We start from the raw sequence: 55,338 nt of genomic DNA, 5'->3' as shown, positions 1-55,338 counted from the left end.
CCGCCCTGCGGACGTAGTCCTGGAACGCCGCGTCGGCCTTCCTGGCCTGGTCGACGTCCCGCTGCTGCATCGAGCCGCCGCGGGCGATCAGGTAGACCAGCACGCCCAGGAACGGCAGCAGGATCACGAAGATCGTCCAACCGGCCTTGCCCCAGCCGCCCATGTCGTCGCTGCGGAAGATGTCGGTGATGATCTTGAACAGCAGGAAGAACCAGAGGATCCAGAGGAACAGCTCCAGCATCGTCCAGAAGATGTTGAGCAACGGATAGTTGTCCATGACGCTCCGATCCCGCACGCAGTCAGACGGAACGTCCCCACACCTCTGACGGCGCAGGGACGAAACGATTCCTATCACCGCGAAACGGACACCGCACGCCGAGCGCGGCCCCCGGTGCGACGCCGCGGCGGCGGCCCGGGCGTCAGTGCGGCTCGGACAGCGGCCGGTCGTTCTGCAGCCGGTCGAACTCCGCGATGTCGGGGTGGTGCAGGTCGAAGGCCGGGGACTCGGAGCGGACCCGCGGCAGGGTGGTGAAGTTGTGCCGCGGCGGCGGGCAGGAGGTCGCCCACTCCAGCGAGCGGCCGTAGCCCCACGGGTCGTCGACGCCGACCCCGGGCGCGTACCTGGCGGTCTTCCAGAGGTTGTACAGGAACGGCAGGGTGGACAGGCCGAGCAGGAAGGACCCGATGGTCGAGACGGTGTTCAGCGTGGTGAAGCCGTCCGAGGCCAGGTAGTCCGCGTACCGGCGCGGCATGCCCTCGGCGCCCAACCAGTGCTGGACCAGGAAGGTGGTGTGGAAGCCGACGAACAGCGTCCAGAAGTGGATCTTGCCGAGGCGCTCGTCCAGCATCCGCCCGGTCATCTTGGGCCACCAGAAGTAGAAGCCCGCGAACATCGCGAAGACCACCGTCCCGAACACCACGTAGTGGAAGTGCGCGACGACGAAGTACGAGTCCGAGACGTGGAAGTCGATCGGCGGCGAGGCCAGCAGCACGCCGGTCAGACCGCCGAACAGGAAGGTCACCAGGAAGCCGATCGACCAGAGCATCGGCGTCTCGAAGGAGAGCGAGCCGCGCCACATGGTGCCGACCCAGTTGAAGAACTTCACGCCCGTCGGGACCGCGATCAGGAAGGTCATGAACGAGAAGAAGGGCAGCAGCACCTGCCCGGTCACGAACATGTGGTGCGCCCAGACGGTGACCGACAGGCCCGCGATGGCGATGGTCGCGGCGATCAGGCCGGAGTACCCGAAGACCGGCTTGCGGGAGAACACCGGGAGGATCTCGGTGACGATGCCGAAGAACGGCAGCGCGATGATGTAGACCTCGGGGTGGCCGAAGAACCAGAACAGGTGCTGCCACAGGATCGGCCCGCCGTTGGCCGGGTCGAAGACGTGCGCCCCGAACTTGCGGTCCGCCTCCAGGCAGAGCAGCGCCCCGGCCAGCACCGGGAAGGCCATCAGCACCAGGATCGAGGTCAGCAGCACGTTCCAGGTGAAGATCGACATCCGGAACAGCGTCATGCCCGGCGCCCGCAGGCAGACGATCGTGGTGATGAAGTTGACCGAGCCGAGGATCGTTCCGAAGCCGGAGAAGGCCAGACCCATGATCCACATGTCGGCGCCGACCCCCGGCGAGTGGATCGCGTCGTTCAGCGGCGCGTAGGCGAACCAGCCGAAGTCGGCCGCCCCGTTCGGGGTCAGGAAGCCCCCCACCGCGATCAGCGAACCGAACAGGTACATCCAGTACGCGAAGGCGTTCAGCCGGGGGAAGGCCACGTCGGGGGCGCCGATCTGGAGCGGCATGAACCAGTTGGCGAAGCCCGCGAACAGCGGGGTGGCGAACATCAGCAGCATGATCGTGCCGTGCATGGTGAACGCCTGGTTGAACTGCTCGTTCGACAGGATCTGCGTCCCCGGACGGGCCAGCTCGGCGCGCATCGCCAGCGCCAGCACGCCGCCGACCAGGAAGAAGGCGAACGAGGTGACCAGGTAGAGGGTGCCGATCTGCTTGTGGTCGGTGGTGGTCAGCCACACCACCACCGCCCGGCCCCGGCGCGGGCGGGAGGCCCGGCCGAAGCGGCGGCGCGGCGGCGGCTGCGGGACGGGCGGGCCGGTGGGGCCCAGTTCGGCATCGCTGGGCAGCATGGTCACCGCACCGCACCTCCGGCCTCGGACTGGTCAGTGCGTTCAGCCCTACCAGCGGGGCGGGTGCGGGCGGCGGACGCTCGCCGGTCGGTCGCCCGAAGGGGTCAGCGGGCGGGCCGCGGGGCGGTCAGTGCCCGGCCATCCGCTCCAGGCGGGCGATCCGCTCGCGCATCGGCGGGTGGGTGGAGAACAGCTTCGCGCCGCGCTCGCCGGGACGGAACGGGTTGGCGATCATCATGTGGCTGGCGGTCTGCAGCTGCGGCTCGGGCGGCAGCGGCAGCCGCTGGGTGCCCGCGTCGAGCTTGCGCAGGGCGCTGGCCAGGGCGAGCGGGTCGCCGGTGATCCGGGCCCCGTCGGCGTCGGCCTGGTACTCGCGGGAGCGGCTGACGGCCAGTTGGATCAGGCTGGCGGCGACCGGCCCCAGGATCATGATCGCCAGCATGCCGACCAGGCCCGGGCCGTCGTCGTCGTCCGAGCGCCCGACCGGGATCAGCCAGGCGAAGTTCACCAGGAACATCACCACCGAGGCGAGCGCCCCGGCCACCGAGGAGATCAGGATGTCCCGGTTGTAGACGTGGCTGAGCTCGTGGCCCAGGACGCCGCGCAGCTCGCGCTCGTCCAGCAGCTGCAGGATGCCGTCGGTGCAGCAGACCGCCGCGTTGCGCGGGTTGCGGCCGGTGGCGAAGGCGTTCGGCGCGGGGGTGGGCGAGATGTAGAGCCGGGGCATCGGCTGGCGGGCCGAGGTGGAGAGCTCGCGGACGATCCGGTACAGCTGTGGGGCCTCGATCTCGCTGACCGGGCGGGCCCGCATGGCGCGCAGCGCCAGCTTGTCGCTGTTCCAGTAGGCGTACGCGTTGGTGCCGACCGCGATCAGCAGGGCCACCAGCAGGCCGGTGCGACCGAAGAAGCTGCCGATCACCAGGATCAGTGCGGAGAGGCCGCCCAGCAGGACGGCCGTCCGCAACCCGTTGTGGTGGCTGTGCACTGCGGGACCCTCCTGTGGTGCCGGTGGAAGCCGTGGAGCCGCTTCCCTCTGCCGGGATCAACGCGCCGAACCGGGCGGTTCGTTCCCTCCGGCATTCGACCACGGTTCAGAACAGGCTGCCCGACACCACCTGCAGCACCAGTTGCGGGGCCACCGAGAGCACCACCGCGCCGACCGCGGCCAGGCCCAGCGCGGCGCCCAGCGGGGCCGGGGTCCGGTGCCCGGCATCGCCCTCCGCGACGCCCTCCCCGGCGGACGGGGCGAACAGCAGGGCGGTCCACTTCAGGTAGTAGGCGAGCGCGACCACCACGTTCACCGCCATCACCACGGCCAGCCAGCCCAGGCCCGCGTCCACGGCCGAGCGGAACACCACGACCTTGCCGAACAGGCCGACCACGCCCGGCGGCAGGCCCGCCAGGCAGAGCAGGAAGAACGCCAGCCCGAACGCCGCCCAGCGGTTGCGCCCGGCCAGCCCGCGGAAGCCGTCCAGCCGTCCGGAGCCGCCGACCAGCGCCACCACGCCGAACGCGCCCAGGTTCACCAGGCCGTAGATCAGCGCGTACGCCACGGTCGCGCCCAGCGGCTCGGCCGAGCCCGCGTACCCGGCGGCGGCCAGCGGCACCAGCAGGTAGCCGGCCTGGCCGACCGAGGACCAGGCCAGCAGCCGGACCGCCCCGTGCGGGGTGTCGGTGCGCTGGCGCAGCGCGGCCGCGTTGCCGAACGTCATGGTGAGCGCGGCGAGCACCGCCAGCACCAGGCCCCAGGTGTGGCCGTACGGGCGGAGGGCGAGCGTGGTGACCAGCGCGAGGCCGGACAGGCCGGCCGCCTTGCCGACCACCGAGAGGTAGCCGGCCACCGGCAGCGGGGCGCCGACGTACGTGTCGGGGACCCAGAAGTGGAACGGGACGGCGGCGGTCTTGAACGCGAAGCCGACCAGGGTGAGCACCGCGCCCGCCTCGGCGAGCGGCTTCAACCGGCCGGGGGCCTGGGCCAGTCCGTCGGCGACGCCCTGCAGCTGGATCGTCCCGGCGGCGGCGTAGACGAAGCTGACGCCGAGCAGCATCACGGCGGTCGCGTTGACCGAGGAGAGGAAGAACTTGAGCGCGCTCTCCGCGCCGCGGCCGTCCCGGCGCAGCCCGACCAGGGCGAACGCGGGCAGGGTGGCGACCTCCAGCGCGATCACCAGGGTGGCGAGGTCGCGGGAGGCGGGCAGCAGGGCGGCGCCGCAGGCGGAGGAGAGCAGCAGGAACCAGTACTCGCCGCCCGGCAGCTTCTCCGCCTCGACGGTGTGCAGGGAGAGCAGCACCGTCAGCAGCGCGCCGCCGAGGGCCAGCAGCTGGAAGGCGAGCGCGAAGTGGTCGGCGGTGTAGGAGCAGCCGCCGCCGGGGCTCTTGAAGCAGAAGGTGGAGCGGGTGTCGCCCAGGGCGAGCGGGAGCAGCGCGGCCAGCGCGGCGAGCAGTCCGGCGGCGCTCAGCCAGCCGAGCAGGCGCTTGCGGGCCTCGGGCAGGAACAGGTCGGTGACCAGGACGGCGAGGGCGGCGAGCGCGGCGATCAGCGGCGGGGCGACCGCCACCCAGTCGACGGACTGGATCAGGCCGCCCGGGTCGGCGACGGCGAGCGGCGTCAGCGGAGTCATGAGGGGCTGCCCCAGGTCGTGAGCGGTGGTCATCAGCCGCCTCCGAGGAGGTGCTTGACGGCCGGGTCGGAGAGGCCGAGGAGCAGGGCCGGCCACAGGCCCGCGAGCAGGGTGAGCGCGGCGAGCGGCGTCCAGCTGGCGGCCTCGTAGCCCTTGAGGTCGGGCAGGTCGGCGACCGGGGCGGGCTGCTCCGGGTCGCCCATGCAGACCCGCTTGACCACGACCAGCAGGTAGGCGGCGGTGAGCAGGGTGCCGAGGCCGGCCAGCGCCATGTAGGTGACGAACGCGGGCCGGGAGAGCCCGGCGGCCGGGTCGAACGCGCCGTACATGGCGAGCAGTTCGCCCCAGAACCCGGCCAGGCCGGGCAGGCCGAGGCTGGCGACGGCGGCGAAGGCGAGCAGGGCGCCGATCCGCGGGGCGCGGCCGTAGAGGGCGGCGCCGGTGGTCCCGGCGAGGGTGTCGAGGTCGGCGGTGCCGTAGCGGTCCTTGACGGCGCCGACCACGAAGAACAGCAGGCCGGTGATCAGGCCGTGCGCGACGTTGGCGAACAGCGCGCCGTTCAGGCCGGTCGGGGTGAGCGAGGCGATGCCGAGCAGCACGAAGCCCATGTGGCCGACCGAGGAGTACGCGATCAGCCGCTTCAGGTCGCCCTTGGCGCCCTTGCGCGCGAGCGCCAGGCAGGCGAGCGAGCCGTAGACGATGCCGACGGCGGCGAACGCGCCCAGGTAGGGGGCGAAGGTCGCGGTGCCGTCGGGGACGACCGGCAGCAGGACGCGGACCAGGCCGTAGGTGCCCATCTTGAGCATCACGCCGGCCAGCAGCACCGACCCGGCGGTGGGGGCGGCGGTGTGCGCGTCGGGCAGCCAGGAGTGCAGCGGCCAGGCGGGGGCCTTCACGGCGAGGCCGACCAGGATCGCCAGCGCGGCGACCAGCTGGGTGGTGTGCGACAGGCCGGAGCCGTGCGCGTCGGCCAGTTTCACCATGTCGAACGTCCCGGCCTTGACGCCGATCAGCAGGAAGCCGAGCAGCATCACGGCGGAGCCGAGCAGGGTGTACAGGATGAACCGGTTCGCGGCCGCGACCTTCTGTCCGCTGCCCCAGCGCGCGATCAGGAAGTACATCGGGACGAGCACGATCTCGAAGGCCAGGAAGAACAGCACCAGGTCGAGCACCGCGAAGGTGGCCAGCATGCCGGTCTGCAGCAGGAGCAGCAGGCCGGTGAAGGCGCGGCCGCCGGGGCCCGCGGGGAGCTTCTTCACCGAGTACAGCGCGCACAGGAAGGTGAGCAGCGCGGTGAGGACCAGCAGCGGCAGCGAGATGCCGTCGACCCCGAGGTGCAGCCGGACGTCCAGCGCGGGGATCCAGGGGACGTCGGTGACGGCCTGCATCCGGCTCGGGTCGTCCTGGTCGAAGCCCGCGGCGAGGACGACCGCCAGCAGCAGGGTGGCGCCGGTGACGGCGGTGCCGAGGCGCAGCGCCTGCCGGTCGCCGATCGGGGCGAGGGTCAGGGCGGCGCCGAGCAGCGGCAGGGCCAGGAGGGCGATGAGGACCGCGTTCATCGGGGGCTCCAAGGGCGTGCCGGGACGGGGAGGGGAGGGCGGGTCATGAGCCGACCGCCACCAGGACGGCGAGCAGGACGGCCCCGGCCAGCAGCGCGCTCAGGTAGCCCTGGGCGTTGCCGGTCTGGGCGAAGCGCACGGCGCGGCCGAGCCAGCCGGGCGCGGCCCCGGCGCCGCGGACGTACGTCTCGACCACGGCGCGGTCCAGGAAGCGGACCAGCCGCGCGGCGGCCGCGGTGGGCCGGACGAACAGGGCGCTGTAGAGCCGGTCGACGCCGAAGCCGTGCTGGGCGGGCCCGTGCAGCGGGCCCAGCAGCAGGCGGCCGGGGTCGGTGGCGGGCTGCCCGGCGGCGGCCCGGGCGGTGGCGGTGCGCCAGGCGGCGTACCCGAGCACGATGCCGATCGCGGCGGCGCCGGTGCCGAGGACCGCGGTCTCGAAGCCGGGGCGCAGCGGTTCGCCGTCGAGCAGCCGGGGCAGCCAGTCGGTGCGCAGGCCGAGCAGGCCGAAGCCCATGGTGGGCACGGCCAGCACCCAGAGCGGCCAGCGCATCGCGGCGGGCTCGGCGTGCGCCGGGTCGGCCTCGTCGATCTCCGGGGAGTACGGGGCGTCGGCCTCGGCGGGGGCGACCGGCTTCGCGTGGAAGGCGACCAGCCAGAGCCGGGTGGCGTACGCGGCGGTGAGCAGCGCGGTGAGCAGCCCGGCGACCAGGACCGTCCAGCCCGCCGCGGCGGGGACGGCCGAGGCGGGGCCGAGGTGGCCGGTGAGGGCCTCGCCGCGGGCGGCGTGCTCGGCGGCGGTGAGCACGGACTCCTTGGAGAAGAAGCCCGCGAACGGCGGCAGGCCGACCAGGGCGGCCAGGCCGAGGCCCATCGTCCAGTAGGCGTCGGGGACGCGGCGGCGCAGGCCGTCGATCCGGGACATGGCGCTGATCGAGTTGGTGTGCGCGGCGTGGATGACCACGCCGGCGGTGAGGAACAGCAGCGCCTTGAACGCGCCGTGCGCGACCAGGTGGAACACCGCGGCCTGCCGGTCGCCGGAGGCCAGCGCCCCGGCCATGTAGCCGAGTTGGCCGACGGTGGAGTAGGCGAGGACGCGCTTGAGGTCGTCCTGGGCCAGGGCGCACAGTGCGGAGCCGACCATGGTGACGGCGGCCATGACGGCCAGCACCAGCAGCGCGGCGGAGGACAGCAGGAAGACCGGCAGCAGCCGGGCGACCAGGTAGATGCCCGCGGCGACCATGGTGGCGGCGTGGATCAGCGCGGAGACCGGGGTCGGGCCGGCCATCGCGTCCGGGAGCCAGGTGTGCAGCGGGAACTGGGCGCTCTTGCCCGCGACGCCCGCGAGCAGCAGCAGGGCGATCAGGGTGGGGTGCTGGAGGCCGCCGGCGGCGGCGGTGCGCAGCACCTCGGTGATCCGGAAGCTGCCCGCGTCCGCGCCGAGCAGGAACAGGCCGAACAGGAACGGCACGTCGCCGAGCTTGGTGACCAGGAAGGCCTTCAGCGAGGCGCTGCGGGCGTCGGCGCCCTCCCAGTGGTGGCCGATCAGGAAGTACGAGCAGATGCCCATCACCTCCCAGCCGACCAGCAGCACGATCAGGTCGCCGGAGTAGACGACCAGGAACATCGCGGCGGTGAACAGCGAGACCAGGGCCGCGTACGAGGGGTAGCGCGGGTCGTCCTTCAGGTACGCGGTGGAGTAGACCTGCACGCAGGTGGCGACCAGACCGACCAGCACCGAGATCAGCGAGGAGAAGCCGTCCAGGTGGAGGGCGAGCGAGATCTCGGGGCCGCCGGTGGGGGCGAGCCGGGTGGCGGCGTCCAGGGTGGTGCCGGTGCCCAGGTGCAGGGCGGTGACCACGGCCAGCACGGCGGAGACCGCGACCGGCAGCACCGCCAGCGGGCGGGCCAGGCCGGGGTGGCGGCGGCCGGTGGCGAGGCCGGCGGCCGCGCCGAGCGCGGGCAGCGCGGGGACGAGGATCGGCAGCGCGAGGTTCATGCGGCGGCCTGCTCCTTCTCTCCGTCGGAGAGCTCGTCCGCCTCGTGGCGGTCGCCGAGCGCGGTGACCTCGTCGACGGCGGCGGTGCGGCGGGTGCGGTAGACCAGCAGCACGACGGCCAGGCCGAGGCCGATCTCGGCGGCGGCGACGGTGATGGTGAACAGGGTGAGCGCCTGTCCGGCGTGCAGGGTGTCGCGCAGCCAGACGTCGAAGGCGACCAGGTTGAGGTTGACGGCGTTGAGCATCAGCTCGACCGACATCAGCACCAGGATGACGTTGCGCCGGGCGAGCACGCCGTACACGCCGACGCTGAACAGCAGCACGGCGAGGACGGCGGGGTAGGCGAGGTGCACCTCAGCGCTCCTTCTGCTTCGTCAGGCCGGTGCGCAGCTTCCCGGCCCGCGGCTTGGCGTCCGCGCTGCCGCCCTTGGCGCGGGAGAGCACGATCGCGCCGACCAGCGCGGCCAGCAGCAGCACCGACAGCGCCTCGAACGGCAGCACCCAGTGCGAGAACAGGTACTCGCCGGTCAGCCGGGTGGTGCCGGCCGCGCCGGACAGGTCGATCCAGGACGAGCGGAACGCGTCGACGACCAGGGTGACCAGGGTCGCGGCGGAGGCGGCGCCGACCGCGAGCGCGGCCGGGCGGTTGCCGGAGTCGGCCTCCGGGGAGCGGCCGATCGGGGCGCGGGTCAGCATCAGGCCGAACAGCACCAGCACGACCACCGAGCCCAGGTACACCAGCACCTGCACCCAGGCCACGAACTCGGCCGTCAGCAGCAGGAACTCGACCGCGAGCCCGCCCAGCGCGACCACCAGCCACAGCGCGGCGTGCACCAGCTGCCGGGTCGTCACCGAGACGACGGCCGCGCCGAGCACGAGCGCACCGACCAGCAGGAAGACGATCTCCTGCCCGGTCGGCGAGAGGTACGAGCGCGCGGCGGGCTCCAGCGAGCCCGCCGCGGCCAGCAGGGTGCTCAACTCTCCCCACCCTCCTCGGCGGCGGCAGCGGCCTCGGCGGCCGCCGCGGCGGCCAGCTTGTCGGCGGCCTTGCGGGCCATGGCGATCTCCTTGGGCTCCTCCGCCGCGGCGTCGAGCGCGGGCGGCGGCGGGACGGTCCACATCCACTCGCGCAGCCGCTCGCGCTCGTGGGTGAGTTCGCGGATGTCGGTCTCGGCGTACTCGAACTCCGGGGACCAGAACAGCGCGTCGAACGGGCAGACCTCGACGCAGATCCCGCAGTACATGCAGAGCGAGAAGTCGATCGCGAAGCGGTCCAGCACGTTGCGGGTGCGGGCGCGGGCGTTCGGGTCGGCGGCGGGCAGCGTCTCCTTGTGGGAGTCGATGTAGATGCACCAGTCCGGGCACTCGCGGGCGCACAGCATGCAGACCGTGCAGTTCTCCTCCAGCAGCGCGATCACCCCGCGGGTGCGCGGCGGCAGGTCGGGCTGCACGTCGGGGTACTGCGCGGTGACGGTCCTGCGCGTCATCGTGCGCAGGGTGACGGCCAGGCCCTTGGCCAGGCCGGAGCCGGGAATTCCCATTACGAGATCGCCACCTTGATGATGCCGGTCAGGGCGAGCTGGGCCAGCGCCAGCGGGATCAGCACCGTCCACGCGAAGCGCATCAGCTGGTCCTCGCGCAGGCGCGGGTAGGTGACCCGCAGCCAGAGCACCACGAAGGCCAGCGCGAAGGTCTTCACCAGCGTCCACAGCCAGCCGAGGCCGTCCTCGAACGGGCCGTGCCAGCCGCCCAGGAACAGCACCGTGGTCAGGCCGCAGAGCACCACGATGCCCGCGTACTCGGAGAGCAGGAACAGCGCGAAGCGCAGGCCGGTGTACTCGGTGTACGCGCCGAAGATGATCTCCGAGTCGGCCACCGGCATGTCGAACGGCGGGCGCTGCAGCTCGGCCAGCCCGGCCGTGAAGAACACGAAGGCGCCGATCAGCTGCCACGGCACCCACCACCAGTGGAAGGCGTCCACGATGCCCGGCAGCGAGACGGTGCCCGCGGCCATCGCCACCGAGGCGGCGGCCAGCAGCATCGGCAGCTCGTACGACATCAGCTGCGCGGCCGTGCGCAGCGCGCCCAGCAGCGAGAACTTGTTGGCCGACGCCCAGCCCGCCATCAGCGAGCCCAGCACGCCGATGCCCATCACGGCCAGCACGAAGAAGATGCCCGCGTCGACCACCTGGCCGACCATCCCGTCCGGCCCGACCGGGATCACCAGCAGCACCAGCAGGTACGGCAGCAGCGCGACGGCCGGGGCCAGCTGGAAGACCCTGCGGTCCGCTCCGGCCGGGACGACGTTCTCCTTCTGGACGAACTTCACGCCGTCGGCGACCAGTTGCGCCCAGCCGTGGAACCCGCCCGCGTACATCGGGCCGAGCCGGCCCTGCATGTGCGCCATCACCTTGTGCTCGGCCTGGCCGACCACCAGCGGCAGCACCAGGAACGCCACCAGCGTGCCGACGCAGCGCAGCAGCGTGTCGAGGAGGTTCACGCGCCGTCTCCGTCCTGCTGCTCGGTGGGTCGTTCGGGTCGTTCGGGCTGCTCGGGCTGCTGCTCCGGCTGCTGCTCGGCGGGGCGTTCGGGTTCCGGTTGCTCGTCGTGCGCCGGGACGGGCGCGTGCCAGGGGGCGTCGGACGACCGGGTGCGGGGGGTGCGGCGCGGGGCCCCGGGCTGCTCGGCCGGTTCCGCGGCCTGGCTGACCGACCCCTCGCCGACGCTGCGGGTGCGGCGCGGGCGGTCGGCGCGCACCGGCGGGGCGTCGGGTGCGGCCCCGGCCTGGCTGGCGGAGCCCGCCTCCACGCTGCGGGTGCGGCGCGGGCGGTCGACCCCGGCGGCCGCCCCGGCCCGGGCGGCGCCGCGGGCGGGGCGGTCGGCGACCGGCGGCAGGGTGCCCTTGAGCGGGCCCCACTCGTTCGGGTCGGGAACGCCGGCGGGCTGCATCTTGCGCCGGGCCGGGCCGCCGTGGTCGGCGGCCTCGCCGGGCTCCTTGGCGCCGGGCCAGTCCTTGGCGACCCGGGCGGCCAGCACGAAGTCCTTGCGCAGCGGGTGGCCCTCGAAGCCGTCCGGCAGCAGCAGGGTGACGGGGTGCGGGTGGCCCGGGAACTCGATGCCGAACATCTCCAGGGTCTCCCGCTCGTGCCAGGCGGCACCGGCGTACACCCCGACGGCGCTCGGCAGCGAGGCCCGCTCGCGCGGCACCCGGGTGCGCAGCAGCAGCCTGCGCACCTCGCCGGGACGGCCGACGGCGGCCAGGTGGGCGCAGACGGCGAAGCCCCGGTCGAGGTCGTCGACGGCGCTCAGCCAGTCCAGGAAGGCCAGGCCGAGGACGTCGCGGGCGGCGGTGAGCGCCTCGGTCCAGTGCTCGGCGGGCACGTCGACGGTCAGCAGGTCGTACGCCTCGGTGGCGGTCGCCCAGGGGCCGACGGCCGCGGCGGTGCGCTCGGCGGGCGTCGGCTCGGGCGCGGCCGCGGGGGTCTCCGGGGTCTCGGCGGCGTCGCTCACTGCTCCCCCTCCCCGGCGGCGTCCGGCGCGGGCCGCAGCGGGCGGCGCAGCGCGTCGGCGGGCGCGGCGTAGCGCTGCGGGACGTCCTCGGCGGCGATCTTCTCCTGCAGCTTCAGGATGCCCTGGAGCAGCGCCTCGGGCCGGGGCGGGCAGCCGGGCACGTAGACGTCGACCGGGATGATCTGGTCGACGCCCTTGGTGACGGAGTACGAGTCCCAGTACGGGCCGCCGGAGTTGGCGCAGGCGCCGAAGGAGATGACGTACTTCGGCTCGGGCATCTGCTCGTACAGGCGCTTGACCGCGGGGGCCATCTTGTCGGTGACGGTGCCCGAGACGATCATCAGGTCGGCCTGCCGGGGGCCGGGCGCGAACGGGATGACACCCATCCGGATGAAGTCGTGCTTGGCCATCGACGCGGCGATGAACTCGATCGCGCAGCAGGCCAGTCCGAAGTTGAAGCACCAGAGGCTGTAGCGGCGGCCCCAGTTGAGCACCACCTTGACCGGGTCCGGCGCGAGCCGGGCCAGCGGGCCGAGGCGGCGCTGCTCGACGGCGGCGCCGGGGCGGGCCGGGTCGGGGATGCCGAGCGGGACGGGGCCGTTGCCGGGCGTCCCGTGCGAGTGCGTCACGTCCATTCCAGGACGCCCTTCTTCCAGGCGTAGAGCAGTCCGACCGCGAGGAAGCCGATGAAGACGAACATCTCCACCAGCGTGGCCGCCCCGAAGCCGGCGGCGGCGAACACCGTGGCCCACGGGAACAGGTAGATCGCGTCGACCGCGAAGATCACGTACAGGAAGGCGTAGACGTAGTACCGGATCTGGGTGTGCGCCCAGCCCTCACCGACCGGGTCGACCCCGCACTCGTAGGCGAGCAGCTTCTCGGGGGTGTCGACCACCGGTCGCAGCAGGCGGTTCGCGGTGAACGACACCACGACGAAGAGGACACCGATGACCGCCAGCAGTCCGACCGCCGCGTAGGCGTCGAAGTAGCCGCTGCCGGCGGCGGGGTCGGCAGCGAGCGGCTGCCACTCCATGGGTCACGCCCTTCTTCTTTGCCCGTCCATAACCATCGCTATCGCGGGAGTCTATGTGCACCGCTCGTTTACTCCTCCACCTGCCCGTCCTGCAAGACGGCCGGTGGACTCCCGCCGGACGCCGCGGGAATTCCGCTTGCGGACGGTCCGGGCCCGGAGCACACCGCCGGGGGTGGGGATAACCCCCGGAAGAAGAGGGAGTGCAGCACCATGGCGGGGGGCGGGCGCCGACCGGGATGCTGGTGATCGACGGAAGAGCACGGCGAGATCACCAGGAGAGGGCGCCGACCATGGAGCACGAGGCGAAGCGCCCGTCGTTGTACGGGGCGGAGCTGTGGCGGCAGGTGCGCAACGCACTGCTGAACCTGCCGGTAGGAGTGGCCGGGTTCGTCGTGACGGCCGTGCTGCTGACGACGGGGCTCGGCCTGGCGGTGACGCTGGTCGGGCTGCCGCTGCTGGCCTTCGGGCTGGGCTGCTGCCGCTGGTTCGGCCGGGTGGCCCGGGCCCGGGCGCGGGCAGAGCTGGGCAGCAGGGTCACCGAGCCGGAGCCGCTGCGCCCGGCCCGGGCCGGGCTGGCCGGCCGGGTGGTGGCCGCGCTGGGCGACGGGCTGAACTGGCGCTCCGCGCTGTACTGCGTGGCGCTGCTGGTCTGGGGCGTCCTCAGCTTCGTGCTGACGCTGGCGCTGCTGGTGGTCGGCTGGCCGGTGCTGCCCTGGGCGATGCGGGCGATCAGCTGGGTCTCCCGGCTGCTGGTGGAGTCGCTGCTGTGGCCGGGCGCGCTGGCCGAGCGGGTCCGCGAGCTGGAGGACGACCGGGGCGTGGTGGTCGACACCGCCGCGGCCGACCTGCGCCGCATCGAGCGCGACCTGCACGACGGCGCGCAGGCCCGGCTGGTGGCCCTGGCGATGGACCTGGGCCTGGCCAAGGAGAAGCTCACGGAGGACCCGGTGGCCGCGCAGAAGATGGTCGACGCGGCGCACGGCGAGGTCAAGCTCGCCCTGCAGGAGCTGCGCGACCTGGCCCGCGGCATCCACCCCGCGGTGCTCACCGACCGCGGGCTGGACGCGGCGCTCTCCTCGGTCGCGGCCCGCTGCACGCTGCCCGGCGGCGTCCGGGTGCACGTCGAGCTGGGCGGCGAGCGGCCGGACTCCGCGGTCGAGGGCATCGCCTACTTCACCGTCAGCGAGCTGCTGACCAACGCCTCCAAGCACTCCGGCGCCCGCACCGCCACGGTGGACGTCTGGCGCCAGGACAGCCGGCTGATGCTGACGGTGCGGGACGACGGCCGCGGCGGGGCCCGGGTGCACCCCGGCGGCGGCCTGGCCGGCCTGGCCGAGCGGGCCGAGGCGGTGGACGGCGTGTTCGTGGTCGACAGCCCGGAGCACGGCCCGACCTCGGTGACGGTCGAGCTGCCCTGGCACACCCGGGCCGGCCACAAGGGCTGACGGCCCCCGCTCCCGCCCCGGGCCCGCCCACGGACGTGGACGGGCCCGGAGTGCCGCCTCCCTTGCGCGGTACGGCACTCCGGGCCCGGGCCTGTGGGGCGCTACAGCGTCCCGAGGGTGACCTCCGCGGTCTTGCCCTGCCCGTCCCGCTGGTAGCCGACGGTGACCTTGTCGCCGGGGCTGAGCGCGGCCAGTGCGGTGGTCAGCGCCGAGGGGCTGGTGATCGCGGTGTCGTTGACCTTGGTGATCACGTCGCCCGCCTGCAGCCCGGCGGAGGCGGCCGGGCCGCCCTCGACCACCGAGACCACCGCCGCGCCGGCCGGCTGGAAGTTCGAGTCGAAGTACGGACGGACGGTCACCCCGAGCCCGGCCCGGCCGGAGTTGGTGACCTTGCCGTCCTTGATCAGCTGGTTGGCGATGCTGGTGACGGTGGCCGCGGGGATCGCGAAGCCGATGCCGGGCGCGGCCGAGCCGTTCAGCTCGGGATCGACGGCGGTCAGCGTGTTGATCCCGATCACCTGGCTGGAGAGGTTGACCAGCGCGCCGCCGCTGTTGCCGGGGTTGATCGCGGCCGAGGTCTGCACCATGTTGCCGATGGTGGCGCCGGGCGATCCGGCCGACTGCGGCTCGCTGACCGTCCGTCCGACCGCCGAGACGATGCCCTGGGTGACGCTGCTGGACAGGCCCAGCGGGCTGCCCATCGCCAGCGTGATCTGCCCGACCGCGACCTTGGAGCTGTCCGCGAAGGTGGCGGGCTTGAGGCCGCCGGGCGCGCTGCTCAGCCTGATCACCGCGAGGTCGGACTCCGGGTAGCTGCCGACCAGGGTGGCGTCCAGCGGCTTGGTGCTGTTCGCCAGCGTCACGGTGAAGGTGGTGGCGCTGCCGACCACGTGCGCGTTGGTGACGATGTCGCCCTTGTCGTCGAAGACGATCCCGGAGCCGAGGCCGTCCCCCGCGGTGATCTGCACCACCGAGGGCAGCACCTGGGAGATCACCTGCTGGTAGTCCTGCTCCAGCTGGTTGCTGCTGGCCGGGGCGGGCGCGGACGAGGAGCTGCTGGCCGCCGCGGTGGAGCTGGACCCGGAGCCGGAGCTGGAGCAGCCGCTGACCAGCAGCGCCGCCGCGGCGAGCAGTGCCGCGGGGCCCGCCCAGAGCTTGGGCCCGGTGGGCCGGGGGCCGGCCGGGATCGGACGGGTCTGTTCCTTCTTCGGGCGCACGGCGGCCACCTCCGGTCGCTGGACAGAGCTTTGTCAGCATTCCACCGATTTGTCCGGATGTTCGGGCAACACACCCGGGGAGCGCGCCGAAAGGAGCCCTCTAGGATCGGGCCATGACCTGGTTGATCACGGGCGGGGCCGGCTACATCGGCGGCCACGTCGTCCGGGAGCTGGCCGCGGCCGGCGTCCCCACCGTCGTCCTGGACGACCTGAGCAGCGGGACGGCCGCCCACCTGCCGCCCGGCGTCCCGCTGGTCACCGGCTCCACGCTGGACCGCCCGCTGCTGGACCGCGCCCTCGCCGAGCACGGCGTCACCGGCGTGCTGCACCTGGCCGCCCGCAAGCAGGTCGGCGAGTCGGTCGAGCGGCCGCTGTTCTACTACCACGAGAACGTGGAGGGCCTGCGCACCGTGCTGGCCGCCGCGGTCGACGCGGGCGTGCGCCGGGTGGTGCTCTCCTCCTCCGCCGCCGTCTACGGCATGCCGGACGTCGACCTGGTCGACGAGTCCACGCCCTGCCTGCCGATCAACCCGTACGGCGAGACCAAGCTGGCCGACGAGTGGCTGCTGAACGCCTGCGCCGCTGCGCACGGCCTCTCCGCGGTCTCCCTGCGGTACTTCAACGTGGCGGGCGCCGCCACCCCCGAGCTGTCCGACCCCGGCGCGGCCAACCTGGTGCCGCTGGTGTTCCGGCGGCTGACGGCCGGGCTGCCGCCGCTGGTCTTCGGGGACGACTACCCGACCCCCGACGGCACCTGCGTCCGCGACTACATCCACGTCTCGGACGTCGCCGCCGCGCACGTCGCCGCCGTCCGCCGTCTGGAGGCGGCCGGGCCCGGCGAGCAGGTCCGACTGACCCTCAACATCGGCACCGGGCGGGGCGCCTCGGTGCGCGAGATGATCGCCGAGATCGCCGAGGTCACCGGCCTCCGGACCGCCCCCGAGGTGACCGCCCGCCGCCCCGGCGACCCGGCCCGGGTGGTGGCCTCCGCCGAGCTGATCCGCCGCGAGCTCGGCTGGAGCGCGGAGCACGACCTCCGATCGATGATCACCTCGGCCTGGGCGGGCTGGCAGCACCGCCACCCGTAGGCCGCGGCCCGGGCCCGCCGCGGGCCCGGGCCGTCCCGCTCCCGGGCCGCGCCGCGGCTACTGCGGGACGGCCGTGCCGTAGAAGGAGTCCAGCGCGTACACGCAGCGGTCCTTGGAGCCGACGAAGACCCGGCCGCCGACCGCCACCGGGGAACCGGTCAGCTCGCCCTTGGTGCCCAGCTCCCAGCGCAGTCGGCCGCTGGCCAGCTCCAGGGTGTGCAGGGAGTGGTCGCGGCTGCCCAGGTGCACCAGGCCCTCGGAGACCGCCGGGGAGCCCACCAGGTCGCCCCGGGTGGGGTAGCGCCAGCGTTCGCGGCCGTCGGCCGCCTCGAAGGCGAACAGGGTGTCGCCGGAGCCCAGCAGGACCGTTCCGTCGGCGACCACCGCCGGTTCGGCGCTCTGCCGGGCGGCGGTGGCGGCCCGCCACAGGCCGTGGCCGGTGGCGGCGTCCAGGGCGTACAGGGTGCCGAGGTAGTCGGCGACGTACACCGCGCGGCCGTCCACCGCGGGCGGGGTGAACAGCACCACCGGCGCGTCGAAGCGCCAGCGCTCGGCGCCGGTGGCGGCGTCCAGCGCGTGCACCCGCTGGCCGGAGGTCACGTACAGCACCCCGCCGCGCTCGACCGGGCGGGACGGCACCTCGCCGCCCAGCGGGACCGCCCAGCGCACCCCGGCGCCCAGCGGGTCCACGCAGTGCAGGCGGCCGCCGCCCTGGTAGTAGGCCGCGCCGGCGATCAGCGCCGGGCCGGACTGCGGGTTCTCGTACTCCTGCTGGGCGTCGTCGGCCCGCCACAGCTCGGCGCCGGTGGCCGCGGCGCGCAACTGCACGCCGCCGCCGCGGACGCCGCAGCACAGCACGCCGTCGGCGGCGTCCAGCGAGTAGACCCAGCCGTCCAGCGAGTGCCGCCAGCGCTCGGTGCCGTCGGCGGCGTCCACCGTGTACAGGTGCGGGCCGTCGGCGGCGTGCACCCGGCCGCCGTCCACGGCCAGCGCCCAGGCCACGTCCCGGGTCTTCCAGCGGCGCTCGCCGGAGCCGATGTCCAGCGCGTGCACCTCGAAGCTGGAGGCGAACAGCGTGCCGTCGGCGACCACCGGGGTGCCCCACACGTCGTTGGACATCCGGAACCGCCAGGGCCGCCAGCGCGCCGGGGGCAGCGGCGGGGCCGCGGACGGCGCGGAGCTGCGGCGGACCCAGTCGGTGCCGGCCGGGGCGGCCGCGGGCGCGGCCGGTTCCGCCCGCGGGCCGGGCCCTATCGGCACGTGCGCGCCGGGCAGCCGGACCTCGGCCTCGCCCGGGCCGCCGACCGCCGGGCGCAGGTGCGGGCGCACCCGCTCGGTGACCACCTCGGACTCGGAGACCGGCCCGGCCGGGGCGGGGGTTAGGGCGGGCGGCACCGGCGGCGGGCCGACCGGCTGGGCGGGCAGCGCCACCTGCTGCTGCGGGCGGGCCGGGGGCTGCTGGGCGTTGACGTGCCGTCTGCTGCTGCGCTTGGCCTCGATCAGGTCGAGCGCGGCGGGCGGCAGCCAGTCCCCCGCCTCGCCGGAGGCGTCCGCCCGGGAGAACAGGTGCGGGGCCAGCTCGGCCTGGATCTGGGCGGGGGTGGGCCGGTGCTCGGGGGTGGGCCGCATGCAGGCCCGGACCAGGTCGACCAGCTCGGCCGGCAGCCCGGACAGGTCGGGCTGGTCGCGCAGCAGCTGGAACACCGTCTCGACCGGGTTGGAGCCGCGGTACGGCGGGTGCCCGGTGGCGCAGAACACCACCAGCGAGCCGAGCGAGAACACGTCGCTGGCGCCGGTGACGCTGCGGCTGTCGCGGGCCTGCTCGGGCGACATGTAGGCGGGCGTGCCGACCGCGACGTTGGTCATGGTGAGCCGGGTGCTGGAGACCCCGGCGGCGATGCCGAAGTCGATCACCCGCGGGCCGTCCTCGACCACCAGCACGTTGGACGGCTTGAGGTCGCGGTGCACCAGCCCGGCCGCGTGGATGGACTGCAGCGCCTCGGCGATGCCCGCGGTGAGCCAGCGCACCGCGTCGGCGGGCAGCGGGCCGCAGTCGTTGACCAGGTCCTCCAGCGAGGGCGCGGGCACGTAGGCGGTGGCCAGCCACGGGACGGCGGCGTCGGCGTCGGCGTCGACCACGGCGGCGGTGTAGAAGCCGCCGACCGTCTTGGCCGCGGCGATCTCGCGGGCGAAGCGGACCCGGAAGAGGTTGTCCTCGGCCAGCTCGCTGCGGACGGTCTTGATGGCCACCCGGCGTCCCGAGGCCGACCGGGCCAGGTACACCAGGCCCATGCCGCCCGCGCCGAGCCGGGCCAGCACTTCGAAGGGCCCGATCCGCCTCGGATCGTGCGCCGTCAGCTGGTCCACTCCGCAGCCACCTCCCCTTCCGCCAGCGCCCCCCGGCGGTGGCGCCCCCCGATTCTCCAATGCCCGCCGCCCGGGAGCCAATCTCCCCCGCCCGGGACACGCTCCCGAGTACCGGAGCCGTCCCCTCCGGCACCCCCGCACCGCCCCCTCCGGCCCGGCCCGCAACGACCCCCGCCCCCCTCAGCTGACTTGTCGTCACGCTGTGGGGTCATCAGCACACGGGGGGGCAACAACTCAAGCGGAAATGGCACGGTTTCCCCCCTCGCCCGGACTAATAGTCGCACTACCGATTAGCGCCAAGATCGTGCCGCTGTAAGCTGACGACATGACAGGACAAGTTCGCACCGTCGACGGTCGCGTCGCCGGGCGGCGCGGACAGGAGACGCGGCAGAAGCTGCTCGACTGCCTCCGCGAGATGCTCAGCACGTCGCCGTACCGGGACGTCAAGGTCATCGACGTCGCCCGTATGGCGGGAACCTCCCCCGCGACCTTCTACCAGTACTTCCCGGATGTCGAGGGCGCAGTCCTTGAGATCGCCGAGGAAATGGCCGAGGACAGCGGCGGGCTCAAAGAGCTCGTCGATGGAAAGTCCTGGGCGGGAAAGACCGGCTTCACCACTTCCGAAGAACTGGTGGACGGATTCCTCGCCTTCTGGCGCAAGAATGACGCCATTCTCCGAGTGGTCACACTCGGCGCCGCCGAAGGGGACAAGCGGTTCTTCAAGATCCGCATGAAGGTCCTCAACTCGGTGGCGGCCCCGCTCACCGAAGCGGTCCGCAACAACCAGGGCAAGACCGACAAGACGGTCGAAGCGCCGGCGGTCGCCGGTGCCCTGGTGTCGTTGCTCGCCGCGGCGGCCGAGCACGGCAAGGCGTTCACGTCGTGGGGCGTGAAGGTCAAGGACCTCAAGCCCAACCTGGCGCTCCAGGTGTACCTGGGAGTCACCGGAAAGAAGCCGCCGAAGTAAGACAGCAGCCCATCGGCGCTCGGCCCCGGTTCCTGTCCGGGTGTGTCGGATGCGGCCGTGCCTCGGGGGAGGTTCGCCGACGTACCGCGGAGCGCCGTCCTTCAACGGACGCAAGGGGCGGCCGGGAGGAATTTTTCCTCCCGGCCGCCCCTTCGTGCTGCCGGAACGCCGCGCGGGGTGCCGCTCAGGGGCAGCGCACGACCTGCCCGGCGTAGGCCAGGCCGCCGCCGAAGCCGAACAGCAGCACCGGGTCGCCGCTGTGCAGCTCGCCGCGCTCGACCAGCTTGGAGAGGGCGAGCGGGATGGAGGCGGCGGAGGTGTTGCCGGAGTCGACCACGTCGCGGGCGATCACCGCGTCCTCGGCCAGGCCGAGCCTGCCCGCGATGGCGTCGATGATCCGCAGGTTGGCCTGGTGGGCGACGAAGCCGCGCAGCTCGGACGGGTCGATCCCGGCCTTCTCGCAGGCCCTGCGGGCCAGCGGGGCGACCTGGGTGGTGGCCCAGCGGAACACGGTCTGGCCCTGCTGGCTGATCACCGGCTTCCAGCCGCTGATCGCGACCGCCTCGCCCTTCTCCGGCTCGGAGCCCCACACCACCGGGCCGATGCCGGCCCGCTCGTCGGGGACCGCCTCCAGGACGGCGGCGCCCGCGCCGTCGCCGAAGATCACGCAGGTGGTGCGGTCGGTCCAGTCGATGATGTCGGACATCCGTTCCACGCCGACCACCAGCGCCCGGGTCGCGGCCCCGGCCCGGATCGCGTGGTCGGCGGTGGCCAGCGCGTACGAGAAGCCCGAGCAGGCGGTGTTCAGCTCGTACGCGGCGGGGGCGGGGATGCCCAGGCGGGCGGCGACGGCGGCGGCGGTGTTGGGGCTGCGCTCGACGGCGGTGCAGGTCGCGACGGCGACCAGGTCGACCTGGTCGGGCGTCGTGCCCGCGCGGGCCAGGGCCTTCTCGGCCGCGCCCACCGCGAGGTCGACCAGGGTCTCGTCCTCCGCGATGTGGCGGGTGCGGATGCCGACCCGGGAGCGGATCCACTCGTCGTCGGTGTCGACCAGCGCCGAGAGGTCGTCGTTGGTCAGGACCTTCGGCGGCTGGTGGTGGCCCAGCGCCACGATGCGGGAGGCGGTCATACTGCCCACTCAACCGGGTTACCGGTGAGTCAGGAGGTGACGGCCCGACACAGGATCGGGTGCCGGATGCTGTAGGGCCCTCACAACCGGAGCGCGGTCAGGCGGCCAGCGACTGGGCGTCACCCATCATGATCATCGGGTGCAGCGCCGGGTCCAGGGTCTTGATCAGCTCGACCATGTGGTCCTCGGTCAGCGAGATGCAGCCGTGGGTGGGGCCGCCGTGGTCGAGGTGCAGCCAGATGCCGCCGCCCTTGGCCGCGCCCTGCGGGTAGGTGGTGTCGAGCGGGGACCTCCCCTCGACCCGGTTGTAGTTGATCGCGATCACGTAGTCGAAGGACCCGGCCAGCGGTTCGTTGTTGAAGCCGCGCCCGGACATCACGAAGTTCTTGTTCTCGTCGTACGGCAGCTTGGAGCCGGGGTCGGCCTTGCGGCCGCCCGCGTCGGTGAGCGAGAACAGGCCGATCGGGCTGCGCAGGTCGCCGGAGCGGTGGTCGGTGGTCCAGCCCTTGAAGGCGTTGTGGGCGGGCCAGGCCTGGCCGGCCTGCCAGCTGCCGTCGGCGGCGCGGGTCCACAGCGTGACGGTGTTGTCCGAGGAGTCCACGCCCTGGCCGCTGGCGACCAGCAGCTGTCCGGTCTCCGCGGGGACCTTGGCCATCCAGTCGGCGCCGATGCCCGGGATGCTGGTGATCCGCTCCCGGTCGGAGCGGTCCGCGGCGGGGGCCTCGGTGTGCTGCCCGGCGTCGGCGGCCTGCATCGGGACGACCTCGGGCTCGCGGTCGGGGGCCGCGCTGGCGGTGTCCGCCTGGAAGTTCCGGCCCGGGCCGACGGTGAACCAGCCGGCCGCGAGGGCCAGCAGGGTGGCGGTGCCGACGGTGAGCTTGCGGGCGCGGCGCGGCTTCGCCTTGCGGCGGCTGCGGCGGGTGACGGCTCGGCCCTGGGACTGCTCGGCCTCGCTCCGGTCGGCCGGCGCGGGGGCCGGGCGGCGGTGCGAGGCGGCGCGATGGGAACCGGACATGCGAACGATCCTCCCAGACCTCGGGGACGCGACGGAACCCGGGCCGTGTGATGAGCCTGTGAGCATACGCGCTCGGGAAACGTTTCTCCGCGCTCCCGCCTGCCCCGATGGTGCGTCTTCATCCCGCGCGCCCCCGGGGAACGGGCCGCGCCCGGTGGCCGAAACCGGTCACCGGGCGCGGGTCGCGAAGTGGCGGGTCCTCAGAGGCGCATCGCCTGCGGGGTCTCCCGGCGGGCGAGGTCCGGGCCGTCGTACTCGCGGATGACCTCGTAGCGGGTGTTGCGCTCGACCGGGCGGAAGCCGGCGTCCCGGATCAGGCCGAGCAGGTCGTCGCGGCCCAGCTTGTTGGGGGTGCCGAAGTTGTCCGCGTCGTGGGTGATCTTGTACTCGACCACCGAGCCGTCCATGTCGTCCGCGCCGTGGCTGAGCGCCAGTTGGGCGGTGGTGACGCCGTGCATCACCCAGAACACCTTGACGTGCGGGACGTTGTCGAACAGCAGGCGGGACACCGCGAAGGTCTTCAGCGCCTCGGCGCCGGTGGCCATCTCGGTGCGCTCCATCAGGCGGTTGCGGACCTTGCCGTCCTTGGAGTCGTGGAAGTCGTGCTGGTAGCGCAGCGGGATGAAGACCTGGAAGCCGCCGGTCTCGTCCTGCAGCTCGCGCAGCCGCAGCACGTGGTCGACCCGGTGGCGGGGCTCCTCGATGTGGCCGTACAGCATGGTGGCCGGGGTCTTGAGGCCCTTCTCGTGCGCCAGGCGGTGGATCCGCGACCAGTCCTCCCAGTGGGTGTCGTGGTCGACGATGTGCTGGCGGACCTCCCAGTCGAAGATCTCCGCGCCGCCGCCGGTCAGCGACTCCAGGCCCGCCTCGATCAGCTCGTCCAGGATCTCGCTCGCGCTCAGGCCGCTGATCCGCTCGAACCAGTGGATCTCGGTGGCGGTGAACGCCTTCAGCGAGACGTTCGGCAGCGCGGCCTTCAGCTCCTTGAGGGAGCGCGGGTAGTAGCGCCACGGCAGGGTCGGGTGCAGGCCGTTGACGATGTGCAGCTCCGTCAGCGACTCCGACTCCATCGCCTTGGCGAGCCGGACGGCCTCCTCGATCCGCATCGTGTAGGCGTCCTTCTCGCCCGGCTTGCGCTGGAACGAGCAGTACGCGCAGGAGGCGCTGCAGACGTTGGTCATGTTCAGGTGGCGGTTGACGTTGAAGTGGACGACGTCGCCGTTCTTCTGCGTCCGCACGTGGTGCGCCAGCCCGCCCAGCCAGGCCAGGTCGTCGCTCGCGTAGAGCGCGATCCCGTCCTCGCGGGTCAGCCGCTCACCGGCGTAGACCTTCGCCTCCAGCTCGCGCTTGAGCCCTGCGTCCATGCGGCGCTCCGCCTCCTTGCGACTTCGATTCGTTGCCGGGACCGAGACTACGCCTAGGTAGCCAGCAGACCGGCCAGCAGGGCGGGGTCGAGGTTGCCGCCGCTGACGACCGCCGCGAACACCCGGCCGCCGAGCTCCCCGGCCCGGTGGAAGTAGGCGGCCGGGGCGACCGCGCCGGAGGGCTCGGCGACCAGGCGGCCGCGGCGGGCCAGCAGGGCGACGGTGGCGCGGATCTCGTCCTCGGAGACGGTGACGATGTCGTCCACGTACGCGGTGATGTGCTCGAACGGCAGCACGCCGACCGACGGGGTGCGCAGGCCGTCCGCGATCGTCCGGTAGGTGTCGGCGACCGGCCAGGCGGTGCGCACGCCCGCGCGCAGGCTCTGCTGCGCGTCCGCCGCGAGCTCCGGCTCCACGCCGACCACCCGGACGCCCGGGCAGGCCAGCTTGAGCGCCGCGGCCGTCCCGGAGATCAGGCCGCCGCCGGAGACCGGCACCAGCACGGTGTCCAGCTCGTCCGGGGCGTCCTCGGCGATCTCCAGGCCGACGGTGCCCTGGCCCGCCACGATGTACGGGTCGTCGTACGGCGGCACCCACACGTAGCCGTGCTCGGCGGCCAGCTCGGCCGGGACGGTGTCGCGCTCCTCGGCGGTCACGATCACCACCTCGGCGCCGAACGAGCGGGTGTTCTCGATCTTCACGGCGGGCGAGGTGTCGGGCATCACGATCACCGCCTTGATGCCGAGCCGCTGCGCCGCGTACGCCACCGCCTGGGCGTGGTTGCCGCTGGACTGGGCCACCACTCCCCTGGCCCGCTCCTCGTCGGTGAGCGCCGCCAGCCGGTTCATCGCCCCGCGGATCTTGAACGCCCCGGTCGGCTGGAGGCTCTCCGGCTTCAGCCAGAGCCGCCGCCCGCCCTCGGCCGCCCACGGGCAGGGCAGCAGCGGGGTGCGCACCGCCGTGCCGGCGATCCGGCGCTGGGCGGCGCGCAGGTCTTCCAGGTCGACCAGGGACATGACGGCTTCCTCCAGGAGGGGGTCTACTCGGCGGGGCGGAGCGGGAGTTCGCTGACCCGGTTCTCCCACTTGGTGGACAGCACCACCGTGGTGCGGGTGCGGGCCACCCCCTTGGTGCCGGACAGCCGCTTGACCACCGACTCCAGGCCCTCCACGTCCGGCACCCGGACCTTCAGCATGTAGGAGTCGTCGCCCGCGATGAACCAGCAGTCCTCCACCTCCGGGAGGTCCTTCAGCCGGTGCGAGACGTCGTCGTGGTCGGCCGCGTCGGTGAGCTGCAGGCCGATCAGCGCCGTCACGCCGTAGCCCAGCGTCGCGGGGTTGACCGTCGCCCGGTAGCCGGTGATCACGCCCGCCTGCTCCAGGCGGTTGATCCGGTCCGTCACGCTCGGCCCGGACAGGCCCACCAGGCGGCCCAGCTCGGCGTACGAGGCGCGGCCGTTCTCCCGGAGTGCCTGGATGAGCTGTCTGTCCACAGAGTCCATTGCCTGCCGCGTCCTTCCGAACCTCACCGGAACCACAGATCATTATCCGGAATCCAAGGCGTCGTACGCCGATCAACCCGGGTATCCCAGAGAACATACTCTCCCGTAGCGTCCCCGCTCACTCGCCCCGGCGCGGGGCGGTTTCCGGACTTCCCGCCGGGGTGCTCGCGGCCTCCCCGAGGGTGCCCGACCAGCGGCGGTACAGCCCGTGCGGGACGCCGACGGCGTCGAGCACCCGGCCGGCCACGAAGTCGACCAGCTCGCGGGCGGTCGAGCCCCCCGCGTAGAAGCCCGGGGAGGCCGGGAGGACCACCGCGCCCTGCTCGTCGAGGGCCACCAGGTGGCGCAGCGTGGTGCCGGTCAGCGGGGTCTCGCGCAGGCACAGGACCAGCGGGCGGCGCTCCTTGAGGGTCACCGAGGCGGTGCGCTGCAGCAGGTCCTTGGACAGGCCCAGCGCGATGCCGGCCGCGGCGCCGGTGGTCGCCGGCACGACCAGCATGCCCTTGGCGGGGTACGAGCCGGAGGACGGGCCCGCGGCGAAGTCGCCCGCGGACCAGTGGCGGACGTCGTGCAGCGCGGCCTCGTCGGTGCCGAGCCAGGCGGCCAGGTCGGTGCGCCAGTGCGCGTCGCGGAAGGAGATGCCGGTCTCGTCCAGGATGGTCAGCCGCGCCGCCCGGCTGACGATCAGGTCGACGGGCTCCCCGGCGTCCAGCAGCGCGCGGATCACGGAGGCGGCGTAGGGGGTGCCGCTGGCGCCGGAGACGCCGACGACCCAGGGCTCACGAGTGGGACTCATGGGTTCATTGTGGAGGTCCCGTCAGGGGCTCGGGGAACGGCGGGCCCCTGAGGTGCGTGCTCGTCTGCCGAAGAGTTCCCCGGGCCCCTGGCGGGGCCCTCCGGCGGGGTCACAATGGGGGCATGGCAGCGGAGTTGGTGGACCTGACGCATCCGGTGGTGTCCGGGATGCCGGTGTATCCGGGGGATCCGGACGTGGAGTTGCGGGCGGCGCTGACGGTGGAGGGCGAGGGGGTGAACGTGCTGGCGGTGCACCTGGGGTCGCAGACCGGGACGCACGTGGACGCGCCCTACCACCTGGACGTGCGGTGGCCGACGCTGGACGGGCTGCCGTTGGAGCTGTTCACCGGGCCCGCGGTGGTGGTGGACCTGCGGGGGCTGGCGGCCCGCGGGGAGATCACGGCGGCGCACCTCGCGGACGCGCTGGCGGTCTCCGGGCCCGGGACGGTGCTGCTGCTGGCGACGGGGTGGCCGCGGTACTGGGGGACGGACCGCTACTTCGCGCACCCGTACCTGACCGAGGAGGCGGCGCAGGCCGTCGTCGCGACCGGGGTCCGGACGGTGGGCATCGACGCGCTCTCGGTGGACCCGACCCCGGACCCGGGGCCGTCCGACCCCGGAGTGGCCAGCCTGCTGGCCGAGTTGGCGGACGAGCACGACCCCGAGCCGGAGCAGGCGACGCTGGCCGCGCACCGAGTGCTGCTGGGGCCGGAGGGCGGCGGGGTGATCGCGGAGAACCTGACGGACCTGTCGGCGCTGCTGGCGGCGCAGGCGGCGGGGGTGCCGGTGGAGGTGTCGCTGTTCCCGCTGCGGTTGACGGCGGCGGACGGGGCGCCGGTGCGGGCGGTGGCGCGGATCGGTTGAACGCGGCACCGGCGTCCGCGACTTGGTCTAGACCATCCCGGGAGCGCACCGCTAGGCTCCCGCCATGCCTGAGATCGTCGGTGTGGTCGAGCGCTTGTGGCGCTACCCCGTGAAGTCCACGGGCGGCGAGCTGCTCGACTCCGTCGAGGTCGAGGAGCGCGGCCTGGTCGGCGACCGCCTGTACGCGGTGCGCGACGGGGCCGGGAAGCTGGGGTCGGGGAAGAGCACCCGGCGCTTCCGCCGGATGGACGGCCTGCTGCGACTGAGCGCCCGGCTGGGCTCCCGGATCGACGGCCCCGACCTGTTCGACCCGCTGGGCATGCCGGTGCCGGACCCGGACTCCTTCCTGCGCGCCTACCTGGAGCAGGAGGACGTCGCGCTGGCCCGCGAGGACGCGGTCTCGCACTTCGACGAGCTGCCGGTCAGCGTGCTGACCACGGCGACGCTGGACTGGGTGGCGCGGGCGGTGCCCTCGGCGGTGGTGGACGAGCGCCGGTTCCGGCCGAACGTGCTGCTGCGCACCCCGCCGGGCACGCCGCCGTTCACCGAGGACGCCTGGTGCGGCCGGGAGGGCCGGGTCAGGGGCGGGGTGCGGCTGGCGTTCGTCCGGGCCAGCGCGCGGTGCGCGATGGTGGGGACGGCGCAGCCCGGGCTGCCGCACGCGCCGGAGATCCTGAAGACCGTCGTGCACGAGCGGGACGGCGAGCTGGCGGCGCTGGCGACGGTGGCCCGGCCGGGCCCGCTGCGGGTCGGGGACGCGCTGTCGCTGGCGTGAACCCCAGCCCGTGAACCCCAGCCCGTGAACCCAGCCCTCGAACCTCAGCCCTGCCGGTGCGGGACCAGGCAGAACGGGTGGCCGGCCGGGTCGACGAGCACCGTCCAGCGCTCGTGGCGGGCCTTGACCTCGGCGCCGAGGGCGACCGCCGCGGCCTCGGCGGCGGCCAGGTCGGGGACGTCCACGTCCAGGTGGAACTGCTGCGGGTGGGCCGGGTCGGGCCAGATCGGCGGGCGGTAGTCCTCGACCCGCTGGAAGGCGAGCACCCGGCCGTCGGGCAGGTGGACGGTGGACCAGCTGTCGTGCAGCGTCCAGCGCGGGTCGGGGCGGTCGACCTCGCCGCCGAGCAGGCCGGCGTAGAACTGGGCCAGGCCCGCCGGGTAGTGGCAGTCCAGCACCACGCACTGCAGTGTGCCGATCATCGTGCTCCCCGTTCCGCTCGTGGTGGCTGTTCCCTCCCAGCATGGCGCATCGGTGCGGCGGGTGGCGGTTCATCCGGCGGGAAGGGCGTCCGCGCAGGTGGGCGGCGGTTCCGACGGCCCGTCAGGTGGCGTAATGGTGCGGCAACGAAAACCGGGGCGCACCGGCCCTAGGGTTGCCGCCGACAGCGCAGCCGAGGGCCGGAGCAGACCCGATGACCAGCGAGAACACCGTTCGCAGCCGGAGCAGTGCCACGGCCAGGCGACCGCGGGCCGACCGGGCCCGGCAGGTCGCGGACGTGCTGCGGCAGCAGGTGCTGAGCGAGGCGTTCGGGACCGGGCCGCTGCCGCACGAGGACGCGCTGGCGCAGGAGTTCGGGGCCTCCCGGAACACCGTGCGGCAGGCGCTGGACCTGCTGCGCGGGGAGGGCCTGGTGCGCCGGGTGCCCGGGTCGGGGACGCTGGTGGCGGCCGAGAAGGTGCCGCACGGGCTGAACCGGCTGGAGGGCCTGGCCGAGACCCTGCACGAGCACGGCGAAGTGGTCAACGAGGTCCGCTCGTTCGGGCCGGTCCGGGCGCCGGGGGCGGTGGCCCGCCGGTTCGGCCTGCCGGACGGGGCGGACGTGGTGTACGTGGAGCGGCTGCGCCGCCTGAACGGCCTGCCGCTGTCGCTGGACCTGACCTACCTGGCGCCGGACATCGGCGCGCTGCTGGAGCCCGCCGACCTCGCCCACCGGGACGTGTTCCGGCTGATCGAGGAGGCCGCCGGGCAGCCGCTGGGCGCCGCCGACATCACCCTGGAGGCCGTCAACGCCGACGCGCACTCCGCCGCGGTGCTCGAAGTGCCGCGCGGAGCAGCCCTGTTGATGCTGGAGCGGCTCACCACGCTGGCCGACGGACGGCCGGTGGACCTGGAGTACGTGCGCTTCCGCGGCGACCGGCTGGCCATGCGCGGCCGGCTGCTGCGCGATCTCGCCTGACCTTTCGAACCCGAACCGACCTTCCTCACCCTGGAGTTGGACCGATGGCGCTCGCCGAGCACCGCACCGACGTGCCCGTGACCATCGACGCCTCGCTGTGCATCGCCGGCTGCACCCTGTGCGTCGACATGTGCCCGCTGGACTCGCTGGCGATCGACGAACAGAGCGGCACCGCGTACATGCACGTGGACGAGTGCTGGTACTGCGGCCCGTGCGCCGCCCGCTGCCCCACCGGGGCGGTCACCGTCAACATGCCCTACCTGATTCGTTGAGGAAGCGTCACATGTCTGGTGCAGCAAGGAAGTTGGGCGCCGCAGCGGCAGCCGCGGCACTGGTCGCGGGGGCGGCCGGGTGCTCCTCGGGCGGTGACTCCACGACCGTCGAGGTGGTGGTCGGCTACCAGTCGAAGACCATCAACACCGTCACCGCCGGGACGCTGCTGCGGGCCCGCGGCTACTTCGAGCAGCAGCTCGCCGAGCTGGGGAAGCAGGACGGCCGGCACTACCGGGTGGTCTGGCAGGACTACGACGCGGGCGCGCCGATCACCGCCCAGATGCTCGCCGACAAGATCGACATCGGTTCGATGGGCGACTACCCGCTGCTGATCAACGGCTCCCGCGCCCAGGCGGCCGGCGGGCCCGGCACCCGGCTGGTCTCGGTGACCGGCTACAACCTGCTCGGCGCGCTCAACTCCGTGGTGGTACCGAAGGACTCGCCCGCGCACACGCTGGCCGACCTGAAGGGCAAGAAGGTCTCCAGCTCGGTCGGCTCGGCCTCCGACGGCACCCTGGTGCAGGCCCTCGCCAAGGCCGGGGTCGCCGAGGGCGACGTCCAGAAGCAGAACCAGCAGCCGGCCGTCGGCGCCTCCGCGTTGAAGGCGCACAGCGTGGACGCGCTGGCCCAGTTCGTGGCCTGGCCGGGCGCGGTGGTGTTCGCCGGGGACGGGCGGCTGCTGTACGACGGCGCGGCGCTCGGCCGGCCCACCCTGCACGGCGTGGTGGTGCGGCAGAAGTTCGGCGGCGCGCACCCCGACGTCGTCCGGGCCTTCCTGCGCGCCCAGGACGCCGCCACCCGCGACCTCAACCAGCACCCGCTGGCCGCCGCGCAGACCGTCGCCGAGGCCACCGGCCTGCCGCCCGAGGTGGTGTACCTGTACAACGGGCCCAACGGCATCGCCACCTTCGCCACCGCCCTCGACCAGCGGCTGCTGGACGCGATGCGCGCGGACGTCCCGTTCCTGACCTCGGTCGGCGTGCTCAAGGCGCTCGACCTGGACCGCTTCACCGACCCGTCCTACCTGAAGGACTCCGGCGTCACCGACGGCGAGCCCGCCCGGATCACCGGCACCGACGCCGTCTGCGACCGGCCCGTCGCCGACCCCGCGCTGGCCGGGGAGCTCTGGTACGAGGGCGAGCGGTCGACCCGTCCGACCGCCGACCCGACCTGCCTGCTCAAGGCCGTGAAGGCCGGCACCGCCGCGGGCGCCGGGAGGCTGCGGGCCGCGTACGTGCCCGACGCGGTCACCGGCACCCGCTGGTTCGCCGACCAGGACTGGTGGGTCCGGGACGGCGACGCCTTCAAGCCCTTCACCACCGAGGACGGCGCCAGGGGCTACCTGGCCGCCCACCCCTCCGCCGTCCAGCTGACCTACCAGCAAGCGCTGGACGCCTCGTGACCGCGCGGCGCAGGCTGCTGCGGGTGGCGGCGCTGCTCGGCTTCCTGGGCCTGTGGCAGGCGCTCACCGCCTGGAAGGTGCGGGCCTGGGTGCGCTTCGACCACCTGCCGACCGTGCTGCAGGTCGCCGACGCGCTGAGGGCGCAGCTCGGCACCGCCGTGTACTGGCAGGACCTGGCCGACAGCCTGCGGCGGATCTCCACCGGCTTCGCGCTGGCCGCGGTGCTCGGCGTCACCGCCGGGGTGCTGACCGCCCGCTCGCGCACCGCCGCCGACCTGATCGGCCCGGTGCTGGAGCTGGTCCGGCCGATCCCGGCGATCGCGCTCGTCCCGGTCGCGATCATGCTGTTCCCGGAGAACGAGCAGGGCATCGTGTTCATCACCTGCGCCGCCGCGTTCTTCCCGGTCACCGTGGCCACCCGGCACGCGGTGCGGGCGGTGCCGCCGCGCTGGGAGGAGGCGGTGCGCACGATGGGCGGCGGGACGGGCCGGGTGCTGTTCGGCGTGGTGCTGCCGGGCGCGCTGCCCGGGGTGGTCGGCGGGCTGTCGGTCGGACTGGGCGTCTCCTGGATCTGCGTGATCTCCGCCGAGATGGTCTCCGGCCAGTACGGCGTCGGCTACCGCACCTGGTCGGCGTACACCGTGCTCGACTACCCGGGGGTGTTCGTCGGGATGGCCACCATCGGGCTGCTCGGCTGGGCCACCTCCGGCGCGGTCGAGCTGCTCGGGCGGCGGCTGACCCGCTGGCTGCCCGCTCCGGTTCCGGCGGGGGTGGGGGCATGAGCCTGCGACTGACCGCGCGCGGCCTGAGCGTCGGCCACCCCGGACGCCCGGTGCTGCGGGACGTCGAGCTGGACGTCGCGCCGGGCGAGGTGCTGACCGTGCTCGGCCCGTCCGGCTGCGGCAAGTCGACCCTGCTGCGGGCGCTGGCCGGGCTGCTGCGGCCCACCGGCGGCGAACTGCTGGCCGACGGAAGGCCGTTGACCGGCCCCGGCGCCGACCGGGCGCTGGTCTTCCAGGAGGACGGGCTGCTGCCCTGGCGCACCGTCCGCCGCAACGTCGAACTGCCGCTGGCGATAGCCGGGTTGAAGCGGGCCGAGCGGCGCGCCCCGGTCGCCGACTGGCTGGGCCGGGTCGGCCTGGACGGACACGGCGACCGGCTGCCACGGGAGTTGTCCGGCGGACAGCGCCAACGCGTCCAGCTGGCACGGGCGTTGGCCGGTGCCCCGCAGGCCGTGCTGATGGACGAGCCGTTCGGCGCGCTCGACCCGCAGACCCGCGCCGCGATGCAGCAACTCCTGCTCACCGTCTGGGAGAAGGAGCGCTGCACGGTCGTCTTCGTCACCCACGACGTGGACGAGGCGCTGCTGCTCGGCGACCGGGTCGCCGTGCTGTCCGGCGGCACCCTGGCCGCCCTGCACGAGGTGCCCGCACCGCGCGACCCCGCCGCCGACCGGAGCGCGCTGCGTGCGCTGCTCCTCACCCAGTACACCTGACCAACCCACCTGAGAGGCACGGCAGATGCGCACACCCGAGATCAGCGAGGCGCGCCGCCTGGAGTGCGACGTCCTGGTCGTCGGCGGCGGCACCGCCGGGTCGATGGCCGCGATCGCCGCCGCCGAGGCCGGAGCGCGCGTCCTGCTGCTGGAGAAGGCGCACGTGCGCCACTCCGGGGCGCTCGCGATGGGCATGGACGGCGTCAACAACGCGATCGTCCCCGGCCGGGCCGACCCGGACGCGTACGTCGCCGAGATCACCCGCGCCAACGACGGCGTCGTCAACCAGGCGACGGTGCGGCAGACCGCCCGGCGCGGCTTCGCCATGGTGCAGCGGCTGGAGCGCTACGGCGTCAAGTTCGAGAAGGACGAGCACGGCGAGTACGCGGTGCGGCAGGTGCACCGCTCCGGCTCGTACGTGCTGCCGATGCCCGAGGGCAAGGACGTCAAGAAGGTGCTGTACCGCGTCCTGCGCGAGCGCCGGATGCGCGAGAGGGTCACCGTCGAGAACCGGGTGATGCCGGTGCGGGTGCTCACCGAGGGCGGGCGGGCGGTCGGCGCGGCCGGGTTCGACACCCGCAGCGGCGAGTTCGTGCTGGTCTCGGCCGGGGCCGTGGTGCTGGCCACCGGGCCGTGCGGACGGCTCGGGCTGCCCGCCAGCGGCTACCTGTACGGCACCTACGAGAACCCGACCAACGCCGGGGACGGCTACGCGATGGCGTACCACGCGGGCGCGGAGCTCTCCGGCATCGAGTGCTTCCAGATCAACCCGCTGATCAAGGACTACAACGGCCCCGCCTGCGCGTACGTCGCCAACCCGTTCGGCGGCTACCAGGTCAACCGGCACGGCGAGCGCTTCGTCGACTCCGACTACTGGTCCGGGCAGATGATGGCCGAGTTCGCGGTCGAACTCGCCTCCGACCGCGGCCCGGTGTACCTGCGGACCACCCACCTGCCGGAGGAGACCGTGCAGGCGCTGGAGTCCATCCTGCACACCACCGAACGTCCCAGCCGCGGCACCTTCCACGCCGGGCGCGGCCACGACTACCGCACCCACGACGTGGAGATGCACATCTCCGAGATCGGCCTGTGCGGCGGGCACAGCGCCAGCGGCGTCTGGGTCGACGAGAACGCCGCGACCACGGTGCCCGGGCTGTACGCGGCCGGGGACCTGGCCTGCGTGCCGCACAACTACATGATCGGGGCGTTCGTCTTCGGCGAGCTGGCCGGGACGCACGCCGCCGCCCACCTGCCGGACGTCCGGGCCCAGTTGCCCGCGGAGCAGGTCGCCGAGGCGCACCGGCTGGTCTACCGGGCGCTGGAGCACCCCGACGGGCCGCCGCAGCAGCAGGTCGAGTACAAGCTGCGGCGCTTCGTCAACGACTACGTCGCCCCGCCGAAGACCGGCGCCCGGCTCTCCGTCGCGCTCGACCACTTCGAGCGGATGCGCGGCGAGGTCGCCGCGATCGGCGCCCGCACCCCGCACGAACTCATGCGCGCGGTCGAGGTCGACTTCATCCGGGACTGCGCGGAGATGGCGGCGCGTGCCTCGCTCGCCCGGGAGGAGTCCCGCTGGGGCCTCTACCACCAGCGCCTGGACCGGCCCGCGCAGGACGACGGGCGCTGGTTCCGGCACCTCAACCTGCGCAAGCGGGCCGACGGTGCGATGGAGTTCCTGACCCGGCCGGTCGCGCCCTACCTCGTCCCGGTCGACGGCCTGGAGCCCCCCGCCGGGGAGGTCGAACTGCTCGGCACCGTCGAGGCGATGGTCGTCGGCCGCACCGCCGCGACCGCAGCCGCGGCCGCGGTGGGCAGCGGGGGCGCGGGCGGCGGCACGGGCGGGGACGCGAAGCCGCCGGAGCGCGAACAGGAACGCGAGCAGGGGCGGGTGCTGGAGGTGCTGCGGGCCGAGGGCGCCGCGGTCGTGCGGTACCTGGCCGACCCCGACCCGGACGTCCGGCTGGCCGCCGTCGCCGCGCTCACCGAGCACACGCCGGAGGGCACCGGCGCAGCGCTGGTCGCCGCGCTCGGCGACCCGGACGGGCGGGTCCGCGGCGCGGCCGTCGCGGGCCTGCGGGAGCTGGTCGAGGTGCTGGACGCCTCGCTCGGGGACGGGCTGGCCGCCGCGGCCGGGTCCGCCGACCCGGTGGTGCGGGCGGGCGTCCAGGAGCTCGCGCGGGTGCTGCGCACCGGGTCGGTCGCGCTGTTCGCGGCCGGGCTGCGCGACGCGGAGACGGCGGTGCGCCTGCAGGCCGTCCGCGGGCTGGTCTCGCTGGACGCGGCAGACGCGCTGGCCGCCGGGGCGGCGGACGTCGCCCGGGAGGTGCGGGTCGCCGTCGGCGAAGGGCTGGGGGTGATCGGCGACGCCTCCTCGGCGGAGGTGCTGGCGGCGCTGGCCGAGGACCCGGACCCGCTGGTGCGGGCGGGGGCGTTCACCGGGGCGGCGGGGCTGGGCGGGGGCCTCGCGGAACTGGCGGAACTGGCGGAGCGTCCGGACCCGGCCTGGCAGGTGCGGAAGGCGGCCGCGGGCGTGCTGGGCGCGGCCGGCCGCTGGAGCGCGCTGGTCGGGCTCGCGGCGGACGGGAACGCGGACGTCCGCAAGGCCGCGGTCCGCGCGATGGCGGCGGGGGTCGCCGAGGCGGGCGTGGACGCGGCGCTGCGGGAACGGCTGGCGGACGGGGACGCGGACGTGCGGGCGTACGCGCGGCTGGCGCTCAAGGGGGCGTAGGGGTAGCGCCGTCAGGGGCCCGGGGAACGGCAGGCCCGGAACCGCTGACGGTGCACTGCCGGTGCGTGCGGCGGCTTCGGGTTCTGTTACCGCGGCCACCAGCAGCACGGACTCGCCGTTCCCCGAGCCCCTGACGGGGCCTCAGAAGTCGAGCTCTCCGCCGGGGCGGACCTCGTACGGCACCTCCGGGAGGAGGTCGCGGAGCAGGGGGGCGAGGGTCTCCGGGGCGGGCGGGGTGGGGCCGAGGCCGATGGCGAGGGCGGGGCCGGGGAGGGGGCGAGGCCAGGCGTGGAGGGCGGGGGCGAGGGGTTCGAGGGCGGTGAGGAGGGTGCGGAGGCGGCCGCGGGTGGGGCCGAGGCGGTCGGGGGCGGGGCTGAGGAGGAGCCAGGCGGCGTGGCGGCGGTGGAGCGGGGGCGGCGCGAGGAGTTCGGGGTGGTCGGGGCCGAGTTCCCAGGCGCGGTAGAGCTCTTCGGCGATCAGGTCGCGGGTGCCGGGTCCGACCTGGGTGGTGCAGCTGCGGACGGGGGCGGTGGGGGTGAGGACGGTGACGGGGTCGGACGTGGGGGCGGCGGGGTCGCCGAGGAGGGTGACGGGGCGTCGCCAGTCCCAGGCGGCCCAGGTCTCGGTGAAGTGCCGGAAGAGCGCGGCCGGGTCGTCGGTGTCGGTCTCGGTGACGGTGCGGGCGGCGAGGACCGTCCAGGCCAGGGAGGGGAGGTGGCCGAAGGGGGCGGAGGCGAGGCCGCGGGCCGCCGTCCAGGTCCTGACCCGGCAGGCGAGGGCGGCGAAGGCCGCGTGCCGGGGGCCGACGGCGGCCAGGACCGCGTCGGCGTCGGTGACGGCGCTGCGGGCGGTGGCGGCTTCGGCGGAGTCGTCGGCGGGGGCGAGCACCAGGTCGACGGTGAGGCCGGCGCAGTCCAGCCGCAGGCCGGGGACGCGGGCGCCGCGGACCTCCCGGACGTGCCGGGCCTCGGGCAGCGCCTCGGCCAACTGCCGCGCGAGGTCGGCGGGTTCGAAGGGCCCGGGCAGGACGGCGACCAGGTCGAGGTCGGCGCCGTCCAGGTGGCAGCGCATCCGGCGGGAGCCGACGAGGTGGGTCTCGCCGGGGAGGACGGCGGCGATCCGGGCGGTCAACCCGGCGGTGTCGCAAGGAGGTTCGACGCGGACGGCGGGCGCGGACGGCTCGGGCAGCTCGCGGACCGCGCCGGTGCCGAGGCTGACCAGGGCGCGCGGGGTCATCGGCCCGTCGCCGCGCCGGGAGAGCAGCACGAGTTCGCCGACGGTGGCCCGCGCGGGCGGCAGCTCGTGGACGGGGAAGTCGCCGCGGCCCAGGGTGAGGTGCGGCCGGTAGCCGCCCTCGCGGGTGCGGCACTGCGGGAAGCGGCGCTGCAGGGCCTGGTGGAGGGCCGCCCAGGCGGCGGTGGCCCCGACGGCCGGGTCGAGCCAGCGGGTGGTGGCGCCGGGCTGCTCGAAGGTCCGCACGCCCGCCAGCTCCGTGCCGAACGGCGGGACTTCGGCGGCGGCCTCGGCGAGCAGCGGGAGCGCCCGGTCGAACTCGTGCTCGGCGACGAAGCCGAACAGCAGGTTCACGTGCGGCGGCCAGTGCCCGTGCTGCGGGTCGTGGCGGGCGCGCAGGCGCTGGACGGCGGGCCACAGGTGGGCGGGCGGCAGCCAGGCGACGGCGGTGCGGGCGGTGGTGGGGGCGTCGAGCAGGCCGTCGACGGGCTCGGGGTCGAGGTCGACGGCGAGGCCGTAGTGGTCGGAGGGGTGCAGGCCGTCGGGGCCCGGGCGGTCGCCGAGCAGGCGGGCGGCGGTGGTGCGGGCCCGGCCGGGGCGGAGCAGGACGCGGTCGAGGCGGCCGGCCCGGCCGGTGAGCGAGGAGACGGCGGCGAGCGGGTTGGCGACGGGGTCGAAGGTGGGGGTGCGGTCCCCGGGGCCGTGCGCCTCGGTCCAGGTGTCGCGCAGGCCGAGGGCGGTGGCGGGCGTGTCGGTGCCGTCGTTGAAGTCGCCGAGCACCAGCAGGTCGCCCGGGACGGCGGCGAACCCCTCGGCGAGGACGGCGAGTTCGGCGGTGCGGCGGGCGGCGCCGTCGGTCGAGTGGTCGCTGCTGAGGTGGACCGCGGCGACGGTGAGCGGCCCGGCGGCGGTGCGGACGGTGACCGCGGTGACGGCCTTGTGCGGGCCGAGGGCGTGCCGTCCGGCCTCCTGGACGGGGAGGCGGCTGAGCAGCAGCAGCCCGTGCTCGTCGATCTCCCGGCCGAACGGGTCGGCGCCCAGGGTGTAGCCGCGCCGGACCCACTCCTGGGCCAGCAACAGCTTGACCAGGGCCGGTTCGACCTCCTGGAGGGCGATCAGGTCGGCGTCGGCGGCTTCGAGCGCGGCGAGCAGCAGCGGACGGCGGCGGGCGGTGTGGATCAGCTCGGGGTCGTAGCGGTCCCACAGGGTGTTCCAGGTGACCACCCGCAGCGGCCCGGCGCCGTGGGCCGGCCGGGCCGCGGCGGGCCGCCAGCCGCGGTCGGGGTGCCAGGCGTGCGGGGTGCTCGGGGTGAAGAACGGCGCGGGCAGCACGGCCGGGTCGGTGCGCCGCCCGGCGGTGGTGGTGTCGAGCAGGTCGGTGCCGGTGACGCGGTCCCAGACCACCTGCCCGTCGGCCTCGACGTACCGGACCCGGTGCCAGGGCACGTCCCCGGCGGCGGTGAAGCTCTCCAGCGGGACGCGCTCGGTGCGGTCGTCGCGCTGCCGGACGCCGAGGGTGAACCGGGCCGGGTCGAAGCGGTCGTCCCAGCGGACGCGCTGGCAGACCTGCTCGATGGGGCGCATCAGTCCTCCTCGTCCAGGCACCCGGCGGTGGCCGCCACCGTGCCGTCGGCGTCCAGGTACCAGGTGCGGTGGGCCTGGCCGGGGTAGGGCGGGGTCCAGCGGTGCAGCTGGGCGGTCAGCACCTCGGCGGGGACGGGGTGCGGGCGGACGCCGTTGCGGCGGCGCAGTTCGGCCTCGTCGACGACGGCGACGACGTGGGTGAGCAGCGCGTCGCGGCGCTCGGCGACGGCCCGGACGTGGCCGCGCTGGTGGCGGTTGAGCGAGGTGGCGTCCCACACGGCGGTGCCGCCGTCCGCCAGGGCGGCCTCCAGCGCCGTCAGTCCCCGGCGCAGCAGTTCGGGGTTGTCGCGCTGCTCGGCGCGGGAGCCGCGGGCGGCCCGCAGCTCGTCCAGGCTGACCCGGGTGCCGGGCAGGGTGGCGGCGTACGTGGACTTTCCGCTGCCGGAGGGGCCGCAGAGGTGGAACAGCCGGGGGAAGCGGCCGTCGCGCCGGGCCCAGGTGGCGGCGACGGCCTCCTCGGCGGTGGTGATCCGGCCGAGGCCGTACGCCTCGCGGGCCTGCGCCCAGCACCGGTCGCGGACGTCCGGCGGGAGGTCGGCGAGGGCTTCGCGCAGGCCGGTGCGGAGCGGGCCGAGCGGGTCGGGGCCGAGCAGTCCGGCCTCCTCGGCGTGCAGGGCCGACCAGGCGACCTCCTGCTCGGCGGCGGGGTGGGCCTCGGCGGCGACGGCGTGCAGCACGCCGAGGTCGGCGGCGGCGGTGAGTCCGGTGAGCCCGGCCCGGCGCTGCTCGTCGGGGTACGGCCGGGCGAGCTGCGGGTGCAGGCCGACCAGGTCGGCGATCCGGCGGGCCTGCGGCAGGCCGAGCGGCCCGGCCAGGGCGGGCAGCAGCCGTTCGCGGCGGTCGGCGCGCAGCGCGTGGGCGAGGACGCCGTCGAGCCGGGCGTCGCCGGTGCGGCCGAGGGCGTCCAACCGGGCGGTGATGCCGTCGAGTTCGGGGTCGAGGTCGCGCCCGAGGGCGGCGCCGAGCGCGGCCGCGTCCGGCGCGCCGCCGGAACGGACGTGCCAGAGCGCGGAGTTCGGGCCGAGGCCGTTCTCGACCACGGCGGCGTGCATCCAGTGGGTGTCGGTCCGCACGTGCTGCGGGCGCACCCACTTGGCGACCCGGCGGCCGAACTCGGCCCGGTCGAAGCCCGCGACCGTCCGCACCACGTAGCCCTCCTGGCGGTCCGGGTCGAGCTCGATCGCGCGGATCGCCCGCTCGTCGTAGCGGCCGCGCCACAGCACCCGGGGGGTGGGCACGCCGAGGCGGCGCAGGAAGCGGACGGTGGCGTCCCAGTCCAGGCAGCGGTCGCGGTCGGTCCAGACCGAGAAGCCGTGGAACCAGCTGTCCAGGTCGGTGTAGGCGAGCGAGTGCCGGGCGTACAGGTTCTCCCCGCAGATCCGCCAGCCGGGCGGGATGTGCGGGCCGATCCGGCCCTGCAGGCCCTTCACCCAGGCGCGGGAGGGGTGGTGCGCGGAGTCCGGCGAGCGGGCGTGCAGGCCGTCGGGGTAGAGCGTGGTGTTCTCGCCGTCGAGCTTCTCGGTGACGACCACCTCGGTGCCGGCCAGGCCGGAGGCGTCCCGGTTGCGGAGGTCGTCGGCCGCCGCCCCCGGGGACCACGGGAGGTGCGGGGTCCGGGGGTAGTGAACGCGCATGCGGACCACCCTAGGGACGGGTCGATCCGCCCGGCCAACGAATTTGGGCGGACGCGCGAAGGGGCGCGCGGAGTGTCCCGCGCGCCCCTGTCGTGGACCGGTGGTCAGACCGTCAGACCGCGGCTGATCAGGTCGATCAGGGCGAAGGCGAACAGCGAGATGCCCACGAACCCGTTGGTGGAGAAGAACGCCCGGTTCAGCCGCGACAGGTCGTGCGGCTTGACGATGGTGTGCTCGTAGACGAACGCCCCGGCCACCACGGCGAGCCCGCACCAGAAGAACGCGCCCGCGTCGGTCAGCACCGCGTACCAGGCGAGCAGCGCGGTGGTGACCGCGTGGCAGACCCGGGCGCCGGTGATCGCGGCGGGCACCCCGAACCGGGCCGGGACGGAGCGCACGCCGGTGCCGCGGTCGGCCGCGACGTCCTGGCAGGCGTAGATCAGGTCGAAGCCGCCGATCCAGATGCCGACCGCCAGGCCGAGCACCACCGCGTCCCAGGACCAGCTGCCGGTGACGGCCAGCCAGGCGCCGATCGGCCCCATCGCCTGGGCCAGGCCCAGGATCGCCTGCGGGAAGTCGGTGAACCGCTTGCCGTACGGGTAGACCACCATCGGGACGACGGCCACCGGCGCGAGCAGCAGGCAGAGCGTGTTGAGCAGCGCCGCCGAGCCGAGGAAGACCACCAGCGCGATCGCCGAGCCGACGTACGCGGTGCGCAGCGAGACGGCGCCGGTGACGAGTTCGCGGCCCGCGGTGCGCGGGTTCCGGGCGTCGATCTCGCGGTCGATGATCCGGTTGGCGGCCATCGCGAAGGTGCGCAGGCCGACCATGCAGACGGTGACCAGCAGCAGCTCGCGCCAGTGCACCGACCGGTCGGCGAGGAACATCGCGGTCAGCGCGGCGGTGTAGGCGAAGGGCAGCGCGAAGACCGAGTGCTCGATCACGACCAGGCGCAGGAAGGCCCTGGTCCGGCTCGGCGGGGCCTCGAACGCTTCCGCAGTGGTCACAGTCCGTACTCCTTCCAGCGGCGGGTGACCCGGGCCGCGGTCTCCGGGTCGGAGGTGACCATCTCGGGCCAGCCGCCGTCGCGGGTGTAGCCCTCCTCGGGGAGCTTGCGGGTGGCGTCGATGCCCGCCTTGCCGCCCCAGAACTGCTGGTAGGAGGCGTGGTCGAGGTGGTCGACCGGGCCCTCGACGACCGAGAGGTCCCGGCTGTAGTCGACGTTGCCCAGGGCCCGCCAGGCGACCTCCTGGTAGTCGTGGACGTCGCAGTCGGCGTCCACCACGACGATCAGCTTGGTCAGCGACATCATGTGGGCGCCCCAGATGGCGTGCATGACCTTCTGCGCGTGCTTGGGGTACTTCTTGTCGATCGAGACGATCACGCAGTTGTGGAAGCCGCCGGCCTCGGGCAGGTCGTAGTCGACGATGTCCGGGATGATCACCTTGAGCAGCGGCAGGAAGAAGCGCTCGGTGAACTTGCCCAGCGGCCCGTCCTCGGTGGGCGGGCGGCCGACCACGATGGACTGCAGCAGCGGGCGGCGGCGCATCGTCACGCAGTCGACGGTCAGCGCCGGGAAGGGCTCCTGCGGGGTGTAGAAGCCGGTGTGGTCGCCGAACGGGCCCTCGGGCAGCAGCTCGCCGGGCTCCAGCCAGCCCTCCAGCACCACCTCGGCGTCCGCCGGGACCTGCAGCGGGACGGTCTTGCAGTCGACCATCCGGACCCGCTCCCCCGCGACGAACCCGGCGAACAGGTACTCGTCGATGTCGCCGGGCAGCGGCGCGGTGGCGGCGTAGGTGACGGCGGGCGGGCAGCCGAAGGCGATCGCGACGGGCAGCCTCTCGCCGCGCCTGGCGGCCACCGCGGCGTGGTTGCGGCTGTCCTTGTGGATCTGCCAGTGCATGCCGATGGTGCGCCTGTCGTGCCGCTGCAGCCGGTACAGGCCGAGGTTGCGGACGCCGGAGTCCGGGTCCTTGGTGTGGGTGAGGCCGAGGTTGAAGAAGGAGCCGCCGTCCAGCGGCCAGGTGAACAGCGCGGGTAGCTGCTCCAGGTCGACGTCCTCGCCGGTGAGCACCACCTCGTGGACGGGCGCGTCGGCGGACTTCACGTTCCGCGGCGGCACGTGCGCCATCGAGGCGAGCTTGCCGAACGCCTCCCGGAAGCCGGTGAAGCCCTGCGGAAGTTCGGGCTTGAGCAGGCCGCCGATCTTCTCGGCGATGTCGTCGGGCGACTTGAGGCCGAGCGCCTTGGACAGCCGCCGCTCGGTGCCGAAGACGTTCATGGCCAGCGGCATCGCCGAGCCCTTGACGTTCTCGAACAGCAGGGCGGGGCCCTTGGCCTTCTGCACCCGGTCGACGATCTCGCCGACCTCCAGGTAGGGGTCGACCTCGACCTTGATCCGTTTGAGGTCGCCCTCCCGCTCCAGCGCCCGGAGGAAGGAACGGAGATCGTCGTATGCCATACCTGTCAGTATCCGGTACGGGCTACCCTGAGCCCGCCAAGGGTCCTGTTCGAGCCTCCCCGGGAGAATCCGCGCCGTGTTGAGAGTCGTGCCCGTGGTGGCGCTGCTGGCCCTGTGGGTGTGGGCGTTCGTCGACTGCCTGACCACCCCCGAGGACGAGGTCCGCCACCTGCCGAAGGTGGTCTGGGTGATCGTCGTGCTGTTCTTCCCGCTGGTCGGCTCGATCGCCTGGCTGGTGGCCGGCCGCGAGCGCACCGGCGCCCGCCGCGGCCGGGCGTCCTGGCCGTCCGGCCCGACCGCCGGGTACCCCGGGTACGAGCGCCCGCCGGCCCCGGACGACGACCCGGAGTTCCTCGCCTCGCTGAAGCGCGGCAACGAGCAGCACGAGGACATGCTCAAGCAGTGGGAGGCGGACCTGCGCCGCCGCGAGGAGGAGCTGCGCCGCGGCGGCGAGCACCCGGAGGACGGCGACCGGCCGAAGGGCTGATCCCGCCTTTTGGCGCATCCCTACCATCCGGACCTGATCCGGTCCTCGAACACCCGGCCGTCGGCCCGCGTGCGCCCCTGTCGGCGGACGGCGGGCCGACGGCCTTCCCGCACCCGCGACCTTGCCGCTGACCTGCCAATTCGACCTCTCCCCCACCCCCCGACAGGGGGGCACCCCCTGCCCCGCCGGAAGCGACCCGGCGGTAGGGGTGTGCGCCCCCCTATGTGGGGCCTGTACAGCGATCGGCTTCCGACCTTGTACGGATTCGACGCCGAGAGCGGGGCGCCCCGACTCGTACTGTCGTAGCAGTAGAAGTGTTCGCTGCCCCACGCGAGCTTGGAGTGGTTCGAGATGACGGTCCTGCACGATGCGCCGGTCGGCGGCGAGGCTCCGGCCGATGCCCGTAGCCGGGTTGCCGAGTTGCACGAGCTGCGCGAGCAGGTCCGCCGCGGGCCGAGCGAACAGGCCACCGAGGCGCAGCACGCCAAGGGCAAGCTGACCGCGCGGGAGCGGATCGAGCTGCTGCTGGACGAGGGCTCCTTCCACGAGGTGGAGCCGCTGCGGCGGCACCGCGCCCAGGGTTTCGGCCTGGAGGCGAAGAAGCCGCACACCGACGGCGTCGTCGTCGGCTGGGGCACCGTGCACGGGCGGACGGTGTTCACCTACGCGCACGACTTCCGGATCTTCGGCGGCGCGCTGGGCGAGGCCCACGCGCAGAAGATCCACAAGATCATGGACATGGCCATCGCCGCGGGCGCGCCGCTGGTCTCGCTGAACGACGGCGCGGGCGCCCGGATCCAGGAGGGCGTGACCGCGCTGGCCGGCTACGGCGGCATCTTCCAGCGCAACACCCGGGCCTCCGGCGTGATCCCGCAGATCTCGGTGATGCTCGGCCCGTGCGCGGGCGGCGCGGCCTACAGCCCGGCGCTGACCGACTTCGTGTTCATGGTCCGCGAGACCTCGCAGATGTTCATCACCGGCCCGGACGTCGTGCAGGCCGTCACCGGCGAGAAGATCACCCAGAACGGCCTGGGCGGCGCGGACGTCCACTCCTCGGTCTCCGGCGTCTCGCACTTCGTCTACGACGACGAGCAGTCCTGCATCGAGGAGGTGCGCTACCTGCTGTCGCTGCTGCCGCAGAACAACCGGGAGATGCCGCCCACGGTGGCCGCGGACGACCCGGTGGACCGCCGCAACGACTCGCTGCTGGACCTCGTCCCGGCCGACGGCAACCGCCCGTACGACATGCGCAAGGTCATCGAGGAGGTCGTCGACCACGGCGAGTACCTGGAGGTCCACGAGCGCTGGGCCACCAACGTGATCTGCGCGCTGGCCCGGATCGACGGCCACGTGGTCGGCATCATCGCCAACCAGCCGCAGTCGCTGGCCGGCGTGCTGGACATCAACGCCTCCGAGAAGGCCGCCCGCTTCGTGCAGATGTGCGACGCCTTCAACATCCCGCTGGTCACCATGCTGGACGTGCCCGGCTTCCTGCCCGGCGTCGACCAGGAGCACGACGGCATCATCCGGCACGGCGCGAAGCTGCTGTACGCGTACTGCAACGCCACCGTGCCGCGGATCCAGCTGATCCTGCGCAAGGCGTACGGCGGCGCGTACATCGTGATGGACTCCCGCTCGATCGGCGCGGACCTCTCCTTCGCCTGGCCGACCAACGAGATCGCCGTGATGGGCGCCGAGGGCGCCGCGAACGTCATCTTCCGCCGGGACATCACCGCCTCCGAGGACCCCGAGGCGACCCGGGCGCAGAAGATCAAGGAGTACAAGAGCGAACTGATGCACCCGTACTACGCGGCCGAGCGCGGCCTCGTGGACGACGTCATCGACCCGGCCGAGACCCGGGCCGTGCTCGCCTCCTCCCTCGCCATGCTCCGCACCAAGCACGCCGACCTGCCGAGCCGCAAGCACGGCAACCCGCCGATGTAACCGGCCGCAGCACGTGCCGAAACCTTTCAGAATCAAGCTTGGGGGAGAACGGGAACCATGAGCGAACCTCTCGTCCGCGTCGTCCGCGGCTCGCTGACCGCCGAGGAACTGGCCGCGCTGACCGCGGTCCTGGCCGCCCGGGCCGCGGTGGCCGCCGCCACCGCCGCCGCCCCGGCCGTCGAGCCGATCGCGACCTGGTCGCGCGTCGAGCGCCGCCCGGCGTACTTCTCGCCGGTCAGCTGGCAGCAGGCCGCGTAGCACGCGCAGGAGGGGCCCGGGACGTCGTCCCGGGCCCCTCCTGCGTGCCTGCGGGCCGTTACGCGGCCGCCAGCGCGGTCGGACGGCCGGCGTGCATGGTGGTGAGGTTGGCGGCCAGCCGCTGCGGGTCCTGGGCCAGCCACAGGCGCACCGCGGCCCCGAGCATGATGCAGGAGGAGCCGAGCCGGACGCCGGTGGACTGGGCGATCCGGGCGGTGGCGATGGTGAGCAGGTCGGCCAGCTCGGTGGGGAGCCAGACGGTGAGCGCGCAGGGCGCGGGCGTGCTGAGCGCGGCCAGCAGCCGGTGGGCGTCGGCCGGGCAGTGCAGGGTGGGCAGGACGTCCAGCAGCCCGTCGGCGACGACTTCGGAGACGTCGCTGTGGTGGCCCTGGGCGAGCCGTCGCAGCAGCGTGCGTTCCGCTGCGGTGATTCGGACGGTCATGATGACCTCGTCGCACTCCATGGTGCGGCCCTCCTCGCGGCTTCGTGGTGCGTGGGTGGTGGGGGGTGGTGCGGGGGGCGTCAGACGCCGGCGTAGGAGTGCTTGCCGGTGATGAAGATGTTGACGCCGTAGAAGTTGAACAGCCAGCAGGCGAAGGCGAGCAGCGCCAGGTAGGCGGCCTTGCGGCCGCGCCAGCCCGCGGTGGCCCGGGCGTGCAGGTAGGCGGCGTAGGCGACCCAGGTGATGAAGGACCAGGTCTCCTTCGGGTCCCACTCCCAGTACTTGCCCCAGGCGGCCTCGGCCCAGATCGCGCCCGCGATGATGGTGAACGTCCAGAGCGGGAAGATGACGGCGTTGATCCGGTAGGAGAGCTTGTCCAGGGTGCCGGAGGCGGGCAGGCGCTCCATCAGGTTGGCGGCGCGGACGGTCAGGCCCGCCGCGACGCGGTGCTCGTAGCGGTCCTTGAGCAGGTACGCCGCGGTGGCGACGAAGGCGGCGAAGAACGCGCCGCCGCAGATGGTGGCGGTCGAGACGTGGATGCCGAGCCAGTAGGAGTGCAGGGCGGGGACGAGCTGCTCGGAGTCGGTGTAGAGGACGGAGACGGCGACGCCGAGGATCAACAGCGCGACCACCGTCACCGGCAGGCCGAGCCAGCGGACGTTCTTCTTGGTGGCGAGCAGGATCACGTACGCGCCGACCATCATCAGGGCGAACGCGCACGAGAACTCGTACATGTTGCCCCACGGCCAGCGCATCACCGACAGGCCGCGGGCCACCACGCTGGCGGCGTGCAGCAGCATGCCGAGCACGGTCAGCGAGACCGCGATCCGGCCGGCCAGGTCGGCCTTCTCGCTGGTGCCGGCCGGGCCGACGCCGTCGGCCGGACCGCCGTCGCCGCGGCCGCTGGTGACGGTGGTGGCACCGGCGTCGGCGAGGGCGGTGCGGGTGAGGGTGGTGGTGCCGCCGCCCTGGGCGGCGACGGTGACGGTGACCTTGCGGACGCCCTTGGCCGCCTCCGCGGAGGCGGCGACCGTCTCGGCCAGCGTGCTCTGCTGCGCGGAGCGGACGGCGACGCCGCCCTTGGCGCCGAACGTCCACTCGAAGACCTGGGCGAACATCGCCAGCGTGTAGACGGTCATCGCCGAGTAGATGAGGTAGTTGGAGAGGTTGGCCAACTGGGTGTCGACCTGCGCGAGCAGCACCGTCTACTCCTTGGTTTCCGGGGCGGTGGGGACGGCTGCGGCCGGGGAGTCGGCTGCGGCGGGTGCGTCGTCGGCGGGGCCGTCGGGCCCCGGGGGTTCGTCGGCGGCCGGGGCGTCGTCCTGCAGCTCGACGGCGATCTCGGCGAGTTCCTCGGCGGTGCGGGCGGACTCGCTGCGGCCCAGCCCGGCCACCTCGACCAGGGTGCGGCCGTCGGGGGCGGTCACCGCGCGGACCCAGATCCGGCGGCGCTGGACGAACAGCGAGCCGATCAGGCCGAGGATCGCGGCGACCGCGCCGGTCAGCGCGACCGCGTTGCCGGGGCGGTGCGAGATCGTGAAGTTGGCCCACTGCTGGTAGCCGTCGAAGGTGACGCTGCCGTAGCCGTCGGGCAGCTGCCAGCCCTGGCCGACCTGGAGCGGGACGGAGGCGGGCGCGCCGTTGACCTTCAGCTGCGTCATCGCCTTGTCGTCGAGCTCGTACACGTTCTGCGGCAGGCCGCTGTCGGTGCGCAGGTCGCCGACGTAGGCGGTGATCACCAGCCGCGGGTTGGCCGCGGCGGGGAAGACCGAGACCGGGCGGCCGGTCTCGTTGAAGTCGTCCGGGGCGGTGGGCAGGAACATGCCGCTGAGGGCGAGCTGGGTCTTCCGGCCGTCGGGGCCGGTGCCGTAGTCGTTGACCTTGATCACGCCGGGCGAGGTGACGTTGGAGTCCTGCGGCAGGAACACCGTCGGGCCGCGGTAGACGATCTCGTCCTTGGCGTTGCGGACGGTCACCACCGGGGCGAAGCCGTGCGCGGTCAGGAAGACCTTGGTGCCGCCCACCTCCAGCGGGTGGTTGACCTCGATCTTCGCGTTCTTCTGCTTGCTGGTGTCGGCGCCCTCCCAGTAGCGGACGTTGGCGACGAACTCCTTGGCGGTGCCGGCCGCCGGACCGGAGGTCTGGAAGTCGGCGGTGAAGCCGTCCAGCTTGAAGCCGAAGGCGTCCAGGTCGTCGACGCCGTAGAACGCGGAGCCGGTGAAGTCGTCCAGCTGGGTGGTGGTGTTGGAGTAGCCCTGGCCCTCCAGCACGATCTTGGTGCCGGAGCCGCTGAACAGGCTGGCCCAGGCGAAACCGGCCAGCAGGGCGAACAGCGCGAAGTGGAACAGCAGGTTGCCGACCTCGCGCAGGTAGCCCTTCTCGGCGGCCACCGAGCCGGAGCCGGCCGCGGCCCGGAAGCCGCGCTTCTTCAGCAACCGGTGCGCGGCCGCGTTGACCGCCGCCGGGTCGGCGTCGGTGTGCCAGGCCGCGTAGACCGGCATCCGGGTCAGGTTGCGCGGGGCGGCCGGGGGCTGGGCGCGCAGCACGCCGACGAACTGCCAGGTGCGCGGCAGGATGCAGCCCGCCAGCGAGACGAACAGCAGGATGTAGATCGCGGAGAACCACACCGAGCTGTAGACGTCGAAGAGTTGGAGCTTCTCGAAGAGCGGGGCCAGGCCCTTGTGGGCGTTCTTCCACGCCGTGATCTTGAAGGTGTTGGGCTCCTGCGGCACCAGCGAACCGGGGATCGCCGCCAGCGAGAGCAGGAACAGCAGCAGCAGCGCGACCCGCATCGAGGTGAGCTGGCGCCAGAACCAGCGCAGCCAGCCGAGCACGCCTATGCCGGCCGGGACGGCGTCGTTCTCCTCGGGCGCGGTGCTGAGCCGCTCGACGTCGTCGAGCCGTTCGGCGTCGGGGCGTTCGGCGTCGGGGCCTTCCGCGGCGTCGGCCGGCTGGGGGCTGGTCTTCGTGTCGCTCACGGTCAGATTCCGATCGAGAAGTCCTGGGTGAGGTACTGCAGCTGGTTGACCAGCGCGTCCCACACCCCCGTCACCAGGGCCAGGCCGACCGCGACCAGCATGCCGCCGCCGATCCGCATCACCCACTGGTAGTGCTGCTTGACCCAGCCGAAGGCGCCCAGCGCCTTGCGGAACGCCAGGGCGGCCAGGACGAACGGTACGCCGAGGCCCAGGCAGTAGACGGCCATCAGCAGCGCGCCACGCCCGGCGCTGGCCTGGTCGATGGCCAGTCCCTGGATCGCCGCCATGGTCGGGCCGATGCACGGCGTCCAGCCGAGGCCGAAGACCAGGCCGAGCAGCGGGGCGCCGGCCAGGCCGATCGCGGGGCGGCGGTGCGAGCGCAGTTCGCGCATCGTGAAGCCGGGCAGCAGGCCCATGAAGGCCAGGCCCATCAGCACGGTCAGCAGGCCCATCACGACCGAGATGGCCCGCCGGTGCTCCAGCAGGCTGCTGCCGAAGGTGCCGAACAGGGCGCCGCCGGAGACGAACACCGCGGCGAAGCCGAGCACGAACAGCAGCGAGCCCGCCAGCATCCGGCCGCGCCGGGCGCCCCTGGCGTCGGAGAGGTCGGCGGCGGAGAAGCCGGTGACGTAGCTGAGGTAGCCGGGCACCAGCGGCAGCACGCACGGCGAGAAGAACGAGAGCAGCCCGGCGGCCAGCGCGATCGGCAGCGCGAGCACCAGCGCGCCGCTGCCGACCGTCTCGTTGTACCCGACGTCGGCGGCTGCCAGCAGGGTGCTCACTTCGACTCCGCCAGCACCGGGTCGACCATGCCCTGCAGGTCCTCGGCGGACATCGCGCGCATCGCCCGGGCGGCCAGCCTGCCGTCCTTGTCGACCACGATGGTGGTCGGGATGGACTGCGGGTTGAGGCTGCCCTTGGGGAACTTGAGGATCTCGGCGCCGTCCGGGTCGTAGATGCTCGGGTAGGTCACGCCGAAGTTCTTCTCGAACGCGACGGCGTTCGCGGGGTCGGTGTCCCGGGTGTTGATGCCGAGGAACTGCACCCGGTCGCCGTACTTCTCGCTGGCCTCCTGCAGGCCCTTGGCCTCGGCCCGGCAGGGGCTGCACCAGGAGCCCCAGATGTTGAGGACGACCACCTTGCCGCGGTAGTCGGAGAGCCTGAGGGTGCCGCTGCCGTCCAGCGAGGTGCCGGTGACGTCGGGGGCGGCGACCCGCTTGGCGGGGCCGGCGGTGGCGATGCCGCCCTTGCCCGTGACGAAGCCGACACCGCTGTCGCCGCTGCCGGAACCGGAGCTGGAGCACCCGGCGAGGGCCAGGGCGGAGGCCGCGCCGAGGACGGCGACGAAGCGGGTGCGGCGGCTGGACGTCCGTGTCATGTGAAAAGTTTCGCATGGCTCTTCGGCCCGTTTTAGGGGGGTCCGGCCTTGTCGACCGGACCCCCCGTGACCTGCGCTTTTTTCGCTTATGATCGTCTTAATTCGGGCATTTCGCCGCTCCGGGGGCTTACCCCGGAGGGGCCCGGTGTGAGCTACGCCCCGAAGCTCTTGCCGACCGGCTTGTCGCCCTTCTTGCCCTTGCCCACCAGGTGCGCGGGCAGCAGGTCCCGGGCCGGCTCGCGGTAGCCGATCGAGACGATCCGGTCGCCCTCGTAGGTGAAGCTGGTCAGCGAGGCCAGCGAGCACTGCCGACGGCGCGGGTCGTGCCACAGCCGGCGCCGCTCCGCGAACGAGCGCAGGATCCAGATCGGCAGCTGGTGGCTGACGCACACCGCCTCGTGCCCGCGCGCCGCGTCCCGGGCCGCCGCGATCGCGCCCATCATCCGCACCACCTGGTCGATGTACGGCTCGCCCCAGGACGGCTTGAACGGGTTGGTCAGGTACTTCCAGTACCCGGGGTTGCGCAGCGAGCCGTCGCCGACGCCGAAGGTCTTGCCCTCGAAGACGTTCTCCGCCTCGATCAGCCGCGGGTCGGCCGCCACCTGCAGCCCGTGCGCCTTGGCGATCGGCTCGGCGGTCTCCTGCGCCCGCTCCAGCGGCGAGGCCACCACGTACGTGACGTCCCGGTCCTGCAGGTGCTCGGCCACCCGCTCGGCCATCTGCCGGCCCAGGTCGGAGAGGTGGTAGTCCGGGAGGCGGCCGTAGAGCACGCCCTCCGGGTTGTGCACCTCGCCGTGCCGCATCACGTGGACGACGGTGATCTCCTTGTCGTCCCGGGCGCTGTTCTCGCCGGTGTTCTCGCTGGTGTTCTCGGTCACTTGGCGGTCTCCTCGGTGGCCTCGGCCGCGGCGCGGGCGGCGGCGGGCAGGGCGGCGGCGATCCGCTCGATCGCGCGCTCGTCGTGCGCGGCCGAGACGAACCAGGACTCGAAGGCCGACGGCGGCAGGTAGACGCCCTGGCTCAGCATCGAGTGGAAGAAGGAGTTGAAGCGGAACGCCTGCTGGGTGCGCGCCTCGTCGTAGTTGGTGACCTGCTGCTCGGTGAAGAAGACCGAGAACATGTTGCCCGCGGTCTGCAGCCGGTGCGCCACGCCCTCCTTGGCGAGCGCCGCGGTGACCAGGCCGGACACCTCGGCGGCGGCCCGGTCCACGGCCGCGTACGCCTCGTCGGTGCAGTGCCGCAGCTGGGCCAGGCCCGCGGCGGTGGCGATCGGGTTCCCGGAGAGGGTGCCCGCCTGGTAGACCGGGCCGGCCGGGGCCAGCTGCGCCATCACGTCGGCGCGGCCGCCGAAGGCCGCGGCGGGGAAGCCGCCGCCCATCACCTTGCCGAAGGTCAGCAGGTCCGGCGCCCAGCCCTCCTGCGCGGCCTCCAGCCCGTACCAGCCGGCCTTGGAGACCCGGAAGCCGGTCATCACCTCGTCGGAGACGAACAGCGCGCCGTCGGCCCGGCAGATCTCGGCCAGGCCGCGGTTGAAGCCGGGCAGCGGCGGGACGACGCCCATGTTGCCGGGCGACGCCTCGGTGATCACGCAGGCGATCTCGCCGGGGTGGGCGGCGAACGCGGCGCGCACCGCGTCCAGGTCGTTGTACGGCAGCACGATGGTGTCGCCGGCCTGGGCGCCGGTCACGCCCGGGGTGTCCGGCAGGCCGAAGGTGGCGACGCCGGAACCGGCGGCGGCCAGCAGCGCGTCCACGTGACCGTGGTAACAACCGGCGAACTTCACCACCTTCGCGCGGCCGGTGAAGCCTCGGGCCAGCCGGATCGCCGACATGGTCGCCTCGGTGCCGCTGGACACCAGGCGGACCTGCTCGACCGGCGCGATCCGGGCGACGATCTCCTCGGCCAGCTCCACCTCGCCCTGCCCGGGCGTGCCGAACGAGGTGCCCAGGGCCACCGCCCGCTGCACCGCCTCGACCACCGCCGGGTGGGCGTGGCCGAGCAGCATCGGGCCCCAGGAGCAGACCAGGTCCACGTACTCGCGGCCGTCCGCGTCGGTCAGGTACGGGCCGGTGCCGGACACCATGAAGCGGGGCGTGCCGCCGACCGCGCGGAAGGCGCGCACCGGCGAGTTGACGCCGCCGGGGGTGACGGCCAGCGCGCGGTCGAACAGCGACTGGGACTGGGGGGCTTCGTACGGGTAGCTCATCTGCTCGCTCATCCGTTGGGTGCTGGGAGCGGCCGGGAACCGCTCTTACCCGCACATGGTCTCAAATCGTGTCCTGGCGTTCTGCATGTCGGGCCCGATCATCTGGAACGATGATCCGTGTGCTGCTCCCCTCACTGGCTGTACCAAAGGTAAGGTCGGGTGACGCGCGCTCGTGTAGCACGCCGACAGGCGGGTAAGGGGCATGTTCGGGAGGGACACCGAGCGTGCGAAGGTCTGTCGATTCCGGCGAGTTCCGGTGAGGATGGTCCAGTGTCCGAGAGGCAGGACGGTTTCGACGAGGCCGCGGGGCGCAGCCGCCGGCCCGGCGAGACCGGCGGGGGTACGGGAACGGGCAGGGGAAGGAGGGGCGAGGGCAGAGTGGGGGTCACCTACAAGTACTTCGGCGCTCCGGACCGCGCCACCGCCGCCAGGGTTCCCACCGCCCTCGGTCCCGGCGGCCTCGGCCTCGACGCCGGGGAGCTCGGCGCCCTCGGCCGGCTCGGCGACCTGATGGAGACCAGCGGCTCCGTCAACGGCCACCTCTCCACCAAGATCAAGCCCGAGACGATGAGCGCGATGGTCCTCACCGGCATCCAGGGCGTTCCGCTGCACCACGTCCCCCCGCTCGAACTGGTCGTCCTGCACCCCGACTACGCGGTGGTCCAGCTCCCGCACACCGTGGTCGAACCGCTCCGCAAGGCCGACGAGACCGAGCTCGGCGCCGCCGCCTTCATCTGGTCCACCGTCCCCGACCGCCGCGGCCCGCGGGACGCCTTCGTCATCTACCAGATGCTGCACGAGTGGCAGGACTTCGCCAACCGCCTGCACGAGGCCGGCCACCAGCTGTACTGCCTGGTCTGGCCCTGACCCCCCGGCCCACCCGGCCCGCACCGCTGCTCAGTTCCCTGCCGCCGCGCGCAGGAACGGCAGGAAGGCGGCCACGGCCGGGACGGGCAGGTGGCCGCGGCGGGTCGCGGTGTGGACGTGCCGGACGGGGGTGTCCTCCGGGTGCAGCGGCACGAGCGCCAGGTCGGGCCGGGCCGCCCGGGCCGCCAGCGAGGGGATCAGCGTGATGCCCAACCCGGCCGCCACCAGGCCCAGTTTGGCCGTCCAGCCCGCCACCTCGTACTCCACCCGCGGCTGGAAGCCGTTGCGGACGCAGGCCGCCAGCAGGGTCGCCTCGGGGCGGCGGCTGGCGGCGATCCACGGCTCCCCGGCCAGCTCGGCCAGCCGCAGGCGGCGGCGCCGGGCCAGCCGGTGGCTGCGCGGGACGGCCACCAGGACGGGGTCGTCGACCAGCCGGTGCAGCTCGAACCGCTCGGTGTCGTACGGGTGTTCCGGGTAGGCGGTGACCAGCGCGAGGTCGATCGAGCCGTCCGCGAGCAGGTCCAGCAGCGCCCCGGAGAGCCCCTCGGTGAGGGTCGGCGCGATCGCCGGGTGAGCGGCCCGGAAGGCGGCCAGCGCGGCCGGGACGAGCGCGGCGTTGGCGCTGTCGAAGGCCCCCAGCCGGAGCCGTCCGGCAGTCAGCCCGGTCAGCGAGGCGAGGTCGCGCCGGGTGCCGTCGAGCCGGTCCAGCAGCGCCTCGGCGTGCGGCAGCAGCGTCCGCCCGTGCTCGGTCAGCGCCACCCCGCGGGGCAGCCGGTCGAACAGCGGGACGCCCAACTCGGCCTCCAGCGAGGCGATCTGACGGGAGACCGCGGACTGCGTCCACCCCAACTGCCCGCCCGCCGCGGTGAACGAGCCGAGCCGGGCCGCGGTCCGGAAGACCTCCAGCCATGCCATGTCCATCCCGCATGGCTACCATGCCGGACATTCGTTTGTCGCCTGCCCGGGCGGCGCCTAGCGTGGTCGGCATGGAGATCACGGAGCGCGTGGCAGTGCTGGGGCTGGGCCGGATGGGACTTCCGCTGGCCCGTCGACTGAGCGGTGCGGCAAAGGAGTTGGTGGTCTGGAACCGGACCGCGGGCCGGGCGGCGGGCCTCACCGAGGCGGCCTCCCCGGCGGAGGCGGTGCGCGGCGCGGGCGTGGTGGTGACCATGCTGTCCGACCCGGCGGCGGTCGCCGAGGTCGCGGACCGGTTCCGCCCCGCCCTCGCCCCGGGCACCCTGTGGATCGACATGTCCTCGGTCGGCCCGGCGGCCGTCGCCGAGCAGCAGGCCCTGCTCCCGGACGGCGTCGACCTGGTGGACGCCCCCGTGCTCGGCAGCGTCGACGCGGCCGCCGCCGGAACCCTGGTCGTCTACGCGGGCGGCGAGGACCGGGCCCTGGACCGGGCCCAGCCCCTGCTGGAGCGCTTCGGCCGGGTGGTCCGCTGCGGCGGGCCCGGCGCGGGCGCGGCGCTCAAGATCGTCGTGATGGGCGCGGTCGTCACCTCGGTGACCGCGGTCGGCGAGGCCCTGGCCGTCGCCGAACGCCTCGGCGTCCCCGCCGACCAGGCCCGCGGCGCGCTGGCCGCGGGCCCGCTGGCCGGCGTGATGGCCCGGATCGCCAGCACCGACGCGGACTTCCCGATCCGCCTCGCCGCCAAGGACCTCGCCCTCGCCGACGGCGGCCCCGTCTTCACCGCCGCCCTCACCACCCTGCTCGCCGACCCCGCCCGCGCCGAACTCGACCTCGCGGCGGCCGCGGGGTAGGGGGGGACGGAAACTCTTCGGCAGACGAAGGGGAACGAACCAGGGGCTCGGGGAACGGCGGGTCCGAGCTGCGCAGTGGCCCCGTCAGGAGCCCGGGGAACGGCATGTCCGTGCTGCTTCGGGCCGTGCGAACAGAACCCGAAGCCACGGCACGCACCGGCAGTGAACCGCCAGCAGCCCCGAGCCCGCCGTTCCCCGGGCCCCTGATGGTGCCTCCCTCCGTTGTTCAGGCTCTCGTCCGGACCGCCTCCAGGGTGAAGAACGTCCCGGAGGAGAGGCCGCGCAGCAGCACGGTGGCGGGCAGGCCGCGGACGGCGAGCGCGGCGAACCCGGTCGGGAAGGTGACGGCGGTGCAACAGGCGGTGGCCGCCCGGTACTCCCGGGAGAACGCTCCCTCCACGGCGCGGGCTCCCCCTCGACGGCCTCGGACGACGACCCCCAGAGGTCTCTGCCAATTCCGTTCGAAGGCAAGCGGTTTCCCCCGCCGCCGCGCGCCCCGCCCCCCTTGTCGCGCATCAATTGTCGCAGCCTGCAAGGCATTTGGCCATCGAAGGGAGCGTGGCTAGGATCGCCCGGCACCGACCGACTCCCGAGGGGGGACCCACCGATGACCACGCCCAGCAGGCCGCCGCTGCCGTTCGACTTCATGCGACCCGTCCCGTCGTTCACCGTGCTCAGCACCGACCTCGTCGACGGCGGCGAACTCGGCGAGGAGCAGGCGTACGAGGGCGGGAACCGCTCGCCGCAGCTCAGTTGGTCCGGCTTCCCGGCGGAGACCAGGAGCTTCGCGGTGACCTGCTTCGACCCGGACGCGCCGACCGGCTGCGGGTGGTGGCACTGGCTCCTGACCGACCTCCCGGCCGACACCACCGAGCTGCCCGCCGGTGCGGGCGGCGGCGCGTTCCCGGGCCTGCCCGCCGGGGCGGTGCACGGTCGCAACGACTACGGCAGCAACGACTACGGCGGCGCCGCCCCGCCGCCCGGCCACGGCCGGCACCGTTACGTGTTCGCCGTGCACGCCCTGCCGGTGGAGTCCCTCGGGCTGGCCGCGGACGCCCCGGCGGCCGTGGTCAGCGGCACCCTGGGCTTCCTCGCCCTGGCCCGGGCCGTGCTGGTCGTCGAGTACGAGAGCGCGGCCCCGCAGGAGTGACCCGGCGCGGAACGGGCGGACGGCCCGGCGGCAGGCCCGGATCCGGGTCCGCCGCCGGGCCGTCCGCCCGTCGGAGCCGGGATGCTCCTATGGACGTCAAGCTGCAGGAGCGAGGTCGGTCTGGTTGATGCGTTGGGTTGTCGGTGTCCTGGTGAGGGCGCGGTAGATCTCGCGGGCGACGAAGCGCTTGAGGCATCGCATGA

General features: G+C 73.7%; 52 protein-coding genes (1 of these 52 only partly in view). 17 read left to right on the top strand and 35 right to left on the bottom strand.

Annotation, left to right across the window (positions count from 1 at the left end; translation table 11 throughout):
• From QSK52_RS17570 to QSK52_RS17510, 13 genes are all read right to left on the bottom strand, one after another.
• Positions 1–277, bottom strand: partial view of an SHOCT domain-containing protein gene (locus QSK52_RS17570; protein WP_285737031.1) — the 5' portion only. 149 nt of this gene lie to the left of the window's left edge; the window shows 277 of its 426 coding nt (coding positions 1–277); the start codon lies at positions 275–277; the stop codon falls past the left edge of the window.
• Positions 278–419: 142 nt separating this feature from the next.
• On the bottom strand, positions 420–2,144 hold the full coding sequence (ctaD, locus tag QSK52_RS17565; protein WP_285737155.1) for an aa3-type cytochrome oxidase subunit I: 1,725 nt from the start codon (positions 2,142–2,144) through the stop codon (positions 420–422).
• A 127-nt stretch (positions 2,145–2,271) separates the two neighbouring features.
• Entirely contained in the window at positions 2,272–3,129 is an 858-nt protein-coding gene (gene htpX / locus QSK52_RS17560) for a zinc metalloprotease HtpX (RefSeq protein WP_285737030.1), read from the bottom strand.
• A 106-nt stretch (positions 3,130–3,235) separates the two neighbouring features.
• Positions 3,236–4,765, bottom strand: coding sequence for an NADH-quinone oxidoreductase subunit N (locus QSK52_RS17555; RefSeq protein WP_285737154.1), 1,530 nt, complete (start codon positions 4,763–4,765; stop codon positions 3,236–3,238).
• A gap of 32 nt (positions 4,766–4,797) precedes the next feature.
• The gene (locus QSK52_RS17550; protein ID WP_285737029.1) at positions 4,798–6,324 is read right to left on the bottom strand and encodes a complex I subunit 4 family protein; all 1,527 of its coding nucleotides are present in this window, start codon (positions 6,322–6,324) and stop codon (positions 4,798–4,800) included.
• A gap of 43 nt (positions 6,325–6,367) precedes the next feature.
• The gene (locus QSK52_RS17545; RefSeq protein WP_285737028.1) at positions 6,368–8,320 is read right to left on the bottom strand and encodes an NADH-quinone oxidoreductase subunit 5 family protein; all 1,953 of its coding nucleotides are present in this window, start codon (positions 8,318–8,320) and stop codon (positions 6,368–6,370) included.
• Positions 8,317–8,673 (bottom strand): NADH-quinone oxidoreductase subunit NuoK, encoded by a 357-nt coding sequence (nuoK, locus tag QSK52_RS17540; protein WP_285737027.1) that lies wholly within the window; start codon positions 8,671–8,673, stop codon positions 8,317–8,319. Before nuoK ends, QSK52_RS17545 begins: the two co-directional genes overlap by 4 nt.
• Position 8,674: 1 nt before the next feature.
• A complete protein-coding gene (locus QSK52_RS17535) occupies positions 8,675–9,298 on the bottom strand; it encodes an NADH-quinone oxidoreductase subunit J family protein (protein ID WP_285737026.1) in 624 nt (207 codons plus the stop codon).
• Positions 9,295–9,861, bottom strand: a complete 567-nt coding sequence (locus tag QSK52_RS17530) for a NuoI/complex I 23 kDa subunit family protein (RefSeq protein ID WP_285737025.1) — start codon at positions 9,859–9,861, stop codon at positions 9,295–9,297. Before QSK52_RS17530 ends, QSK52_RS17535 begins: the two co-directional genes overlap by 4 nt.
• Positions 9,861–10,820 carry an NADH-quinone oxidoreductase subunit NuoH gene (gene nuoH, locus QSK52_RS17525; protein ID WP_285737024.1) on the bottom strand — a complete coding sequence of 320 codons (960 nt, stop codon included), beginning with the start codon at positions 10,818–10,820 and terminating at the stop codon, positions 9,861–9,863. Before nuoH ends, QSK52_RS17530 begins: the two co-directional genes overlap by 1 nt.
• Positions 10,817–11,830, bottom strand: a complete 1,014-nt coding sequence (locus QSK52_RS17520; RefSeq protein WP_285737023.1) for an NADH-quinone oxidoreductase subunit C — start codon at positions 11,828–11,830, stop codon at positions 10,817–10,819. The genes nuoH and QSK52_RS17520 overlap by 4 nt, the downstream gene beginning before the upstream one ends.
• Positions 11,827–12,465 (bottom strand): NADH-quinone oxidoreductase subunit B, encoded by a 639-nt coding sequence (locus tag QSK52_RS17515; RefSeq protein ID WP_285737022.1) that lies wholly within the window; start codon positions 12,463–12,465, stop codon positions 11,827–11,829. Before QSK52_RS17515 ends, QSK52_RS17520 begins: the two co-directional genes overlap by 4 nt.
• Positions 12,456–12,863, bottom strand: a complete 408-nt coding sequence (locus QSK52_RS17510; protein ID WP_033250855.1) for an NADH-quinone oxidoreductase subunit A — start codon at positions 12,861–12,863, stop codon at positions 12,456–12,458. The genes QSK52_RS17515 and QSK52_RS17510 overlap by 10 nt, the downstream gene beginning before the upstream one ends.
• A gap of 290 nt (positions 12,864–13,153) precedes the next feature.
• Between QSK52_RS17510 and QSK52_RS17505 the strand changes: the two genes are divergently transcribed.
• Positions 13,154–14,308, top strand: a complete 1,155-nt coding sequence (locus QSK52_RS17505) for a sensor histidine kinase (RefSeq protein ID WP_285737021.1) — start codon at positions 13,154–13,156, stop codon at positions 14,306–14,308.
• Positions 14,309–14,409: 101 nt separating this feature from the next.
• Here the strand turns inward: QSK52_RS17505 and QSK52_RS17500 are convergent, their stop codons facing one another.
• Positions 14,410–15,495, bottom strand: a complete 1,086-nt coding sequence (locus tag QSK52_RS17500) for a S1C family serine protease (protein WP_435053282.1) — start codon at positions 15,493–15,495, stop codon at positions 14,410–14,412.
• Between the two features lie 143 nt (positions 15,496–15,638).
• Here QSK52_RS17500 and galE point away from each other — a divergent pair, with 143 nt between their 5' ends.
• Positions 15,639–16,613 (top strand): UDP-glucose 4-epimerase GalE, encoded by a 975-nt coding sequence (galE, locus tag QSK52_RS17495; RefSeq protein WP_285737020.1) that lies wholly within the window; start codon positions 15,639–15,641, stop codon positions 16,611–16,613.
• A 57-nt stretch (positions 16,614–16,670) separates the two neighbouring features.
• On the opposite strand, the gene QSK52_RS17490 is transcribed toward galE, so the two are convergent.
• On the bottom strand, positions 16,671–18,980 hold the full coding sequence (locus QSK52_RS17490) for a serine/threonine-protein kinase (protein WP_285737019.1): 2,310 nt from the start codon (positions 18,978–18,980) through the stop codon (positions 16,671–16,673).
• Between the two features lie 325 nt (positions 18,981–19,305).
• On the opposite strand from QSK52_RS17490, the gene QSK52_RS17485 reads away from it, so the two are divergent.
• Positions 19,306–19,947 carry a TetR family transcriptional regulator gene (locus tag QSK52_RS17485; protein ID WP_285737018.1) on the top strand — a complete coding sequence of 214 codons (642 nt, stop codon included), beginning with the start codon at positions 19,306–19,308 and terminating at the stop codon, positions 19,945–19,947.
• A gap of 184 nt (positions 19,948–20,131) precedes the next feature.
• On the opposite strand, the gene QSK52_RS17480 is transcribed toward QSK52_RS17485, so the two are convergent.
• From QSK52_RS17480 to QSK52_RS17455, 6 genes are all read right to left on the bottom strand, one after another.
• The gene (locus tag QSK52_RS17480) at positions 20,132–21,076 is read right to left on the bottom strand and encodes a beta-ketoacyl-ACP synthase III (protein WP_285737017.1); all 945 of its coding nucleotides are present in this window, start codon (positions 21,074–21,076) and stop codon (positions 20,132–20,134) included.
• A 97-nt stretch (positions 21,077–21,173) separates the two neighbouring features.
• Positions 21,174–22,091 carry a L,D-transpeptidase family protein gene (locus QSK52_RS17475; RefSeq protein WP_285737016.1) on the bottom strand — a complete coding sequence of 306 codons (918 nt, stop codon included), beginning with the start codon at positions 22,089–22,091 and terminating at the stop codon, positions 21,174–21,176.
• Positions 22,092–22,291: 200 nt separating this feature from the next.
• Complete coding sequence (gene mqnE / locus QSK52_RS17470) at positions 22,292–23,455, bottom strand: aminofutalosine synthase MqnE (RefSeq protein WP_285737015.1); 1,164 nt, start codon at positions 23,453–23,455, stop codon at positions 22,292–22,294.
• Positions 23,456–23,508: 53 nt separating this feature from the next.
• Positions 23,509–24,471, bottom strand: coding sequence for a threonine ammonia-lyase (locus QSK52_RS17465; RefSeq protein WP_285737014.1), 963 nt, complete (start codon positions 24,469–24,471; stop codon positions 23,509–23,511).
• Positions 24,472–24,494: 23 nt separating this feature from the next.
• On the bottom strand, positions 24,495–24,956 hold the full coding sequence (locus QSK52_RS17460; RefSeq protein WP_285737013.1) for an Lrp/AsnC family transcriptional regulator: 462 nt from the start codon (positions 24,954–24,956) through the stop codon (positions 24,495–24,497).
• Positions 24,957–25,074: 118 nt separating this feature from the next.
• Entirely contained in the window at positions 25,075–25,752 is a 678-nt protein-coding gene (locus QSK52_RS17455; RefSeq protein ID WP_285737012.1) for a UbiX family flavin prenyltransferase, read from the bottom strand.
• A 122-nt stretch (positions 25,753–25,874) separates the two neighbouring features.
• Here QSK52_RS17455 and QSK52_RS17450 point away from each other — a divergent pair, with 122 nt between their 5' ends.
• Positions 25,875–26,615 (top strand): cyclase family protein, encoded by a 741-nt coding sequence (locus tag QSK52_RS17450; protein WP_285737011.1) that lies wholly within the window; start codon positions 25,875–25,877, stop codon positions 26,613–26,615.
• A gap of 64 nt (positions 26,616–26,679) precedes the next feature.
• Positions 26,680–27,390 carry an MOSC domain-containing protein gene (locus tag QSK52_RS17445; RefSeq protein ID WP_285737010.1) on the top strand — a complete coding sequence of 237 codons (711 nt, stop codon included), beginning with the start codon at positions 26,680–26,682 and terminating at the stop codon, positions 27,388–27,390.
• Positions 27,391–27,434: 44 nt separating this feature from the next.
• On the opposite strand, the gene QSK52_RS17440 is transcribed toward QSK52_RS17445, so the two are convergent.
• A complete protein-coding gene (locus QSK52_RS17440) occupies positions 27,435–27,812 on the bottom strand; it encodes a VOC family protein (protein ID WP_285737009.1) in 378 nt (125 codons plus the stop codon).
• A 212-nt stretch (positions 27,813–28,024) separates the two neighbouring features.
• Here QSK52_RS17440 and QSK52_RS17435 point away from each other — a divergent pair, with 212 nt between their 5' ends.
• Genes QSK52_RS17435 through QSK52_RS17410 form a run of 6 tightly spaced genes read left to right on the top strand, consistent with a single transcriptional unit; the run spans position 28,025 to position 34,687 of the window.
• Positions 28,025–28,789: a GntR family transcriptional regulator gene (locus QSK52_RS17435; protein WP_285737008.1), complete on the top strand. Its 765-nt coding sequence runs from the start codon at positions 28,025–28,027 to the stop codon at positions 28,787–28,789.
• Positions 28,790–28,833: 44 nt separating this feature from the next.
• Positions 28,834–29,061: a 4Fe-4S dicluster domain-containing protein gene (locus QSK52_RS17430; RefSeq protein WP_033221703.1), complete on the top strand. Its 228-nt coding sequence runs from the start codon at positions 28,834–28,836 to the stop codon at positions 29,059–29,061.
• Between the two features lie 11 nt (positions 29,062–29,072).
• Complete coding sequence (locus tag QSK52_RS17425) at positions 29,073–30,464, top strand: ABC transporter substrate-binding protein (protein ID WP_285737007.1); 1,392 nt, start codon at positions 29,073–29,075, stop codon at positions 30,462–30,464.
• Positions 30,461–31,246 (top strand): ABC transporter permease, encoded by a 786-nt coding sequence (locus QSK52_RS17420; RefSeq protein WP_285737006.1) that lies wholly within the window; start codon positions 30,461–30,463, stop codon positions 31,244–31,246. Before QSK52_RS17425 ends, QSK52_RS17420 begins: the two co-directional genes overlap by 4 nt.
• A complete protein-coding gene (locus QSK52_RS17415; protein ID WP_285737005.1) occupies positions 31,243–31,959 on the top strand; it encodes an ABC transporter ATP-binding protein in 717 nt (238 codons plus the stop codon). Before QSK52_RS17420 ends, QSK52_RS17415 begins: the two co-directional genes overlap by 4 nt.
• A 25-nt stretch (positions 31,960–31,984) precedes the next feature.
• A complete protein-coding gene (locus tag QSK52_RS17410) occupies positions 31,985–34,687 on the top strand; it encodes a fumarate reductase/succinate dehydrogenase flavoprotein subunit (RefSeq protein WP_285737004.1) in 2,703 nt (900 codons plus the stop codon).
• Positions 34,688–34,828: 141 nt separating this feature from the next.
• On the opposite strand, the gene QSK52_RS17405 is transcribed toward QSK52_RS17410, so the two are convergent.
• The 4 genes from QSK52_RS17405 to QSK52_RS17390 form a co-directional block, all read right to left on the bottom strand.
• Positions 34,829–37,504, bottom strand: coding sequence for an RNA repair domain-containing protein (locus QSK52_RS17405; RefSeq protein WP_285737003.1), 2,676 nt, complete (start codon positions 37,502–37,504; stop codon positions 34,829–34,831).
• On the bottom strand, positions 37,504–39,198 hold the full coding sequence (locus tag QSK52_RS17400) for an RNA ligase family protein (RefSeq protein ID WP_285737002.1): 1,695 nt from the start codon (positions 39,196–39,198) through the stop codon (positions 37,504–37,506). The genes QSK52_RS17405 and QSK52_RS17400 overlap by 1 nt, the downstream gene beginning before the upstream one ends.
• Before the next feature lie 104 nt (positions 39,199–39,302).
• Positions 39,303–40,205 (bottom strand): menaquinone biosynthesis prenyltransferase MqnP, encoded by a 903-nt coding sequence (gene mqnP, locus QSK52_RS17395; protein ID WP_285737001.1) that lies wholly within the window; start codon positions 40,203–40,205, stop codon positions 39,303–39,305.
• The gene (locus tag QSK52_RS17390) at positions 40,202–41,659 is read right to left on the bottom strand and encodes a menaquinone biosynthesis decarboxylase (protein ID WP_285737000.1); all 1,458 of its coding nucleotides are present in this window, start codon (positions 41,657–41,659) and stop codon (positions 40,202–40,204) included. The genes mqnP and QSK52_RS17390 overlap by 4 nt, the downstream gene beginning before the upstream one ends.
• A gap of 76 nt (positions 41,660–41,735) precedes the next feature.
• Here QSK52_RS17390 and QSK52_RS17385 point away from each other — a divergent pair, with 76 nt between their 5' ends.
• The 3 genes from QSK52_RS17385 to QSK52_RS17375 all read left to right on the top strand — a co-directional run bounded on the left by QSK52_RS17385 (position 41,736) and on the right by QSK52_RS17375 (position 44,348).
• Positions 41,736–42,146 (top strand): PLD nuclease N-terminal domain-containing protein, encoded by a 411-nt coding sequence (locus QSK52_RS17385; protein WP_285736999.1) that lies wholly within the window; start codon positions 41,736–41,738, stop codon positions 42,144–42,146.
• Between the two features lie 351 nt (positions 42,147–42,497).
• Complete coding sequence (locus QSK52_RS17380) at positions 42,498–44,090, top strand: acyl-CoA carboxylase subunit beta (protein ID WP_285736998.1); 1,593 nt, start codon at positions 42,498–42,500, stop codon at positions 44,088–44,090.
• A gap of 57 nt (positions 44,091–44,147) precedes the next feature.
• The gene (locus QSK52_RS17375) at positions 44,148–44,348 is read left to right on the top strand and encodes an acyl-CoA carboxylase epsilon subunit (RefSeq protein WP_285736997.1); all 201 of its coding nucleotides are present in this window, start codon (positions 44,148–44,150) and stop codon (positions 44,346–44,348) included.
• 58 nt (positions 44,349–44,406) lie between these two features.
• Here the strand turns inward: QSK52_RS17375 and QSK52_RS17370 are convergent, their stop codons facing one another.
• From QSK52_RS17370 to hemL, 7 genes are all read right to left on the bottom strand, one after another.
• On the bottom strand, positions 44,407–44,811 hold the full coding sequence (locus tag QSK52_RS17370) for a hypothetical protein (protein ID WP_285736996.1): 405 nt from the start codon (positions 44,809–44,811) through the stop codon (positions 44,407–44,409).
• Positions 44,812–44,870: 59 nt separating this feature from the next.
• Positions 44,871–45,992: a c-type cytochrome biogenesis protein CcsB gene (gene ccsB / locus QSK52_RS17365; protein WP_285736995.1), complete on the bottom strand. Its 1,122-nt coding sequence runs from the start codon at positions 45,990–45,992 to the stop codon at positions 44,871–44,873.
• Positions 45,993–45,995: 3 nt separating this feature from the next.
• Positions 45,996–47,768 (bottom strand): cytochrome c biogenesis protein ResB, encoded by a 1,773-nt coding sequence (resB, locus tag QSK52_RS17360; protein WP_285736994.1) that lies wholly within the window; start codon positions 47,766–47,768, stop codon positions 45,996–45,998.
• A gap of 2 nt (positions 47,769–47,770) precedes the next feature.
• Positions 47,771–48,550, bottom strand: coding sequence for a cytochrome c biogenesis CcdA family protein (locus QSK52_RS17355; protein ID WP_285736993.1), 780 nt, complete (start codon positions 48,548–48,550; stop codon positions 47,771–47,773).
• A complete protein-coding gene (locus QSK52_RS17350) occupies positions 48,547–49,146 on the bottom strand; it encodes a TlpA family protein disulfide reductase (RefSeq protein ID WP_285736992.1) in 600 nt (199 codons plus the stop codon). The genes QSK52_RS17355 and QSK52_RS17350 overlap by 4 nt, the downstream gene beginning before the upstream one ends.
• Before the next feature lie 152 nt (positions 49,147–49,298).
• Positions 49,299–49,949 (bottom strand): histidine phosphatase family protein, encoded by a 651-nt coding sequence (locus QSK52_RS17345; RefSeq protein ID WP_051827932.1) that lies wholly within the window; start codon positions 49,947–49,949, stop codon positions 49,299–49,301.
• 71 nt (positions 49,950–50,020) lie between these two features.
• The gene (gene hemL / locus QSK52_RS17340) at positions 50,021–51,364 is read right to left on the bottom strand and encodes a glutamate-1-semialdehyde 2,1-aminomutase (RefSeq protein WP_285736991.1); all 1,344 of its coding nucleotides are present in this window, start codon (positions 51,362–51,364) and stop codon (positions 50,021–50,023) included.
• A 366-nt stretch (positions 51,365–51,730) separates the two neighbouring features.
• Between hemL and QSK52_RS17335 the strand changes: the two genes are divergently transcribed.
• Complete coding sequence (locus QSK52_RS17335; protein WP_014136448.1) at positions 51,731–52,219, top strand: hypothetical protein; 489 nt, start codon at positions 51,731–51,733, stop codon at positions 52,217–52,219.
• 30 nt (positions 52,220–52,249) lie between these two features.
• On the opposite strand, the gene QSK52_RS17330 is transcribed toward QSK52_RS17335, so the two are convergent.
• The gene (locus tag QSK52_RS17330) at positions 52,250–53,140 is read right to left on the bottom strand and encodes a LysR family transcriptional regulator (RefSeq protein ID WP_285736990.1); all 891 of its coding nucleotides are present in this window, start codon (positions 53,138–53,140) and stop codon (positions 52,250–52,252) included.
• 65 nt (positions 53,141–53,205) lie between these two features.
• On the opposite strand from QSK52_RS17330, the gene QSK52_RS17325 reads away from it, so the two are divergent.
• Complete coding sequence (locus QSK52_RS17325; protein ID WP_285736989.1) at positions 53,206–53,985, top strand: NAD(P)-dependent oxidoreductase; 780 nt, start codon at positions 53,206–53,208, stop codon at positions 53,983–53,985.
• Between the two features lie 226 nt (positions 53,986–54,211).
• Here the strand turns inward: QSK52_RS17325 and QSK52_RS17320 are convergent, their stop codons facing one another.
• The gene (locus QSK52_RS17320; RefSeq protein WP_285736988.1) at positions 54,212–54,385 is read right to left on the bottom strand and encodes a hypothetical protein; all 174 of its coding nucleotides are present in this window, start codon (positions 54,383–54,385) and stop codon (positions 54,212–54,214) included.
• A gap of 207 nt (positions 54,386–54,592) precedes the next feature.
• On the opposite strand from QSK52_RS17320, the gene QSK52_RS17315 reads away from it, so the two are divergent.
• Positions 54,593–55,135 carry a YbhB/YbcL family Raf kinase inhibitor-like protein gene (locus tag QSK52_RS17315; protein WP_285736987.1) on the top strand — a complete coding sequence of 181 codons (543 nt, stop codon included), beginning with the start codon at positions 54,593–54,595 and terminating at the stop codon, positions 55,133–55,135.
• Positions 55,136–55,338: the final 203 nt, after the last annotated feature.

Source organism: Kitasatospora phosalacinea (assembly GCF_030268885.1).
GTDB classification, from domain to species: Bacteria; Actinomycetota; Actinomycetes; order Streptomycetales; family Streptomycetaceae; genus Kitasatospora; species Kitasatospora phosalacinea_C.
This window is presented reverse-complemented; position numbering and strand designations above follow the sequence as displayed.

Bases quoted from the DNA above. Each gene is read 5' to 3' on its own strand.
- QSK52_RS17445 (WP_285737010.1), top strand. From the start codon at position 26,680: ATGCCTGAGATCGTCGGTGTGGTCGAGCGCTTGTGGCGCTACCCCGTG.
- QSK52_RS17480 (WP_285737017.1), bottom strand. From the start codon at position 21,076: ATGACCGCCTCCCGCATCGTGGCGCTGGGCCACCACCAGCCGCCGAAG.
- hemL (WP_285736991.1), bottom strand. From the start codon at position 51,364: ATGAGCGAGCAGATGAGCTACCCGTACGAAGCCCCCCAGTCCCAGTCG.
- QSK52_RS17350 (WP_285736992.1), bottom strand. From the start codon at position 49,146: ATGACACGGACGTCCAGCCGCCGCACCCGCTTCGTCGCCGTCCTCGGC.
- QSK52_RS17375 (WP_285736997.1), top strand. From the start codon at position 44,148: ATGAGCGAACCTCTCGTCCGCGTCGTCCGCGGCTCGCTGACCGCCGAG.
- QSK52_RS17530 (WP_285737025.1), bottom strand. From the start codon at position 9,861: ATGGGAATTCCCGGCTCCGGCCTGGCCAAGGGCCTGGCCGTCACCCTG.
- QSK52_RS17315 (WP_285736987.1), top strand. From the start codon at position 54,593: ATGACCACGCCCAGCAGGCCGCCGCTGCCGTTCGACTTCATGCGACCC.
- QSK52_RS17555 (WP_285737154.1), bottom strand. From the start codon at position 4,765: ATGACTCCGCTGACGCCGCTCGCCGTCGCCGACCCGGGCGGCCTGATC.
- QSK52_RS17485 (WP_285737018.1), top strand. From the start codon at position 19,306: ATGACAGGACAAGTTCGCACCGTCGACGGTCGCGTCGCCGGGCGGCGC.
- QSK52_RS17550 (WP_285737029.1), bottom strand. From the start codon at position 6,324: ATGAACGCGGTCCTCATCGCCCTCCTGGCCCTGCCGCTGCTCGGCGCC.
- QSK52_RS17465 (WP_285737014.1), bottom strand. From the start codon at position 24,471: ATGTCCCTGGTCGACCTGGAAGACCTGCGCGCCGCCCAGCGCCGGATC.
- mqnE (WP_285737015.1), bottom strand. From the start codon at position 23,455: ATGGACGCAGGGCTCAAGCGCGAGCTGGAGGCGAAGGTCTACGCCGGT.
- QSK52_RS17460 (WP_285737013.1), bottom strand. From the start codon at position 24,956: ATGGACTCTGTGGACAGACAGCTCATCCAGGCACTCCGGGAGAACGGC.
- QSK52_RS17410 (WP_285737004.1), top strand. From the start codon at position 31,985: ATGCGCACACCCGAGATCAGCGAGGCGCGCCGCCTGGAGTGCGACGTC.
- QSK52_RS17345 (WP_051827932.1), bottom strand. From the start codon at position 49,949: ATGCGGCACGGCGAGGTGCACAACCCGGAGGGCGTGCTCTACGGCCGC.
- QSK52_RS17510 (WP_033250855.1), bottom strand. From the start codon at position 12,863: ATGGAGTGGCAGCCGCTCGCTGCCGACCCCGCCGCCGGCAGCGGCTAC.
- QSK52_RS17435 (WP_285737008.1), top strand. From the start codon at position 28,025: ATGACCAGCGAGAACACCGTTCGCAGCCGGAGCAGTGCCACGGCCAGG.
- QSK52_RS17505 (WP_285737021.1), top strand. From the start codon at position 13,154: ATGGAGCACGAGGCGAAGCGCCCGTCGTTGTACGGGGCGGAGCTGTGG.
- QSK52_RS17545 (WP_285737028.1), bottom strand. From the start codon at position 8,320: ATGAACCTCGCGCTGCCGATCCTCGTCCCCGCGCTGCCCGCGCTCGGC.
- QSK52_RS17325 (WP_285736989.1), top strand. From the start codon at position 53,206: ATGGAGATCACGGAGCGCGTGGCAGTGCTGGGGCTGGGCCGGATGGGA.
- QSK52_RS17475 (WP_285737016.1), bottom strand. From the start codon at position 22,091: ATGTCCGGTTCCCATCGCGCCGCCTCGCACCGCCGCCCGGCCCCCGCG.
- QSK52_RS17400 (WP_285737002.1), bottom strand. From the start codon at position 39,198: ATGCGCGTTCACTACCCCCGGACCCCGCACCTCCCGTGGTCCCCGGGG.
- QSK52_RS17405 (WP_285737003.1), bottom strand. From the start codon at position 37,504: ATGCGCCCCATCGAGCAGGTCTGCCAGCGCGTCCGCTGGGACGACCGC.
- QSK52_RS17425 (WP_285737007.1), top strand. From the start codon at position 29,073: ATGTCTGGTGCAGCAAGGAAGTTGGGCGCCGCAGCGGCAGCCGCGGCA.
- QSK52_RS17330 (WP_285736990.1), bottom strand. From the start codon at position 53,140: ATGGACATGGCATGGCTGGAGGTCTTCCGGACCGCGGCCCGGCTCGGC.
- QSK52_RS17455 (WP_285737012.1), bottom strand. From the start codon at position 25,752: ATGAGTCCCACTCGTGAGCCCTGGGTCGTCGGCGTCTCCGGCGCCAGC.
- ctaD (WP_285737155.1), bottom strand. From the start codon at position 2,144: ATGCTGCCCAGCGATGCCGAACTGGGCCCCACCGGCCCGCCCGTCCCG.
- QSK52_RS17440 (WP_285737009.1), bottom strand. From the start codon at position 27,812: ATGATCGGCACACTGCAGTGCGTGGTGCTGGACTGCCACTACCCGGCG.
- QSK52_RS17380 (WP_285736998.1), top strand. From the start codon at position 42,498: ATGACGGTCCTGCACGATGCGCCGGTCGGCGGCGAGGCTCCGGCCGAT.
- galE (WP_285737020.1), top strand. From the start codon at position 15,639: ATGACCTGGTTGATCACGGGCGGGGCCGGCTACATCGGCGGCCACGTC.
- QSK52_RS17450 (WP_285737011.1), top strand. From the start codon at position 25,875: ATGGCAGCGGAGTTGGTGGACCTGACGCATCCGGTGGTGTCCGGGATG.
- QSK52_RS17515 (WP_285737022.1), bottom strand. From the start codon at position 12,465: ATGGACGTGACGCACTCGCACGGGACGCCCGGCAACGGCCCCGTCCCG.
- QSK52_RS17370 (WP_285736996.1), bottom strand. From the start codon at position 44,811: ATGGAGTGCGACGAGGTCATCATGACCGTCCGAATCACCGCAGCGGAA.
- QSK52_RS17430 (WP_033221703.1), top strand. From the start codon at position 28,834: ATGGCGCTCGCCGAGCACCGCACCGACGTGCCCGTGACCATCGACGCC.
- QSK52_RS17415 (WP_285737005.1), top strand. From the start codon at position 31,243: ATGAGCCTGCGACTGACCGCGCGCGGCCTGAGCGTCGGCCACCCCGGA.
- QSK52_RS17390 (WP_285737000.1), bottom strand. From the start codon at position 41,659: ATGGCATACGACGATCTCCGTTCCTTCCTCCGGGCGCTGGAGCGGGAG.